Here is a 57,316-nt window from a genome sequence, read left to right on the forward strand (position 1 = left end):
GACAAGGCGCAGAGCGAGGACATCAGCGGGAGCATACTGAAGTATGTGACCGGTGTGGCTGAGCGATGGCAACGCGGTCATGGCGTAAAAGATTCGTTTCGTGCACCAAGATTTGCCTGGCGGCTTTAGCGCGGTGGTCCCACCTGACCCCATGCCGAACTCAGAAGTGAAACGCCGTAGCGCCGATGGTAGTGTGGGGTCTCCCCATGCGAGAGTAGGGAACTGCCAGGCATCAAACAAGTGAAGAAGCCCCGCACAGTAGTGCGGGGCTTTTTTACGTCTGCACTTTGCCACGTTAAGCTGAAAACGTGACCTGCAGGCATGCGGTATGTCACCCTTAACTACCCATTTTTCACTTCTGAATGACCAGCAACCCGCTGATTTTTCGATAATTAGCGACATGGCTCACAATAATAATCTCGGATTACGCCGCCTTTACCTTCAGTAGACTTAAATGCTTTACTCACTCCTTTAAACGCTGTTGATCAGCAAGGAACAGAGGTAAGGCATGGCACCCACAAATAATAAAACTCAGACGGATGATACAAAGAAACGTATCTGGGCTATCGTCGGCGCGTCATCAGGTAACCTGGTTGAGTGGTTCGACTTCTACGTTTACTCCTTCTTCTCACTCTATTTTGCCCACATTTTCTTTCCGCAGGGCGATACCACCACTCAGTTGTTACAGACGGCGGGCGTTTTTGCGGCAGGATTTTTAATGCGTCCGATTGGCGGCTGGCTGTTTGGCTATATCGGCGACAAACATGGCCGAAAAAATTCGATGCTGGTTTCAGTCTGCATGATGTGTTTTGGTTCGCTGGTGATCGCCTGCTTACCCGGTTACGCAACGATCGGCGTGGCTGCGCCCGTCATTCTGCTGCTGGCGCGTATGTTTCAGGGATTATCGGTGGGCGGAGAATATGGGACCAGTGCAACCTACATGAGCGAAGTGGCTCTGGAAGGACGCAAAGGATTCTACGCCTCATTCCAGTATGTCACGCTGATTGGTGGCCAGTTAGCGGCGGTACTCACCGTCGTGGTCCTGCAATTTCTGCTGACGGATGCAGAACTGCGAAGCTGGGGCTGGCGTATTCCGTTCTTCCTCGGCGCACTCCTCGCCGTTGTCGCATTATGGTTAAGACGCTCACTGGAAGAGACCTCAGATAAGACGAGCCGCGATCATCGCGATGCGGGTAGCGTAATCGGGTTACTGCGCAATCATACTCGTCCCTTCCTGATGGTGCTGGGTTTCACCGCAGGCGGCTCCCTGAGTTTTTACACCTTCACCACCTACATGCAGAAGTATCTGGTTAATACGTCAGGTATGGATCCTAAAACCGCCAGCGGCCTGATGACCGGTGCGCTGCTGGTCTTTATGCTGATTCAGCCGATTATCGGTGCCCTGTCAGATAAAATTGGTCGTCGTACCTCGATGATGATTTTTGGCGCGGGCGCAGCCATCTGTACGGTCCCCATTCTGACACTGTTGCAAAACGTGCAGAGCCCTGGTGTGGCTTTCCTGTTAATCATGCTGGCGCTGCTGATTACCAGCTTCTACACCGCCATCAGTGGCATTCTTAAAGCAGAAATGTTTCCGCCACAGGTGCGCGCACTGGGTGTAGGACTATCTTACGCAGTAGCGAATGCGATCTTTGGTGGGTCGGCAGAGTATGTTGCGTTGCTGATGAAGCAGCAGGGGATTGAGACGACTTTCTTCTGGTATGTTTCAGCGATGGGCGCGGTGGCATTTCTGGTGTCGCTGTTGCTGCACAAGCGCGGTAAGGGGATTAAGCTTTAACAGAGAAAGCTACTGACTCAGATTCCACAGGGCAATGCCGCTGGCAGCACCGGCGGCATCCCAGGCGAAATCTTTCCAGCTCCAGCCGCTGCCATTCGGGCGGCTGTCATACCACTCTTTTCCCGCCCCAGGCGTTAATGAAAACAGTCTGGCTTTGCCGGTCAGAATGGTGCTGACGCTGCCTGCCCATATTCACTACCGGCAGCGGCCAGGACTGCAGAGGCGACAAAATGCTCCGCTTTATCCCGTCCGCTCCACTGATCTTCCGCCATATGGGCGCATCCGCTACACAACAACACAGCAAGCAGCACACTTCGCATAGCAGATGCCTTATTAACCGTAGTGATTAAAGAATCCGGCTGATCAGGCGATCGATACGTATCCGGCGCAGACGGCGAATCAGCTTGCGCACCTTGGCCGGGTAATCAGCAATACTTTCAAGCTCACGGAAATGCGTTACTACCGTCGTGTTCTGCCGGATTAACGTCAGTTCCTTCTCACGCTGAGCCGCTAACTCCTGATGAGGATCGTGGATCAGCACCGCATTTTCCAGATCGAGCCGCCAGGCACGTGGATTGAGGTTATTACCGGTAATCAGCTGCCATTCGTCATCAACCCACATTCCTTTAAGGTGATAACTATTCTCGCCATCCTTCCACAGTCTCACGACCAGCTGATCGGTCGTAACGTAGTAGTGCAAACGGCTCATAAAGCGACGCAGATTGATTTCATACAGGTAAGGCAGCGCGCCTATGATTTTGAACGGCTGATCGGGCGCAATATAGAAGTCATTGGCTGTTTTATCGCCGACGATGATCTCAACCTGTTTTCCCTGACGCAGAAGATGAATGATATTACGTACCAGCAAGGCGGGCATGTTGAAGTAGGGGGTACAGATGATCAGCTTCTGTTCCGCACAGGGCATCAGGTGGAAAATGGTTTTATTGAGCAGGCTATGCTTACCCAGACCGACCAGCGGCGTGACCGTCAGTTCATCGTTGCCGGCATTCCCTTCAAACTGATAATTGAAACCGCGCAGGTCCTGACGGAACTGGCGTGTCTCATTTTTAATTTCAGGACTTGAGGGGCGCTCAGCAAAATCGAGTCGGTTTACCGCTTCCGCTGACTTCAGATTGAGCGTGATCCAGTCATACATCGTATCTGTCAGCTGGGAATTACGGATAACCTGATAACGGTCATAGCGATACTTATCATGCTGATGCAGGTAGACATCATTGATGCTGGCGCCGCTGTAGAGCAGCATGTCATCAATAATGAACCCTTTAAGGTGGAGCACGCCCAGCGCTTCACGGGTATTGACCGGGATACCATAAACCGGGATGGCGATATCCGGATAACGTGTCGCCATTTCGCAATACCAGTCGGCATTGGTTACGCCTCGCGCTGCGCCAATTCGCCCACGCTGCGCACGGTGCCAGTCAACCAGAATCGAAATATCCAGCTCCGGCCGCGCCTGCTTCGCACTATAAAGCGCATCCATGACGGCACGTCCGGCGTCATCATTTTCCAGATAGAGCGCAACAATACAGATGCGAGTCTGCGCTGCCGCAATTTTCTCCAGCAACGTCTGGCGAAATTCGGCAGGCGAGTAAAGTGTCGACACATCCGCAACGGATTGTGACAGTTTCGGCAGCTGTGCGAGGTGTTGTTGGTGTTTGTTACGTTTAAATTTAGACAACATCACAGTGCACTTCTTCTCTGTTCATTGCATGGCCTTTTGCCATCAAATCAGGGTTATAACCACAAATAATAACATCAACTTCGCCGATTCGAACGTTTTTTACCTTTCTCTACAAGGTTAGTTGATCTCATTCTGTAAAGACAATTTCAGGCTGACAATACCGTCATCCAGTTGAATATCAACATGAAAGTTGAGCTTTCGTGCCAGCGTAATCATGCCGCGGTTATGGGGCATGGTGATACCGTTCAATTGTTGCAAGCCGTGATGCCGGGTATAGCGGATCATCTTTTCCAGCAGACGACGGCCCATGCCTAAGCCTTTCAGGTCGGAACGGACCAGCACCGAAAACTCCGCATCAATGTTATCTGCATCAGAGATAGCGCGGGTGACGCCGATGATCTCGGGGCGCCCATGATGCTGACGTACCGCCACAATCGCCATCTCGCGGTCATAATCGATCTGGGTCATGTTGGCGAGATCATCATGAGTAAACTCACTGATTTCACTGAAGTAGCGGTAGTAGAGATCTTCTTTGGTGACCTGACTGATGAAATCGCGCAGCAGGGGCTCATCCTCTGGCAGAATGGGCCGGAACAGGCAGAATTGCCCATCCTTTAACTCTACCTGCTCTTCCAGATGCTGAGGATAAGGACGTATTGCCAGCCGTGCTTCGTTATCGCCGTGGAACGGAGCCAGCGTCAGGGTGACATCCAGCAGGGTAAAATCATTGCCCGCCGCCAGCAGCGGATGAATATCCAGTCGCTGTATCTCCGGGCAATCCACCACCAGGTTAGAGACCTGCACCAGCAGCTGGCTTAAACCGGGGATATCCAGCGGATTCAGCGCGCTGCGGCTGCGGATTTTTCCGCTCTTGATCGCCTGAATCACCAGATAGCGTGCCAGCGTCATATTCAGCGGGGGAAGGGCAACGGCAGCCTGTTTATCGGCCTGCCATTCAACGCCGCCTTCCCCCAGCATAATGATCGGGCCAAACAGGGCATCCTGTTCGACCACGACCCGCAGCTCCTGTGCGCCTGCACGACTCGCCATGCTCTGAACCAGCAGCCCTTCGATACGTGCCTGCGGCAGCGTCTGTTTTACCCGATCAAAAATGGCCTCAGCGGCATGCTCCACTTCGCTGGCATTACGCAGGTAGAGCATCACGCCCTGCACCTCCGATTTATGCGCGATATCGGGTGAACGCAGTTTTAGCGCCACCGGATAGCCAATCTGATCGGCAATGGCCACTGCCGCCTTACTGTCGCTGGCGATCCAGGTCGGCAGCGTGGCCATCCCGTAAGCCTGCAACACCGGCTGCACTTCGTGGGTATCCAGCGCAGTAACACCACGCTCCAGCGCCTGTGACAGCAGCTGGTGTGCATGGGCACTGTCCAGGTTCAGGGTGGCGGGCAGGGCAGGGGTTTCGCGCAGCTGCTTCTGGTTACGGCGGTACTCAACCTGATGCATAAAGGCGGTCACTGTTCCCTCTGGCGTGCGCCAGGTCGGTATGCCCGCCTGCGTAAAGGCTCGGCGCGCGGCTTGTGAAGAGAACTCGCCGCTCCAGTTGGTCAGCAGCGTCACCAGCTTACCGCGCGGGTGACGAGCGATGGTGTCGATCAGATGTCCGGCCGTTTCAGTCGCGGGCGCGACCGCGCTTGGCGCATGAATAATCATCAATGCATCAAGTTCATGGCTGTCGAGCAGGATCTCTGTGCAGGCGGCATAACGTTCTGCTGTGGCGTCATCTTTTAAATCCAGCGGGTTGCCGCGGCCTGCGCCAGCGGGCAACAGCGCCTCGAGCTGCTGAATCGTCTGCTCGCTGAGCTGCGCCAGTTTCCCGTTGCGGGCATAGAGCTCATCCAGCGCCAGCGCGGCGGGGGCGGCACCATTACTGATGATCATCAGCCTGTCGCCACGCAGCGGCCGCATATGACTCAGCGACTCAACGGCGGAGAAGAGCTCATGGGTATCCTGCACCCGCAGTAACCCGGCACGCTGAATGGCTGCATCCCAGGCGGCGTCCAGACCGCTGTGGGTGCCCAGCAGCGCCTGTGCTTCACGGCTGCGGCCACTCTTGATCACCAGAATCGGTTTATTACGGGAGGCGCTGCGTGAGGCAGAAACAAAACGACGCGCATCGCTGAGGTGCTCAAGATAGAGCAGGATAGCGCTGGTTTTACCGTCGCGAGCCAGGAAGTCGAGCAGATCATCGACATCGGTATCCAGACTGTCACCCAGCGCGATAAACCAGGAGAATCCGAGATTACGCTGCTGCGCCCAATCGAGAATGGTGTTGGATACGGCGGCGGACTGGGAGATAAATGCGATACGGCCTTTCTCTATCGGCACTGGCGAGAAGCTGGCATTCAATCCCTGCCAGGGGGCCAGCAGTCCAAGACTGTTCGGGCCCAGCAGACGTATCTGCCACTGGCTGGCGCAGGCTTTGAGTTCGGCCGACTGGCTGGCGGGCGCAGAGAGGATAATGCAGGCTTTGCAGCCTTTCTCCCCGAGCTGTTGTAGCAGTTCGAGGTTACGTTTTGAGTGGGTGCAGATCACTGCCAGGTCTGGCGCGAAAGGTAAGCTGTCGATGGTGGGCCAGGCCAGTACGCCGCTGACCGCTTTATATTTCGGCGTCACCGGCAACACCGGGCCGCTAAAACCGCCCGCCAGCAGGTTACGCATCATAAAGTATCCGGCGCGCCCTGGCGTGACCGAGGCACCAATCACCGCAATTGATTTAGGTCGTAACAGCGCTTCCAGTCCGCGTTGGCTCATCTCGCTCTCCAGAGTTCGGGATTTGCGTGATTGTAAACGCTTTTTGCTGGCAGTGCTTTCGGGCAGATCGCAGGCTGCGCATCCCGATTTTAATCTCTGTCCCCGCAGGGACGCTCCCACCAGGAGGTGACAGGGCGATTAATCCTGTCCGGCGTGGTGCGGTTTCCCTGCCAGGTAGGCCGCGCGGAACTGATCAAAATGGTGAGATAACGCCTCAGCCGCCAGCCGATCGCCCGCCTGCGCCAGCAGCGCCGCGGCCACTTCAGCAGTGCAGTGCTGACCTGCGCCGTGGGCTTCACGCAGCGTATAGCGCGACGGGGTGCTGACCTCCAGCGACATCACCGGCAGGGCGTCGAGCCAGGGGCTTTTACGGAACATTTTGCGGGCTTCGGTCCAGGTGCCATCCAGCATAATAAACAGCGGCGGCTTGCCACTGGCGGGCGGCGTTGTCAGCACTTCGCGACCGGGGTCGGCATAGGATGCCGGGAAAACCACCAGCGGCTGATAATCGGGATTGCGCACCGCCGCCAGCAGCAGCGGATCCGGCTCGGTGCGTGACCAGCCAAAAGCCTGGGTATCCGGCAGAATATCGGCAATCAGCCGACCGGTGTTGCTCGGCTTCATCGGCTCGGTATCGAACATCACCAGGCAGAAGCGGCTACGGGCGGACTGCGGCACAATCTGACTGCAGAGACAGTTGATCTCTGGCAGCAGGCAGCCCTGACAGCGGATGACCCGATTCCCGCGCGCGAGGAAAGGACGGGTGGATCGGGCCAGGCGTTGGGTGCGCAAGCGCAAAACAGCATTATCAGACATGAGTATTCAGGGCAGGAAAAACGTCAGTGTAATCGAAGCGCAGGCGAAAAGGAAAAGGCCAGCCAGGCTGGCCTCTGAAGATTAAAGTGACTCATCCAGCCATTCATTGAAAGGCGCTTTGGGCATCGCGCCATTCAGCATGTCGACCCGTTCGCCGTTCTTAAACAGCATGATGGTCGGGATACTGCGAATGTTGAAACGGGCGCTCAGGGCCGGTTCCGCTTCGGTGTTCACTTTAATAAAGCGGACTTTACCGCTGCGTTCACTGGCGACATCTTTAAACACCGGCGCAAAATTGACACAGGGACCACACCAGGGCGCCCAGAAATCGATCACCACCGGCAGATCATCCTGCAGATATTTGTCAAAGTTAGCGCTGGTGGCATTCACCACTTCGCCATCAAATAACGCATTTCCACAGCGACCACATTTCGCCACGTCGGCAAGGCGTTCTTCAGGAACGCGATTGGTTGCCTGACAGGAAGCGCATACCGTATTCATAGGAACCTCTGATGTTGAAAAGTGTCAGTCTGATAAATATTGTTCATTATGAAAGGAGACGGATTCCCTCTCAATCTGGATTGCTCTATAGGTTCAATAGTTGATAGCTAAGCGCCAGCACATCAGGTAATCTGCGCGCTCTCAATGCAGGAGGAAGACATGAACGACGAATTTAAAGGCAAGAGCGGTAAGGTTAAGGTGATGTACGTGCGTGGCGAGGACGATAAAAGCGCGCGCGCGCCTAATCCTCGTACAGGCAAAGGTGGTCACGCTGCTGCCCGTTCGGATGATAATCGTCGTTCGTCTGGCCCCCGTACTGAACGCAGTCAGGAAGGTGGTCGCTCCGCTGGCCGTCGCAGCGACGACACCGGTCGCAGCAGTTCACCGCGTCGTGATGAAGGCGGACGTAGCGCTCCACGCCGTTCAGACGATGGCGCAGGCCGCCGCAACGATCGTGGCGATGATAATCGCGGCGCCTATGGCAGCAGCGATTCCCCATGGCGCACCGTGTCACGCGCGCCATCAGCAGATCGTCCGGCAACCGAAAGCGATAAGCCGGATCACGGCGGCATCAGCGGCAAAAGCTTCGTCGATCCCGAGCAGATCCGTCGTCAGCGTAACGAAGAGACGCGCGTCTATGGTGAGAACGCCTGTCAGGCGCTGTTCCAGAGCCGTCCTGAAGCGATTGTTCGCGCCTGGTTCGTGCAGGAAGTGACACCGCGTTTCCGCGAAGCGCTGCGCTGGCTGGCGGCTAACCGCAAAGCCTATCACGTCGTGGAAGATGCAGAGATTACCAAAGCGTCAGGCACTGAGCATCACGGTGGCGTCTGCTTCCTGATCAAAAAGCGCATGGGTATGGCGGTTTCTGAATGGCTGAGCCAGGCGAATACCAAAGATTGCGTGCTGGCACTGGAAGATGTCAGCAACCCGCATAACCTCGGCGCGATTATGCGCAGCTGCGCGCACTTTGGCGTAAAAGGTTTGCTGGTGAACGACGCCTCATTGCTGGAGTCAGGCGCAGCGGTACGTACCGCAGAAGGCGGTGCTGAGCATGTGCAGGCTATCAGCGGCGCAACTTTCAGTGAAGGTCTGGAAGCGTTCCGTAAAGCGGGTTACACCATCGTCACCACCTCCAGCCATCAGGGCACGCCGCTGGCGCAGGCTCAGCTGCCCGAGAAAATGGTGCTGGTGTTAGGGCAGGAGCGTGAAGGTCTCTCTGACACCGCGTTCAAACAGGGTGACATGAGCCTGTCGATTGGCGGCACCGGCAACGTAGAAAGCCTTAACGTCTCGGTCGCAACCGGCGTACTGCTCGCCGAATGGTGGCGTCAGAACGCATAAAAAAACGGGCCGAAAGGCCCGTTTTGCTGTGTAACGTTAGTGCGCGCCACCGCCACCGCCGCCTGCGCTAAACGGCGGGCGGGCAAACCAGATCAGCACCAGCAGAATCAAAAAGACCCCCGCCGACGCCCAGAAAATTTCATTCGCTGAAATAATCAGTCCCTGATTGGTAATCTGCTGCGCGATCCAGGCCGACGCCTGCTGCTGCGTCATCCCCATGCTCTCCAGCTGGCTATACATCTGCTGCGAATTGACGTTGTAAGGGGTAATCGACTCCGTCAGGTAGCTATGATGCATCGACTCGCGGTTACTCCACATAGTGGTGGTAATCGACGTTCCCACCGAGCCTGCAAAGGTACGCATAAAGTTCGACAGGCTGGAGGCAGCGGCCATGCGCTCCGGCGGCAGTCCCGACAGCGTAATGGTGGTCAGCGGCATAAAGAAGCAGGCCACGGCAAAGCCCTGAATAAACTGCGGCCAGGCTGAGGCACCAAAGTCCATTCCCGGTTCAAACGTATACGCGCGCCAGTAGAAGCAGACGGCATACATAATGAAGCTGAACGTGACCAGCCGTCGCATGTCGAGCTTATGGGCAAAGCGTCCGATGATCGGCGACAGGATCACCGGCAAAATGCCCACCGGCGCAGACGCCAGACCGGCCCAGGTTGCGGTGTAGCCGTAGACCTCCTGCAGCAGCTGCGGCAACAGAACAATCGAGCCGAAGTAGAGCATATAAGCCAGACTGATCGACAGGCAGCCAATGGTGAAGTTGCGCGACTTAAACAGCGACAGATCTATGATCGGGTGATCGTCAGTCAGCTCCCACACCAGCAGGACTGACAGCGCAATCACGGCCACTACCCCGAGCACGATGATCTCGGACGAGTTAAACCAGTCGAGCTCCTTTCCGCGATCCAGCATCACCTGCAAACAGCCGATCCCCACCACCAGCAGCACCAGCCCGACCATATCGATCCGCCGGATTTCGGTTTTGGTTTCCCGGCCGCGCAGGGTTTGCAGCGTCAGTATTACCACCGCCACACCAATGGGCACGTTGATAAAGAAGATCCAGCCCCAGTGATAGTTATCGCTGATCCAGCCGCCCAGTATCGGGCCACAGATCGGGGCGACGATCACCGTCATCGCCCACAGCGACAGCGCAACACTGCGCTTGGCGGGCGGATAGTTGTTGAGCAGCAGACTTTGCGACAGCGGGATCAATGGACCCGCGACGATCCCCTGAATGACGCGGAAGAATATCAGCATCTCCAGGCTGTCTGACATGCCGCACGCCCAGGAGGCGATAGCAAAAAGAATGGTCGACCAGGTAAAGAGCTTCACTTCACCGATGCGTTTTGCCAGCCAGCCGGTCAGCGGGATCGAGATCGCATTGGCCACACCAAACGAGGTGATCACCCAGGTTCCCTGGGAGTTCGACGCCCCCAGATTACCGGCAATCGTAGGGATAGCCACGTTGGCGATGGTCGAGTCCAGAACCTGCATGAACGTCGCCAGCGACAGCGCAATGGTCATCAGGACCAGCGGCATTCCTTCAAGCGGTTTTTGTGCCATTACAGCCTCCGCGTCATCATCCGGCGTTGGCGCGGACGATATAGGTGATCAGCTGATTGACCGGCGCAAGGTCAATCGCTAGTGCGTTGCTGCTGTAAGCGGCTTGCTGACGGGCGCTGGTGGCCAGCGCGCTGCCCTCTTTGCTGGTGGTATCTATTTTAACCAGCGTTGAGAGACCAATACGCAGCGGATGTCTGGCGATATCTTCCTGATTCAGTTCGATACGAACCGGCAGGCGCTGAACCACTTTGATCCAGTTACCGGTGGCATTCTGTGCCGGCAACAGTGAGAAGGCGCTGCCGGTGCCCATATCCAGTCCTGCAACTTTGCCCTGATAAACCACTTCGTCACCGTAGATGTCGGCAACCACGGTGACAGGCTGACCAATACGAACGCCAGCCAGCTGGGTCTCTTTAAAGTTGGCATCGACCCACAGATTCGTTGCAGGCACGACGGCGAGCAGCGGGGTGCTGGTGGAGATTTGCGAACCGACCTGCACGCTGCGACGGGAGACAAAACCATCCATCGGACTACGGATTTCGGTGCGCTGCAGCGCCAGCCAGGCGTCACGCAGCTCAGCCGCGCTCTGTTGCACGGCAGGCTGATTTTCCAGTGAGGTGTTGAGGATCATCGCCTGATTCGCATTGTATTGCTGAATCGCCACGTCCAGTTGTGCTTTGGCCGTCGCGACGGCATCGCGGGCGTGCTGCAACTCTTCACGGCCAATCAGATTAGCCGCGCCTAACGGCTCACGGCGTTTCAGGTCGGCCTGTGCCTGCGCCAGAGCGGTCTGTTGCAAGGTAATGCTGGCCTGATACTGTTTGCCATTAATCATCAGCTGATGCGTCTGACGCACGCTGGTGGCGAGTGCCGTCTGCGCTTTTTCAAACGCCTGCTCCGCATCCGTCTTATCCAGTGAAACCAGCACATCGCCTTTTTTGACGAAATCGGTATCTTCAAACCAGACTTTATTCACGCTACCGGAGACCTGTGCCATCACCTGCACCTGGTTACCCGCAACGTAGGCGTCATCCGTTTCCTGAAAATGGCGCAGGACCAGGAACCAGTAAACTCCCCAGGCAATACCAATCAGCACAAAGATCAGCGCCAGCACGATGAGCACACTTTTGCGCTTCTTCTTTTTGTTGGCTGACGGTTGCGGGCTTTGTGCTTCTGCCGTTGCACTCATGTCTTTCTCCACGTTTTCCATTTAGTCGGGCGGCAGAAATCCCTTTTCGCCAGCGCCCGAGTCGAAAAAGCCAGCGACTGAGCGCTGGCCAGATAAAAAAGGAAATTAAAATAACGATTCCGACAGGTGATTGTGTCGCACTTATTGCTATTAGCGGGAAAGCGAGGCGATCAGCTGATCTTCATCCATTTTATCAAGACGATTAAGTAGCTTACGGGTAATGCCTTCCAGCTGCGACTTCTCATCGACGGAGAGCGACGACCAGAGGTACTGCAGGCTCTGATGCTGAGGTGGCAGCAACTGACGCAGGAACTCCATCCCTTTATCGGTCAGATGCAGGTGCAGGCAGCGACGGTCGTGATCGCTTTCGCGACGCTCAATCCAGCCGCGCTTTTCCAGCTCATCAGCAATGCGCGTGGCATTGGTGCGTGAAGAGCCAAGGGCAGAGCTGAGCTCAGAGGGCTGAATACTATGGTTTTCCTGTGCATCCAGCGTAATCAACGCCATGAACAGGGTTTCATTAATACCCTGTGCTTTCAGCATTTTATTGCGGTTGTCCAGCAGTTTACCCTGCATATGCATACAGAGACGCGTCAGAATAATTTCCTGCAACGGAAAATCCTTATGGCGATTGGCACGGATGTTTAGCATCTGCTCAATGGGAGTAAACGAACTTTCCATTAAAAAAAACCTCACTAATTGCAACTTGTATAATAACTATGGTGACAGGATAAGCGTAGTCACTTTTTGGCAGGTGATCGCTGACAGAATCACTATTCACCATCAAAGGTATTCCAGGCCATTCCCTGGCCCTGGGTCAAAAACCCGTACGTCCGGCGGCAGCCGCTGTGCCGGAACGTGATCAAAAAGGGGGCAAATTTAATAATATCGCGGGGAAAAATAACTGAAGTGAATAGGTTTGCTACTAACCATAACAAACCTAACCATTTGTGACCAGACGCAATGCGCTGTCCGGCCAGGCTTCAGTTGATTTTTTCCGGCTCAAAGCGCGATCCGGCTGCCCAAATCAGCAGATTAACCACAGTCAGCAGCGCGCCAGCGCCACAGACGCCATACCAGCCCCAAAGATGGTAAGCGGTCGCGGAGAGCAGTGAGCCGGCCGCGCCACCCATAAAGTAGCTGGTCATGTAACCGGCATTAAGACGGTTCCGCGCCTCCGGCATCTGCGCGTAGATCACGCTTTGATTGGTGATATGGACGGCCTGTACCGCCAGATCCAGCAGCAGGATGCCGACGATCAGCGGCGCAAGCTGCTCCGCGCCCCACGCAATGGCGGCCCACGACAGCAGCATAAGCAGCAGGCCCAGTCGGGTGGTCAGCTTCGCTTTACCCTTGTCAGCCAGCGCGCCCGCCTGACGTGCGGCCAGCGCACCCGCGGCACCGACCAGCCCCAGCAAGCCAATCTCGCCCTCTGAGAAGTGATAGGGCTCCCCGGCGAGCAGAAAGGCCATTGAGGTCCACAGCAGGCTGAAATTGGCAAAGGAGAGGCAGCCGGTCCAGGCGCGGGTGCGGAGCACCCGATTACCCGCATACAGGCGAAAGATGGAGGCCAGCAGTTGCGGATAGCTCATGGGCACGGACTGTTTCACGCGCGGCAGCGATCGCCACAGCGCCAGGGCCATCACCACCATCAGCAGGCTGGCAGTCCAGTAAACGGTACGCCAGCCGCCAAGCTGCGCCAGGCCGCCTGCCACGGTTCGCGCCAGCAGAATCCCCAGCAGCAAACCGCTCATTACCGTTCCCACGATTTTGCCGCGCCGCTCCGGCTCTGCCAGCGTGGCGGCCAGCGGCACCAGGATTTGTGCGGCGACCGAGAACAGGCCGGTCATCACCGTGCCCAGCAGTAAAAAGAGAAAGGAGTGCGAAAGGGCGATAATCACCATGCCGGCAGCAGCCAGCAGGATCATCGTAACAATCAGGCTGCGTCGTTCAAACCGATCGCCAAGCGGCACCAGCAGCAGCAGACCGCAGGCGTAGCCCAGCTGCGCCGTGGTGACAATAAATCCGGCGAGGCTGACAGAGAGATCAAACTGTTGGGCGATGGTATTCAGTAGTGGCTGAACGTAGTAATTACTGGCTACGCAGAGGCCAGTTGCTACTGACATCAGCATTACTAAAGCAGGCGTCAGACCCTGGCGAGTCGCATTCATAAACAGCATCGGTCGCTAATAATCATTTGAGGTTAATAGTAACTCAAAAAACTATTTCACACGCATGTTTATTAACAGGCCATACCAGTCGGGATATCAGCCATAAAAAAGGGCAGAAAAATTTCTGCCCTCAGATAACTGCCCGACTAAAAGCGTATGCTCACTGAGCCAGCACTTTTATCAACCGCCCTGGGGCGGAAATGTTTTCAGGTTATTGCGCGGCGGCCTGCGCCTCGCTGATCCATTTATCGAACTCAGCCTGATGCGCCTTAATCCAGCCATCCACATGACGGTTAATCGCCTCTTCTGAGTTTTGTCCGGCATGCATTGCTGAGTTTTCAGCATTGATATCGGTAATGGGCAGCTTCATGACCGCAAACAGACGGGCAGCCGCCGGGTTTTTCGCCGCCCAGGCTTTGTTGGCGACGATGTGCATGGTGTTAACCGGGAAACCGTAGTTCGCGCCGTTTGGCAGCTTAGTATCCACATCCTTCTGTTCGCCAGGCAGCGAAGAGAACGGCACCTGCAGCCAGACCACATCGCGGCCCGGCTTCAGCACATCGCTCAGCCAGTAGGGCGTCCAGGTGTAATAAAGGATCGGTTTACCCTGTTTGTAGCGCGCCAGCGTATCCGCCACCATCGCCGAATAGTTACCCATATTGGCGGTCACGGTATCACTGAGACCGAAGGCGCTGTTCTGATGATTAATCACCGCTTCACAGCCCCAGCCTGGCGTACAGCCGGTCATATCCGCTTTGCCATCGCCGTTGGCGTCAAACAGGCTGGCGATCTTAGGATCTTTCAGCTGTTCGATATTGGTGATGTGATATTTCTCGGCGGTCTTCTTATCAATCAGATAACCCTGGGCGGCACCGGTAACGTAGGTTCCCTGACGATAGAGCTTCTGATCGCCACCGGCGGCTTTGTACATGTCGTCATGCAGCGGCTGCCAGTTCACCGCGGTAAAGGTGGCGTCGCCAGCGGCGATAGAGGTGTAGCCAACGTTGTAATCCACTTCACTCGGCTTGCTGACCTGATAGCCGAGTTTTTCCAGCGCGCGGCTGACAATCAGGGTCTGAAAAGTCTCTTCAGCGATAGTGCTCTGTATGGGTTGTACCGTAATACCTTTGCCCGGCAGATCGGCAGCGGAGACGTGTGAAACGGCCAGCGTGGTTACCACGGCGGCGAGCAGAGAGGCTCTGTTGCGCATAGTCATTCCTTATTTCAGATGTCGCGTCAGGATGGGCGGCGCGCAGGCACCGCCCGACAGATTATTTTTTACGCGAAGGAGAGAAGATCAGGCCCAGCGGGCCGGTGTGATACCAGTGACGATTACCGCGGCTGCGGCTATCGCGACCAAACGATTGGGTCAGACGGTCAAGGATAATGGCAAGGATCACAATCCCCACACCACCCACCGTAGCCAGCCCCATGTCGAGACGGCCAATACCGCGCAGCACCATCTGACCGAGTCCGCCCACGGCGATCATCGAGGCGATCACCACCATCGACAGCGCCAGCATCAGGGTCTGATTAACGCCCGCCATAATGGTGGGCATCGCCAGCGGCAACTGCACTTTGAATAGCAGCTGACGCGGACTGGCACCAAAGGATTCGCTCGCTTCGATCAGATCGGCGGGCACCTGCTTAATGCCGAGAATAGTCAGACGCACAATCGGTGGCAGGGCGAAGATAATCGTGACCACCACGCCTGGCACGTTGCCGATACCAAACAGCATCACAATCGGCACCAGATAGACAAAGGCGGGTGTTGTCTGCATCGCATCCAGCAAGGGGCGTACGATACGCGCTGCCCGTTCACTGCGGGCCAGCCAGATCCCCAGCGGCAGGCCGATGAGAATGCAGAACATCAGCGCGGTAAGCACCAGCGCCAGCGTGACCATCGCCTGCGACCAGGCGCCAATTGCGCCAATCAAGATCAGCGATACCAGCGTGGCGATGCCCATGGCGGGTGTCGCGATCTGCCAGGCGATCAGCGCAAACACCAGAATCGCTACCGGCGCGGGCATCCCCAGCAACAGCTGCTGAAAGGCGCTGAGAATATAGTCAACCGGTACCCGGATACCCTGAAACAGCGGGCGGAAATGGTTGACCACCCAGTCGATACCGGTGGTCACCCAGTGATCAAGCGGGATCCATGTTTTGTGGAACGGATCCATGATATTGAAATGTTCCGGCGCGGGCGCGGGGGCGCTGTTGAGCCAGTCACTGCTGCTGGCTGCATCGGGTGTCGCGCTGCCATCGGGCGTGCCCCAGGCATCGGCACCGCCGCTGCTGGTGGGCGCAGCCTGACTGCTGGCGGCGGTGCCGCTATCCCACGGATTGGTGGTTTCCTGACTCATGGCTGGGCTCCTTCACGATCTAACGCGCGCAATAGCGTGCTTTTGGAAATGATACCGACATACTGATTCTCCTCGCCGACCACTGGCACCGCACAGGGTGCCTGAGCAACGTGCGAGAGCAGATCGCTCAGTGAGGTATCGGCGGGCACCGCGGCTGGCGAGTCGAGAAGGGCACTATCGAGTCCCAGACCTGCTGCCAGCGCGGCTTTCAGCGAGTCGGTGGAGACCACGCCAAGAAACTTCTGTTTTTCCAGCACGTAGCCGTAGTCGCGGTCTTCATCCTGCAGCAGCTTAATGGCGGAGCGCGGGCCGAAACCTGGCGCTTTGCGGATCAACGCTCCCGCGCTACGACGGGCGATATCTTTGGCGCTGAATACGTGACTGATATCGACGCCACGGAAAAAGGTGCGGACATAGTCATTGGCCGGGTTATTCAGGATCTCATCCGGCGTACCAACCTGTATCACTTCGCCGCCCTGCATAATGGCAATTCGGTCGCCAATACGCATCGCTTCATCAAGATCGTGGGAAATAAAGACGATGGTGCGCTGATGCCTGGCTTGTAAATTAACCAGCTCATCCTGCATTTCAGTACGAATCAACGGATCCAGTGCGGAGAAGGCCTCATCCATTAATAAGATGTCGGGATTGATGGCCAGGGCACGGGCTAATCCGACGCGCTGTCGCATCCCTCCGGAAAGTTCATCCGGGTAAGCGTGCGCATAATTCTCCAGCCCGACCTGACGTAACGCTTCCAGTGCTTTTTCCTGGCGTTCAGCCAGTGCGACTCCCGCTAATTCCATACCAAATGCCGTATTATTTAATACATTCATGTGCGGCATCAAAGCAAATGACTGGAATACCATGCTGATTTTATTTCTGCGCACGTCACGCAGTTCGCTGGCTGATATTTTGGCAATATCGACACCGTCAATAATCACCTGGCCGCGCGTCGGCTCTATCAGACGATTGAGAAGGCGAACCATGGTCGATTTTCCTGAACCGGATAACCCCATGATGACGAATATCTCGCCTTCTTCAATGGCCAGACTGGCGTTCTTTACACCAAGAGAGAGCCCGGTCTTCTCAAGAATGACATCTTTGGTCGCACCCTTTTCAATATATTTAAACGCGCGATCCGGATTGTCGCCAAATATTTTATAGAGATTTTTTACTTCGAGCTTAATAGCCATGCAGTCATTAAATCCTGGTTGAAATATCTAATATTATCCTGTCGTTCCCGCTGAAATTTAAGCAGGCCATACCGTAGCACACTGACGTTATCTGACAACCCTGAAGTGGAATATTGACCGGCCGCGGGACATTCAGATGCCGATTATCTTCAGTGCTCACAAGGGATAAACGTGGATTAATTTTTTGTGAAATCATTGGCGGGTTTTTGGCATTTCAGCCGATTTGCCGCGTGAAAGGGAGAAAAACAAGCGTCACCAGGGTGAAATATTACGGAAATAATGGATTCCGATGCAGGGAAATAATCACGCCTGAAACGATCGGGTTCAGTGGAATAATTGGTCGAAAAAAAAGGAAATGCGGGGCGGGTGAGAATCAACAAACGGTGAAATAGTCAGGCTGTGTTGCAGTAATATTTTTTTCTTATGATTAGACGGAATGGCGCGGCTGACACGGCACTGCCAGAGAAAACCGGATGCTGATAAAACAGCACCCGGTAACCCTCAGAAATTCCAGTCCTCATCTTCGGTTTCGACCGCTTTTCCCATTACATAGGAGGAGCCTGAACCGGAGAAGAAGTCGTGGTTTTCGTCGGCGTTGGGCGACAGAGCCGACAGAATAGCCGGATTCACCGCTGTCAGCTCCGCCGGGAACAGCGCCTCGTAGCCTAGGTTCATCAACGCTTTGTTGGCGTTGTAGTGCAGGAAGGTTTTCACCTCCTCTACCCAGCCGACATCGGCATAGAGCGCCTCGGTATAAGCCACTTCGTTCTCATACAGCGCCAGCAGCAGATCATAGGCGAACTGCTGCAGCTCTTCGCGGCGCAGATCGTCAGCGGCAGCCAGCGCCTGCTGATATTTGTAACCGATGTAGTAACCGTGCACCGCCTCATCGCGAATAATCAGGCGAATCAGGTCAGCGGTGTTGGTCAGCTTGCCACGGCTCGACCAGTACATCGGCAGCCAGAAGCCGGAATAGAACAAAAACGACTCCAGGAAGACGCTGGCGATCTTCTTCTTCAGCGGATCATCGGCCTGGTAGTGTTCCAGAATGATGCGCGCCTTGTTCTGCAGCGGCGCATTCTCTTCACTCCACTGATAAGCGGCATCCACATCCTGGGTGTTACACAGCGTTGAGAAGATCGAACTGTAGGAGCGGGCATGCACCGCTTCCATAAAGCTGATATTCGACAGCACCGCCTCTTCGTGCGGGGTAATGGCATCTTCCATCAGCCCCGGCGCGCCGATCACGTTCTGGATAGTGTCGAGCAGCGTCAGGCCGGTGAACACCCGGATGGTCAGCTGCTGCTGCTGTTTATCCAGCGTCTGCCAGCCGGGCAGATCGTTGGAGAGCGGCACTTTCTCCGGCAGCCAGAAGTTGCTGGTGAGACGATTCCACACTTCAAGATCTTTGTCATCCTGAATGCGGTTCCAGTTAATTGCCTGAATCTGTTTTAATTTCATCGTTTTCATCACAGGGAGCATGAGACGCAACCCTGAACCTCCGTGCCCTGAAGCGCCATCTGGCGCAGTCGAATGTAATAGAGCGTTTTGATGCCTTTTTTCCACGCGTAAATCTGCGCTTTGTTGATGTCACGGGTTGAGACGTCATCGCGGAAGAACAGCGTCAGCGACAGGCCCTGATCGACATGCTGAGTCGCTTCTGCGTAGGTATCAATAATCGCTTCCGGCCCAATCTGATACGCATCCTGATAGAGATGGAGATTCTCATTGGTCATAAAGGGCGCGGGATAGTAGACGCGGCCGGTTTTGCCCTCTTTGCGGATCTCGATAGGGGAGACAATCGGATGGATGCTGGAGGTGGCATGGTTGATGTAGGAGATTGAACCGGTTGGCGGGATCGCCTGCAGGTTCTGATTAAACAGCCCGTGCTGCATCACCGCGTCGCGCAGCGCCTGCCAGTCCGCCTGTGTCGGCAGGGTCAGTCCGGCGTCGGCAAACAGCGTCGCTACCCGTTCCGTGCGCGGCAGCCATTCGCGCTGCAGATACTTATCGAAGTAGACGCCGCTGGCGTACTGCGATTCCGCAAAGCCATCGAAGGTCTGCTGACGCTCCTGTGCCAGCTGATTAGAGGTGCGCAGCGCATAATAGGTGATGCAGTAGAAGTAGAGATTGGTGAAATCCAGCGCTTCCGGTGAACCATAGGCGATGCCTTCCCGCGCCAGATAGCCGTGCAGGTTCATCTGACCCAGGCCAATGGCGTGCGAACGGCGATTGCCTTCGGCGACCGAGGGCACCGAGCCAATTTCGCTCATCATCGACACCGAGGTCAGGGCGCGGATCGCCACATCCACGGTACGCGCCAGATCGCGTGAATCCATGGCGTGCGCAATGTTCAGTGAGCCGAGATTACAGGAGATATCTTTGCCGATCCGGCGATAGCTGAGATCGTCATTGTACTCGCTGGCGCTGTTCACCTGCAGGATCTCAGAGCAGAGGTTGCTCATGTTAATGCGACCGGCAATCGGGTTGCTGCGGTTCACGCTGTCCTCATACATGATGTAGGGATAGCCCGACTCAAACTGAATCTCGGCCAGCGTCTGGAAGAAGTCGCGTGGCTGAATATAGGTTTTACGGATGCGGTCGTCGGCCAGCATCTCGTCATATTTCTCGCTGATGCTGATATCGCCAAAGGCCTGGCCGTAGATCCGTTCAACGTCGTAAGGCGAGAACAGCGCCATCGGTTTGTTCTCTTTTGCCAGCTGGAAGGTGATATCGGGGATCACCACGCCCAGCGACAGGGTTTTGATGCGGATCTTCTCATCGGCGTTTTCGCGCTTGGTATCAAGGAAGCGGAAAATATCGGGATGGTGCGCATTGAGCCACACCGCGCCAGCGCCCTGACGCGCGCCGAGCTGATTCGCATAAGAGAAGGCATCCTCCAGCATTTTCATCACCGGGATAACGCCCGACGACTGATTTTCAATACGTTTGATTGGCGCACCGGACTCACGCAGGTTCGACAGCAAAAAGGCGACGCCGCCGCCGCGCTTTGAGAGCTGTAGTGCCGAATTCACGGCGCGACCAATCGACTCCATATTGTCTTCGATGCGCAGCAGGAAGCAGGAGACCAGCTCACCGCGTTGCTGTTTGCCGCAGTTCAGGAAGGTTGGTGTAGCGGGCTGGAAACGGCCGCTGAGGATCTCCTCCAGCAGGGCCCGCGCAAGCTTTTCATCGCCCTGAGCCAGCGTCAGCGCCACCATGCAGGCGCGCTGTTCGAAGGTTTCCAGATAGCGTTTGCCGTCGAAGGTCTTCAGGGTGTAGCTGGTGTAGTATTTCCAGGCACCGAGAAAGGTTTTGAACTCAAATCCCCAGTTCTCCGCCACCTCATGCAGCGCAAGCAGGAACGAAAAATCGTACTGGTTCAGCACTTCCGCTTCGTAATAGCTCTCTGCCACCAGATAGCGTAAACGCTCAGCGCAGCTATTGAAGGGGACGGTATTGGGTTGCACATGCTGCAGATAAAACTGACGTGTCGCTTCGCGATCCTTGTCGAACTGGATGCGGCCCTCGGCGTCGTAGAGATTGAGCATGGCATTAAGGGCGTGATAATCGAGCGTCACGCCGTTGAGGGTGTCTGTTGTTGCCAAAATTGGGTTACTCCCGCTTTAACTTTCGCGATATCGTCAGGCGTTCCCATCAGCTCGAAGCGGTAGAGGCAGGGAACCTGACATTTATTTGCAATGATGCTGCCCGCCAGGCAGTAACCGGCACCGAAGTTACGGTTGCCCGCTGCGATTACGCCACGAATACCGCGTCGGTTCGCCTCATCATTAAGAAACTGAATCACCTGACCGGGCACCGCACCGCGACTGCTGCCACCGCCATAGCTGGGCACCACCAGAATATAGGGCTGGTCGATATGCAGTTGTTGCCGGGCATCAAGCGGGATGCGCCGGGCGGGCAAGCCGAGGCGCGTCACAAACCGGTGAGTGTTTTCCGACTGGCTGGAAAAATAGACCAGCGGGAACATGTGTTTATCCCCCGACAGCAGAAAGCGAGCGCAGCGTGGCGATTTTGTCCGGGCGGAAACCGCTCCAGTGATCGTTATCTGCCATCACGACGGGTACCTGGCGGTAACCCAGTGATTTCAGGTTGTCGATCGCCTCGGGCTGGCTGTCGAGATTGATAAGCTGATAGGCGAGACCCTGACGGTCCATCGCATTTTTGGTTGCCGTGCACTGGACACAGTTATCTTTAGTGTAAATAATAATGCGCATGATTCGTATTTCCCTCTATATGCGGTTCTGATGTCAGGAAACAGAGCAGGAGGAGCAGGTTGCGGGCCTCATTCTGCCGGACATCTGGTGTCGTGCTGATGAGATAAATACTAGATGTAGTGGTTTTGTGGGTCAAGCCCACCAGATATAGGGTTTTATGATTTGCATTTGCGCAACAGCGGCAAAGCCAGCAGGGATGCGCCCTGCAGCCTGGAAAAATCTTTTGTAAATGTCACCAGCCAGAAAAAGGGCATAAAAAAGCCCCGCACAGGGCAGGGCTCAGGAGATTTTTTAGAGTTGAGCTTAGCGGCGTGAAGCCAGCAGCACACCCACTACGATACCGAAAGCGGCACCGATACCAACACCGTGCCATGGCTTGTCATGGACATAGGTGTCAACCTGCGCACTGGCATCACGCGCAACCTGTGAGACACGGTTGCTGCCGCCGTTCAGTCTGGAGCGGGTCTGTTTCAGCAGCTTTTCTGCCTGACTGCGTGCAGAATCCACTTCGTCTTTGGCGTCACTGCCGTAAGATTTCAGCAGCGCTTCCAGTGAATCGGCCAGTTCGTTAACATCCTGATTAATATCAATGTCATCGTTTTTTACAGTGCGATTAAACATTTTTTAGCTCCCTTTGATTTAAAAACGTAATACTAGTGTAGACGACCTTGAGATAAACGAGACGCGGGAGTGTTCTTTAGGGAAAATTCCGAATGCCCACTCTGTCATGCTGTTGTAAGGTTGCGAAGCTTTTGAAAGAGGAGAGGATCGAGCATGTATTTACGACCAGATGAGGTAGCGCGCGTACTGGAAAAAGCGGGTTTCGAAGTCGATGAAATTACCCCACGGGCCTATGGTTATCGCCGTGGAGAGAACTATGTTTATGTGAATCGCGAAGCGCGCATGGGGCGCATGGCACTCGTCATTCACCCGACACTGAAAGAGAAGAGCCAGCCGTTCGCTGAACCTGCTTCAGAAATGAAGACCTGCGATCACTACACCCAATTCCCTCTCTACCTGGCGGGTGATTCACAGGAACACTACGGCATCCCGCACGGATTTAGTTCCCGCATGGCGCTGGAACGTTATATTCAAAGCGTTTTCGGCTAATGCATCAGGCCCCGCCGCGACGGGGCACTGAACCGCCTTTACCTCCTCCCTGTTTCCCTGCCGTTGCAATTACCGGCTGTGACGCGTATAAAACTGTTCCTTATAGATGTTTAGACGTCCATACGGATAAAAGTGATGAGCGAACAGCCAACTCCCTCGCAGGAACAATTTAAACGCACCATGAAAGTGCGCCATCTGGTGATGTTATCGCTAGGCGGCGTAATCGGCACCGGCCTGTTTTTTAACACCGGCTACATCATTTCAACCACCGGGGCGGCGGGGACGCTGCTCGCCTATCTGATTGGCGCGCTGGTGGTCTGGCTGGTGATGGTCTGTCTGGGCGAACTCTCGGTGGCGATGCCGGAAACCGGCGCGTTCCACGTCTATGCCGCACGCTATCTCAGCCCGGCAACCGGCTACACCGTGGCCTGGCTCTACTGGCTCACCTGGACCGTCGCCCTCGGCTCCAGCCTGACGGCGGCGGGCTTCTGTATGCAGTACTGGTTCCCGCAGATCCCGGTATGGATCTGGTGTCTGGTCTTCTGCTGCGCCATCTATCTGCTGAACGTCATCTCAACCCGCTTCTTCGCCGAAGGGGAGTTCTGGTTCTCGCTGATTAAGGTGGTGACGATTGTCGCCTTTATCGTGCTCGGTGGCGCGGCGATGTTCGGGTTTATCCCGATGAAGGATGGCACGCCCGCACCGGGCCTGAGCAATCTGACGGCGCACGGCTGGCTGCCCAACGGCGTACTGCCGATTCTGATGACCATGGTGGCAGTCAACTTCGCTTTTTCCGGCACTGAGCTGATCGGTATTGCAGCCGGTGAAACCCAGCAGCCGGAGAAAGTGCTGCCGCTGGCGATCCGTACTACCGTGGCCCGGCTGATTATCTTCTTCATCGGCACGGTATTTGTGCTGGCGGCGCTGATTCCTATGGATCAGGCGGGTATCGTGAAAAGCCCGTTCGTGCTGGTCTTCGAAAAGATCGGCATCCCGTGGGCGGCTGACATTATTAACTTTGTGATTCTGACCGCTATCCTGTCTGCGGCCAACTCCGGACTCTATGCCTCCGGGCGGATGCTCTGGTCGCTGGCCAATGAAAATACGCTGCCGCGCGCCTTTGCCCGGGTGAACAAGCGCGGCGTGCCGATGCTGGCGATCACCGTCAGCATGGTGGGTGGTTTGCTGGCGCTGGTCTCCAGCGTGGTCGCGCCCGACACGGTGTTTGTGGCGCTGTCGGCCATCTCCGGCTTTGCGGTGGTAGCGGTCTGGCTCAGCATCTGCGCTTCGCATTTTGTTTTCCGTCGTCGTCATCTTCAGCAGGGCAAATCGCTGGCCGATCTGGCCTACCGTGCGCCGCTCTATCCATTGACGCCGGTGCTGGGTTTCCTGCTCTGCCTGCTGGCCTGTGTCGGTCTGGCGTTTGATCCGACTCAGCGTATCGCGCTGTGGTGTGGCATCCCGTTTGTGCTGTTCTGCTATGCCGCTTACCATCTGACCCACAAATCATCCCCGAAGCCTGAGGAGGCCAATGATGTCGCATAACCCTGTCGCGCAGGCTTTAACGGAGTCACCGCTGCTGATTCTGGATGGTGCCCTGGCCACCGAGCTGGAAGCCCGCGGCTGTCATCTGGCCGATGCGTTATGGTCAGCTAAGGTGCTGATGGAAAATCCTGAGCTGATCTATCAGGTGCACTACGACTATTTTGTCGCTGGCGCGCGCTGTGCCATTACCGCCAGCTACCAGGCGACGCCGCAGGGCTTTGCAACACGTGGCCTTGATGAGGCGGAGTCACTGGCGTTGATCGCGCAGAGCGTCGAGCTGGCGCGGCGCGCCCGTCACGATTATCTGGCGGTCCGGCCCGACGCGAAAACGCTGCTGGTAGCGGGATCGGTCGGTCCCTATGGCGCCTTCCTGGCGGATGGTTCGGAATATCGCGGCGACTATGCGCTGCCGGAAGCGGAGATGATGGCGTTTCATCGCCCACGCGTGCAGGCGCTGCTGGCGGCGGGTGCCGATCTGCTGGCCTGCGAAACCCTGCCTTCGTTTGCCGAAGCGCAGGCGCTGGTGAAGCTGCTGGCTGAATTTCCTGAAGGCCGCGCCTGGTTCTCGTTTACCCTGCGTGACGCCGGACACATCAGCGACGGCACGCCGCTGTCAGACGTCGTGAGCTGGCTGAATCAGCAGCCGCAGGTGGTAGCGGTGGGGATCAACTGTGTGGCACTTGAGAGCGTGACGCCTGCGCTGCAGCAGTTGCAGAAGCTGACCGACAAGCCGCTGGTGGTCTATCCCAACTCCGGCGAGCAGTATGATGCCAGCAGCAAAACCTGGCACTCAGCGCCATCAGGCTGCACGTTGCATGACAAACTGGCAGAGTGGCAGCAGGCGGGCGCGAAGCTGATTGGCGGCTGCTGTCGCACCTCACCCAACGACATCGCGGCTATCGCCCGCGCTTGTCAACCGCAATAAGCTGGCTGAATCGGGCGATGATAGCCCGATTGAGGCGGAGAGGGCGGTCTACACTCTGATCACTGATCACTCTGTGGACCCCTTCATGAAACAGCGAATTCTGGCCCTGGCCGCCGCGCTGCTGCTTAGCGGCTGTGCCACCATTGTCGGCAATGAAACCCAACTGGTGCGCATCGACTCCTTGCCGCAGGGCGCGCGCTTTACCGTGCAGGATGAGCGTGGCTATGCGGTTGCGCAGGGTTTCACGCCGCAGACCGTTGAACTGGAAAAATCTACCGGCCGCTACTTCGGCAAAAAGCACTATCTGCTGATGCTGGAAAGCCCTGGCTACGTGCCGGTCACGGTGCCTATCGAGGCACGCGCTAACCTGTGGTATCTGCTGGGCAATATCCCGCTGGGTGGCTTCCCCGGCTGGCTGCTGGTCGATCCCTTCTATGGCGGCATGTACGACCTCAAGCCTGAACACCCGCGTCCCTTTATGAACCCGGTTGGCGCGCGCGGCTGATTACTGCGCGGTTGGCTTCACCATTCCGCCTGGCGTTTTATGGCGTTCCAGATACTGATGCTGGAAAATGCACATGCGGATGGTGTTGCGGTACTCCCCGTTGATGAAAAACTCATGTTTAAGCACGCCTTCGATCTCGAAGCCGAGCTTGGTGTAGATGTGGATCGCTTTTTCGTTCTCCTGATCGACAATCAGGTAGAGCTTGTAGAGATTCAGCACCGAAAAGCCGTAATCCATCGCCAGTTTTGCCGCCTGGGTTGCCAGTCCTTTGCCCTGATGGGCCGGATCGATAATGATCTGAAACTCGGCGCGGCGGTGCACATGGTTGATTTCCACCAGTTCCACTAATCCCGCTTTCTGCCCGCTGTGCTCGACCACAAAGCGACGTTCGGTCTGATCGTGAATGTGCTTGTTGTAGAGATCGGACAGCTCCACAAACGCCTCATACGGCTCCTCAAACCAGTAACGCATCACGCTGGCGTTGTTATCCAGCTGATGGACAAAGTGCAGATCTTCCCGCTCCAGCGGACGCAATTTTACCGTCATTGCCTTTTCCTCTCATCAAATAATGGTCGCGAGTATACCGCATCAGCCAGCCGCTGCGTTTTGCGCTGTCGCATTCGCTGCCTGCTTCAGTCTGTAAAGGTTTACAGCGCCGCGTGGCAATCTAATGACTCAGAGGAAGAGAACAGCGCGCCATTCTGGCAATAGAGAGGATGAGGATAAAGGCGGAAGAAGAGGATTTTACGGAAAGGTGCAGCGGATACAGCAGCGCCGGACGGCATGTGAACGCCGTCCGGCCTGATTTCAGGCAGAGATCTGTTCGATGATGCGACCCTGCGACATGTGCACGGCGCGATCGCACATGTGATCGATCACGTCGGGATCGTGGCTCACCAGCACCATGGTCAGGCCATCCTGCTGTTTCAGATCGTTGAGCAGATTGAGGATCTCCGCCTGCACTGACATATCCAGCGCCGACGTCGGCTCATCCAGCAGCAGGATCTTCGGCTGCAGCAGCAGGGCGCGCACGATGGCGACGCGCTGACGCTGACCGCCGGAGAGCTGATGCGGATAGCGATCCGCCAGGGCGGGATCGAGCCCGACGTGACGGAAGCCCTGATCGATACGATCGTTGATATTGTCGCGTTTCAGCAGCTTCAGCGGCTCGGCCAGCGTGCGACGCAGTCGGTGACGCGGATGCAGCGAGGCATAGGGATCCTGAAACACCATCTGCACTTCCTGACGCAGCGCGCCGGTGAAGGCTTTACCCGGCTGAACCTCGTGACCGGCAAGCTGCATCTGACCCTGCCAGTGTGGGTTCAGACCCGCCAGCACCCACAGCAGCGACGACTTGCCGCAGCCTGACGGACCCACCAGACCAAAACACTCGCCAGCGTTAACCTCCAGGTTAACCTCATGCACCACGGTGCGCAGCTCGTAACCCTGTTTGTGGGCAACGCTTAGATCCTGCAACTTAATCATCATTCGCCTCCAGCGCAGCACGATCCAGCACCGGTAAAGTCTGTCCGTGGGTCGCTTTGCCCGGACGGCAGGCCCACAGCGTACGGGTGTAGGGATGGGTAGCGTGCGGCAGATCGGCGGCGGGCAGCGTATCCAGCAACCGGCCTTTATACATCACCATCACCCGCTCGCAATGTTCTGAAACCTGCTGCAAATCATGACTGATCAGCAGCAGGCCCATGTTGCGCGCCTCCACCAGACCGCGGATCAGTGCCAGCACCTGATCGCGCATGGCATGATCCAGCGCGGAGGTCGGTTCATCGGCGATCAGGAAGTCCGGATCGGTAATCAGGGCGATCGCCAGCATCACGCGCTGGCCCATGCCGCCAGAGAGCTGATGCGGATACTGCTGCATCAGACGACGCGGATCGGGCAGGCCGACCGCATCCAGCATTTCACACACTTTCTCTTTACGCTCGGCACGGCTCAGACGGCGATGCAGGATCAGCGGCTCTTCCACCTGCCAGCCAATGGTGCGCGTCGGGTTAAGGGCATACTTCGGGTCCTGCATCACCATCGCCACGCGGTTACCGCGCAGCTGGTTCCAGTGACGCTCGCTTAGCGTCAGCGCATTCTCACCGGCCACCTGAAGCTGGCTGGCCTGCAGATGCAGCGCAGGTGAAAGTAAGCCCATCAGGCTGCGGGCGGTCAGTGACTTGCCGGAACCGGACTCACCGACCAGCGCCACACGTTCGCGGCCTACGGAAAAACTGATGTTATCGACCAGCAGCGCATCGTCGCTGCGAATGGTCAGCCCCTCGGCATGGAGCAGATTATTTTGCATGACGGGTATCCAGTCGGTCGCGCAGGCCATCGCCTGTCAGGTTAAAGGCCAGGCTGGCAAACAGAATCGCCGCGCCCGGTGCAGCAGCAACCCACCACTGATCAAAAATGACTTTACTGCCTTCGGCCACCATCGAACCCCATTCCGCCGTCGGCGGCTGAACGCCCATACCGAGGAAACCGAGCCCGGCCGCGGCCAGGATAATCCCGCCCAGGCTCAGTGCAGCGCGGACTACCGCCGTCGGCATGCAGAGCGGCAGGATATGACCGAACATCAGGCGAAAGCCCGTAATCCCCTGCATCCGCGCGGCAGCAAGGTAGTCGCTGCGGCGCAGTGCCAGGGTTTCAGCGCGTGCCTGACGGGCAAACGGCGGCCAGCTGGTCAGTGCCAGCGCCAGTGCGCCGTTCATCAGGCCAGGGCCGAGAATCGCCACCAGCGCCAGCGCGATTACCAGGTTGGGCAGTGACAGAAAGATATCGGTAATGCGCATCAGCAGTCGTTCGGTCCAGCCGCCCACGTAACCGGCGGTGATGCCGATCAGCAGCCCGGCCGGAATGGTCAGCACCAGAATCAGCGACACCAGCAGCAGAGTCGGACGCGCGCCGTAAATCACGCGCGACAGCAGATCGCGGCCAAAGCCGTCGGTGCCGAACCAGTGCTGTGCCGACGGCGCCAGCAGACGGCTCGACATGGTCTGCACGTTCGGATCGAACGGCGCAATCAGCGGCGCCAGCAGTGCCATCAGGATAAGAATCGCCACCAGCGTCAGCCCAACGGTTAACGAGGTAACGCGTTGACGGCGACGGCGTGGTCGCAGCGTTTCGAGTTCAGAGAGTTGTTGCGTCATCGGGTTCTCGGATCGGTTAACCAGGTTAAAACATCCGCCAGGGTGTTAATCAGGATAAAGCAGCTGCCGATTAACAGGGTTGAGCCCAGAATCGCCGGCACATCGCCGGAGAACAGCGCATTGGTCATATAGCGACCCACACCTGGCCAGGCGAAGACGGTTTCTGTCAGCACCGAGCCTTCCAGCAGCGTGGCGTAGGAGAGGGCGATCACCGTGACCAGCGTGCCCAGCACGTTGGGGAAGATATGGCGCAGCAGGATGCGCACCCGACCCGCGCCTTTAGCACGCGCCAGCACCACATACTCTTTGCTGCTCTCTTCCAGCAGCGCAGCACGCAGCAGGCGGGTAATGCCCGCCATCGCCAGCAGGCCGAGGATCACCACTGGCAGCCAGAGGTGCGCAATCGCATTGCGGAACATCTCCGGTTCACCCGACAGCCAGCTGTCGATCAGCACAAAGCCGGTCTTCGGCTCCAGAGTATAAACCCAGATATCATCCAGCCGTCCCGGTCCGGCGGACCAGTGCAGCACCGCATAGAAGAGCAGCAGGCCCAGCAGGCCGAGCCAGAACACCGGCACCGAGTAGCCCAGCAGCGAGACAAAGCGGGCGAGATTATCGATCCAGCTGCCCGGTTTCCAGGCGGCCAGCAGCGCCAGCGTCACGCCGAACACCACCGCGAAGATCATCGCACAGGTCGCCAGCTCGATGGTGGCGGGGAAGGTGGTCATCAGGTCGCCGCTCACCGACTGATTAGTGAGACGGGAGACACCCAGATCGCCCTGCGCCAGATGTTCGACGTAGCGCCAGAACTGCATCAGCACCGGCTGGTCGAGACCCAGGTCATGACGCACCTGCTCATAAGTCGCTTCACTGGCGTGATCGCCGGCGATCTGCTGCACCGGATCGATCGGCGAGAGATGCGACAGCATAAAGGTAAAGGCGAGCAGGCCAAGCAGCGTAACCAGCAGCGACAGTACGCTACCGATCAGGCGCCCGCCACGCTGCCAAAAAAGCCGGGCGAACCCGGCTGAAGGAACAGACTGTGCCATTACTTAGTGACCTGCGAGTAATACACCATGTCAGGGTTAATGCCCTGCACATAGCCTTTCAGGTTGTCGCGCAGGGCGATGAGGTTCTTCGCCTGCATCCCAATCACATACGGTGAGTTCTTCATCACTTCACGCTGCATCGCTTCATACAATGCCACGCGTTTCTTCGGATCGCTTTCAGCCGTCGCCGCAATCACCTGCTTGTTCAGCTCAGGAATGTGCCAGTCTGAACGGAAGGCGATGGTTTTGCTGCCATCTTCCGGGTTGTAAGCAAACGAGGCGGCATTGGTGTTGGGATCGAAGTAGTCGGAGCCCCAGGCGTTCAGCGTCGCTTCATATTTATGCGCTTTCACGTTGGTCGACACTTCGGAGCTCAGACCCGGCACCACTTCCACTTTCACGCCCGCTTTGGCGAAGCTGCCCTGCAGCGCCTGTGCGATATCCAGATAAGGCGGCTGGTTGCTGGTGGAGAGCTTGAAGGTGACGTTGTTCAGGCCCGCTTTCTTCAGAATCGCTTTGGCTTTTTCCGGATCGTAGCTGTATGGCGTGTCGTTGATCGCGCCCAGGAAGCCCTTAGGCAGGAAGCTCTGATGCACATCGAACTGGCCTTTCAGCAGCTCACTGGCGATGCCTTTGTAATCCCACAGGTAGCGTGCTGCTTCCCAGAAGGCCGGGTTCTTCATCGTCTCGTTCGCGCCGATGTTGAACTGGATGTAGTAGAGCGACGCCATGGGAATCGCTTCCGTCTTCACGCCCGGTTTGCCGTTCAGTGCAGCAATCTGATCGGCACCCAGGTTACGGGCGATATCGGCATCACCCTGTTCCAGCAGCAGACGACGCGCAGCGGGTTCAGGCACGTTCTTGATCAGGATGTTCTTCATTTTTGGCGCGCCCGCTGGTGAGGTCGGGTTAGCGCTGAGCAGCACCACCTGATGCATCACCACTTTGCGGATCTGATACGGGCCGCTGCCCGCCGAGTGGGTGGCCAGCCAGGCGTTACCGAAATCGCCGTTCTTCTGGTTCGCCATCGCGGTTTTTTCATCAATGATGGACGAAACCGGGGCAGAGAGCAGGCTTAGGACGTAGGTCGGGCTGACGTTGGCGGTCCAGCTGATCTGCACATGATTGTCGTCGACTTTCTTCAGGAAGCCATCGACGTTATCTTTGTTCCAGCCGAGCTGCGTCAGGATGAAAGAGGGATCGAGGTTCAGCTTCACCACGCGGCCCAGCGAGAAGATCACATCTTCCGGACGCAGCGGGTTGCCGGTAGAGAATTTCGCATCTTTACGCAGTTCAAAGGTCAGGCTGCGGTTGTCGCTGCCGGGCTGCCAAGAGGTGGCCAGTGTAGGTTTCAGGTCCACCGGATTCTGCGGGTCAGACTGTACCAGGCGCTGATAGATGTTCGTAAAAGCCTGAACGCTGGTCAGTTCAAACCCTTTGGCCGGGTCGAAGCTGTCTGCGTCGTCAGTTGATTGTGCAATCACCAGCGTATCTTTTGGTGTTGCGGCCTGGGCTGTGAAGGCGGCAGCCAGCGTCAGCGCCAGCAGTGATGGAATTATAGTTTTCATGAAATTTCCTTGCCTCTAAAAAGTTACGCGAGTTTACGAAAGGGCCGATGCGAAGAATAGTCGAATATGGGCTAATCATATGCCAAAAGGTTATAAGCATTACCTGGAGGTTATAAGAAGATCGCCACGCTGTTACCGAAGCGGCAACCTGAGCAGAAACAAATCCTCAACGAAACCGTTATTCAATACGTTATTGCTTTACCGAAGCCGGCCTCTCTTTATAATGGCGGCAGATAACTTCAGGAGAATTCAGTTGGACAGTCACCCGAGATTAACCTTTATTCTGGCAAGCTGAGTTTCCTCTGCTGCTTGCCAACCGGCGAGCAGCGATCCCCGCTTTAATTAACGATCGCGCTCCTTATTTTTAATCCTGTCATCACCAGGAGTGCGCGTTATGCTGCTGTTTATATTCGCTCTTTTTCCTCCGCCCCGTCTGGCGTAGCCCAGGCTGCGCCAAATCGCTGATATCAGACTTTTAAAACGCCGCGTATAACCGGCGTCAGGTAACCCTGCGTGCGTCATTATTTAGCGCGCCGGAGGAATAACCTGACTGTTTCTGAAAGTCACCCCATTAAATAACCCGGCCACGCCAGGTTTTATCCATGCACGTTATTTCCCGTGCAGGACAACTATTGCTTTAAATCAGGGAGATGTCGAAATGAGCGACATGAAACTGGAACAGGTTGCGATCACTTCATCCGGCAACCGTAATGATAAAAAAAGTAAAAAAATGTTTGCTGTGGCGCAGCAGGCAGACCAGCACATTGATATGACGCTGGCGAACCTGCGCAGCCAGCGTCAGGGTCTGACTCAGGCTGAAGCGGCGAAACGACTGGCTTTGTATGGCCGTAATGAAGTGGCGCATGAGAAAGCGCCACCTGCGCTGATTCAGCTGCTGATGGCGTTTAATAACCCGTTTATCTATGTATTACTGGTCCTGGCGCTGGTGAGCCTGTTTACCGACTATATTCTGCCGCTGCGCGCCGGTCAGGAGACCGATCTTTCCGGCGTGATCATCATCTTCACCATGGTGATGCTGAGCGGGCTGCTGCGCTTCTGGCAGGAGTTTCGCACCAACCGTGCCGCGCAGGCACTGAAGTCACTGGTGCGCAGCCAGGTCACCGTGCTGCGCCGTGAGCCGGGCAGCGAAACCGCGCAGCGTCAGGATGTGGATATGAGCGAACTGGTGCCGGGCGATATCATTCTGCTCAGCACCGGCGATCAGGTGCCTGCCGATGTCCGCCTGCTGAGTTCACGTAATCTGTTTATCAGTGAAGCAGTACTGACCGGCGAGTCGCTGCCGGTTGAGAAACAGAGCTGCGATGCGGGTATCGATGCCGGAGGTCAGACCGCTCAGGAGCGGCTGGCATCACCGAATATCTGCCTGATGGGCACCAGCGTGGCCAGCGGCACAGCCAGCGCAGTCGTGGTAGCGACGGGCGGCGAAACCTGGTTCGGCTCACTGGCCTCATCGCTGACCGGAAGCCGTCCGCAGACCGCCTTTGACCGCGGGGTGAACAGCGTCAGCAAGCTGCTGATCCGCTTTATGCTGGTGATGGTCCCGGTGGTGCTGCTGATTAACGGCTTCACCAAAGGCGACTGGATGGATGCCACGCTGTTTGCACTGGCGGTCGCGGTCGGACTGACTCCGGAAATGCTGCCGATGATTGTCAGCGCCAACCTGGCTAAGGGCGCGATTGCGATGTCACGTCGCAAAGTGATCGTTAAAAAGCTCAACGCCATTCAGAACCTCGGCGCGATGGATGTGCTCTGCACCGATAAAACCGGCACGCTGACCCAGGACACCATCCTGCTGGCGCATCATCTGGATGCGCGGGGCAACGAAGATGCACAGGTGCTGCTGCTGGCATGGCTCAACAGCGGCAGCCAGAGTGGCGCGAAAAACCTGATGGATCGCGCCTTACTCTGCGCGGGCGACAAGGTCATTTCACAGTCTCAGCGCAGCCAGTTCCAGTTGATCGATGAGCTGCCGTTTGATTTTACCCGCCGTCGGGTGTCAGTGCTGGTGGAAGATCTGACTCAGCATCGTTCACAACTGATCTGTAAAGGCGCAGTGGAAGAGATGCTGGCAGTGAGCATTGCCGTGCGGCAGGGCGACACGGTGGTCGCACTGGATGCGGCACAGCGTGCGGCGCTGCTGGCGCAGACTGAACACTATCATCAGCAGGGCTATCGCGTGCTGCTGGTGGCAACCCGTGATTGCGAGCTACACGCGCCGCTCAGCGACAGTGATGAGCGCGATCTGATTATTCAGGGAATGCTGACCTTCCGCGATCCGCCTAAAGCCAGCGCGGGCAAAGCGATTAAAGCCCTGCGTGACAGCGGTGTGACGGTGAAAGTACTGACCGGTGACAATCCGCTGGTGACGCTGCGGGTCTGTGCCGATGTCGGGCTGACCGATCCGGCCATGCTGACCGGCGATCAGATTGAGGCGATGAACGATGATGAGCTGGCGCAGGAAGCCGAGCACTGCACCCTGTTTGCTCAGCTGACGCCGCTGCAGAAATCCCGTCTGGTGCGGCTGATGCAGCAGAACGGTCACACCGTCGGGTTCCTGGGCGATGGCATTAACGACGCGCCTGCGCTGCGGGCAGCCGACACCGGGATTTCCGTGGACAGCGCGGCGGATGTGGCGAAAGCCTCATCGGACATCATCCTGCTGGAGAAGGATTTACAGGTGCTGAATGAGGGTGTACTCAAAGGACGCGAGACCTTTGGCAACATCATCAAGTATCTCAACATGACCGCCAGCTCCAACTTCGGCAACGTTTTCTCGCTGCTGGTGGCCAGTGCCTTTATTCCGTTTCTGCCGATGCTGTCGATTCATCTGCTGATTCAGAACCTGATGTATGACGTTTCCCAGCTGGCGCTGCCGTGGGACAAGGTTGACCGTGAGTTTCTGAATAAGCCGCGTAAATGGGATGCCGGCAACATCAAGCGCTTCATGCTGTGGATGGGTCCGACTTCGTCAATTTTTGACGTCACCACCTTTGCATTGATGTGGTTTGTTTTCGGCGCTAACCATGCAGGCGTGCAGTCGCTGTTCCAGTCCGGCTGGTTTATTGAGGGGCTGCTGTCACAGACGCTGGTGGTGCATATGCTGCGTACCCGGAAGATTCCGTTTATTCAGAGCCGCGCCACCTTACCGGTCATGCTGACTACGCTGGCGGTGATGGCGCTGGGCATCCTGATCCCGTTCTCACCGCTGGGTGCGATGGTCGGTCTGGTGCCACTGCCATGGCAATATTTCCCGTGGCTGGTGCTGACGCTATTCAGCTACTGCCTGGTGGCGCAGGGCATGAAGCGTTTCTACATCCGTCGCTTTGGTCAGTGGTTCTAGGGAGGAGAAGATGAAAAAAAGCAGGCTCGATAAGGTCTTTGTCGGCGTGATGATCATCGGCTTAACTCTGATTGCGCTGACGGTCATCGTGCGGTGATGGCGTTGTGATAGTGCGGTAAGTGAGAGGCAGCGAGGCGACTCGCTGCCTTTTTTTATTGATGCAGTTACTCTTCGTCGCGCTCACGGCTGGCGCGCTGGCGCTCGTAATATTCATCTTCTGCGGTGATGATCTCATCCATCAGAGAATCCATATCGACTACGCGCTCCTCTTCCACAAACTTCCCGGTAAGCGGTGTTTCCGGCGTCAGCTTGCCATCTTCATAGAGCAGCCAGATCTCTTTGGCGTAGCGCGTCTTCAGCAGCTGCGGAGCGAACTGACCGTAGTAAGAGGTGATATTGTCCACGTCACGTTCAAACATCGACTCGGCATGGTTATTGGCCGCCGCATCAACTGCCTGTGGCAGGTCGATAATCACCGGGCCCTGGTCATCCAGCAGTACGTTGAACTCGGATAAGTCACCGTGAACGATACCGGCACAGAGCATACGGACGATGTTGCGGATCATGGTGTGGAAATCCGTCACCGCCTGCTCTTCAGACAGAGAGACATCGCTGAGACGTGGCGCGACCGAGCCATTGGCATCGGTCACCAGCTCCATCAGTAACACACCGTCGATGCAGAGATAAGGCTGCGGCACGCGAACACCGGCATTCGCCAGGCGGAACAGGGCATCTACTTCGGCGGTCTGCCAGGACTCTTCCTGCTGCTTACGGCCGAACTTTGTGCCTTTCTGCATGGCGCGCGCGTTGCGACTATTGCGGGTTTTACGACCTTCCTGATACTGCACCGCCTGCTTGAAGCTGCGCTGGGTCGCTTCTTTATAGACTTTGGCGCACTGCACCTTGCCGCCGCATAGCACGGTATAGACGTCCGCTTCTTTGCCGCTTTTCAGCCGCTGCAGGACATCGTCAATCAGGCCGTCATCGACCAGGGGCTGGATTCTGTTTGGGATTTTCATGCGGCTTTATACCTTATTTCACCCGCTTTTCGTATCACTTTGCGATGATGGAAAACATTGGCAATGACTGAACAAAGTTTCTAATTCTACCCTGGAAAGTCGCTTTGTGGGGATGAACCTTGATGAGCTGCGCTTTTGACCTTTGTTTTATCATAAACAATGGATTAGAGGGGAGAGCAGGACGGTTTTATCCGCCAGAGCAACGCTTTGTTATGTATCAGCCCTGTGGGCGGGGATTTCGTGTCAGAGAAATGTGCCTGAATAGCAGGCTGGCGGGAGGCTGAAGGCCGAAATCCTGCCAACAGAATTTCGGCCCGCATTCGGGATTACTTCAGGCCTTTAAGCACTTTAACCGTGCTTTCAATGTCGATCTCATCTTCAGAGAAGATCAGTGTCGTACCCTGGAAGGTGGCGACCGCCAGCTTTTTCAGCGAGCGCATCTCATTGGCGTTCGGGGCAGTTTTCGGCCGGATATTATTCAGCAGCAGTCCCACTGACAACACCGCGTTCTCTTTATCGACACCGGCATCGACCGGGACTTCTTCGTTGTAGACCAGATAAGACTTAATCGAGGTGATCTTGAGCCGCTCGCCTGCGATATAGATGTATTTGCTGGTCGGCGCGACCTTCACCGCATAGGCGGATAAGCCCTTGTTGTTGGTGGTGGGTTCAAACGTCACCGCCGCATCTTTTTTGATCAGATCAGGATTGGCGACCTTAATCACATGAAAATAGCGGTTATCACCGTTTTCATCTTTGATAAAGCCAAAACCTTTATCTTCAAACCAGGTTGTGATCGTTCCGTTCATCGCCATTTTTGCCTGCTTAATCTACTCAGTTTTTTACAGCGCGCAGTGTAAAACACAATGCCTGCGCAGACTATATAAGTCTGGATGATAATTTTCAGGTGCGCCAGAGGGTGAGCGGCGGAAGGGTGCTTTGTGGCGGATGAAGGCGAGTGTGATGGAGTGTGTGTAGCGGCAGATAAAAACGAAGTGATGGGTCGGTAGAGCCGGGAACGGACATCAGCCACGTGAGATACGTGGCTGTCAGCACTGGGCGTTGTTGCGGGGATACCGGCGCTGTGTCGAATCAGATTGTTGAGTCAGGCTGATTAACCGGCGAACTGCGCAAAGCTCGTCTGCCGGTGAGTGTCTGTTACTCGTTGCCCCAGCGGTTCAGGAACTCGGCAATTTCATCAATACGCTGCTCATCGATACCCGCTTCACGCGCCATATCCTGCTGCGACTCTTCACTGATCTCTTCGTTGTTCATCAGACGGGTGATCAGCAGCTGGAAGTAATGCGCCAGCGGGGTACGTTCAGCTTCGCTCACCGGCTTAGCGGACTCCGTCGCATACTCATCTGCGACATCATAGTATTTGAGAGAGATTTCGTTATTCATAGGGTGTCCGCAGAGTTGAGTTTGGGTTTAAGCGTTGGCAGGGCATTGTGGCCCGGCGTAAAGGGGTATTATTTCGTGTTTGGGTTGGGGCTGTAAAGGGGGAGTGGGGAGGCGGAAGGAAGTATAGTAATGACGTTGCAGAAAATCTTGATAGACATGCCTGAAGCGCATTCGCACGGAAGGCCGCAGGGCTGCACAGACAAAAAAAGCCCGCAGTACGTTTATCTCGCGGGCTTTAAGGAGTTCGACGAAGTTCTGGTAACCCTCCATCGAACACCGATGCTCGTTTATAAGGGATTGCCATGGTCACTATGCTTGTTGATGCTTTCGAGTATTCGCAGAAGCAACCCTTTACCATCTTCCGGTGCAAAGGCGTTAATATACCTGTCTCTGAACTCTGATTTTATCATTTCATCATCATATGTCAGAAAGTTCATCACTTCTTTTTTTAGATCTTCACGATCCTGGAGTGTTAATTCAGCTGTATAAATATCAATAGCTTCATCAATGGTGTCAGCACCTGTAATAAAGTCAAAGTCCTGATTTAATGTCCCTTCAATCAGAATATCTATATTAGTAGTTAGTAACATAATTTAAACCTCCGGGAATGCAGTCAGAATATAGTAAGGCTTGCCGTTGTACAATTCATATTTAAGAACAACTTTGACTTTCGTTGCCGGAGTCAGTTTTTGACTACCCCTGAACAGGGAATAACCAATGACTTTCCCGGTGTCATATTTGATATTTAAATTATGCCCTGGTCTGCTTGCCGCCCAAATCTTTATCCACTCTTTATTTACCTTTATGGCATCGGATACTGATTTTTCGGCCAGATCTATATTGGTGAAAGAACTAATGGCATTTGGCGGGCGAGCCATATTTTCTGTGCTTTTTAACCGGGCTGCTAATTCATGCTGGGTTTTACCAATATGCTTTAAAATTGCATGGCCTCCGGGCGTATGACCAGTTACTGATTCATGTTGAATAAGTTTGATGCGTCCTGTGCGAATGGCTGCAATTCTCGCCGCTCCTGCCCCCAGAGAAAGAGCAACAGGTACAGCAACATCGAAGGTCAAACCTACCTTCCAGGCGGTATCTTCATCAGCGCCAAACTGTTTTGCCATCTCAATGGCGGCCCGATATGTTGCACTACGAACATTCTTGCCGCTCAGAACCTGATTTGCTGCGGTATTGATACTGTCCATGCTGTGCGCGCCAACAACGATGCAGGCCGCCTTTGTTAAGCCTGTAGGCTCGGGTGCCATACAAAGCGCAGTTGCCCCGGCAAGCTCCAGCGTTCCCATTACCAGCCCCAGCCCGCCCATAAGACGGTTAGACATTGTCTCAGATTCGGTGACTGACTTGTCAGAAAGGGCAGCAGCCAGCTGCACAGGAGACAATACAATTTTTAACTCATCATCCATGATTCAACTCCATCTGTGTGAACGACATCCTTTTTAAACCAGGCAGGTATGTACCTTGCTCATATCTACCTTAAATAAATACTGTTTCTTTAAAGCTTCGTTATCTGAATTATTCATTATTTATTTTTAAAATAATATACTTAGGTCACTAACTATAGGGATTAACTCATATAGCAAGTGCAAGCTGGTTTTATTAGTTTATGAAGTTAGTCAGACGATGAAGTGGGCATTGCGTCAGTCAGGAGGTATGTTTTAAGGAAGATCGCAGACACAGGAAAGGCCGCAAGATTTTTATCTTGCGAATTTGCTGGCGGAATCTGAATAGGTTTTACAACCTAATGTAATAACAGGTTTTTTTGATTAAACTTTTTTCGAGTGCCTAAAAGTGTACCTATTATTGGATCACATACCCCGGAACGGCTTTGCTAGGATAATCAACAGCCAGCCTATAATCAAAATAAAATGGTTTTAGGAATAAATGTTCACACTATTCAGTATTTTTTTGCTTATTAAATCTAAACGATTAGGTAGTAAAGGATTTAAGGCTGGGTGTATACAAGTGTGCACTAAGGGTAATCACTTTGTACAGATTTAAAAACCGGCATAAGCCGGTTGATGTGAGGGAATTACACATTTGTAATGACAATATGGCCATGTTTAAGGTTGACTGTCCGTCAACATGATGGAGTAATGAATATGCTGCGGTAGTACAATTGATACTGGCTTGTTGAGTGTCAACGAAACAGTCTGGTGTGCAAAAGGTATTGTTTTGACACTGTCTCCTACCAGGCGAGCATTTTCATATCGCTCATGATCATAGTAATTTATCTCACCACTAACCTCGGCAGTTCTTTTTATTGTACCAGGGGACAAATCGATATACATCGTCACTGCTATAAATTTTCTTTCCAGCTCGGAGCTGAATTTTTTTCCAGGCAATGGACGGAGTGCATACAGTACAAAGTTGCGAGTTTTTTCTTTTTTCAGAAAGTTATCTGCTGTCACGGTTGCACCATTTTGTCCTGAAACTGATGATTGCATTTCCGTTTTCAGGTAAAGCGTTCTGTTTTCTGAAGGTACAGAGCTGCATCCCAACAGCGCCAGACATAAAACAGCGATTCCTGTAGTTTTTTTCAACTCAAATTTCCTTTTTTAAAATCAAAATTTATTTTTTCTCGATCAGTATCGGCATGCATGAGAAATAGTTTAATTACTAATCTACGAAGTACATTAAAGATAACGTTATGTATGCTTCTTGCTCTAAGCTGAGCTTGTTGTCATGCGTGGTCTCGCTCTTTTGCTGGTATGACTTCCGGGAGCTTTAAGATCACCCGATTGCGCGAAAGGCCACCGCTATGATCGCTGAAGCGCACCGGATTGTTGTTTACCGCCAGAATCACCGCCGGGATGTGTGTTGAGTAGAAGTCACGGTATTTCGGGTCGATTGTCACCGCATCACCGTCAGTAACCGCCTTGATGCCTGCGCCATCGCCTCTCCATTTCTCCTGGTCAGACAAAATAATCAGCGAGAAGACCACCACCCTAGCGCGCTCGCGGGATGATGTCAGCGTGTCAATGGCAGCTGTCGTGGTGTTGTCTTATCTTATCCAGCCTGCAGGGTGTCTATTGAGGCTATCAAGCTCTTGCCGCTGCCGCCGAGGCCGGCAGCCCTGCTTAACGTGAGTCCGTCGCTGTTGTGGGCAATTAAGCTGAGTATCCGCCGTGAAGAACTGTCACCGACCTTTGCTGGTGACGACCGGGACCGGATTAAAGATGTAGCTTATCTGGTTGTTGAAGCGCTGACGCGGGCGGCTGTGGTTCTGCCGGACAGCATACTAAATGAGGCTCCGCTGCTGGAGAATATCGGCCTGCATCGACCGGCACTGACGGGAGTCGATATGGAGCTTTATTGTCAGCCCATGCGCCGCCATAAGCAGGCTGAACTAATCCGGACGCAGCGTGCAAAGCTTGATGAGGGCAGCCGGAAATGATGCACTGTCCATACTGCAAAAGTGCGGCGCACACCAAGTCGAGCCGCTATATGTCCGAATAGGTGAAAGAGCGTTCTCACCAGTGCACTAACCTGGACTGTTCATGCACATTCAAGACGAATGAGAGCATCACAAAGGTGATCACCGCACCGCCGCAGCCGGAAAAAGTACCGGAAGCACCACCGGAACCAGTAAGAGAATGTCAGACGCTGGGCCGCTATGGTTCTGCATTCCGCCAAGTTCATTAATCCCGCATAGCCGCTGCACGATCAGTGGCTTTTTTATGCCTGTCCCGGGTCTTTCTGAAGCCCTTTTTCTGGCAAGCCGCTTTATAAAGAGCCGTGCATGTATAGCGCGCATGGATCTGCATGCAAAATCATGTACCACTTTCCCCAGTTCAGGCCATACAGGGCGCGGCGCGGCCTACATAATGCACCTGCATGAAAAGCAATGCATAAAGCAGGCAGGCGTGGCGGGGATAGCATTGCGCGCATTAAGAGTTATAATGAGTTTAGGGGTTTTGCGATTTTATTAATACCGCCTTGAAATGAGATTGTAGTTTTTCTAGATGACATATAAGGGCGTCTATAAGTGTGAGATCATTCTTTCCTAAAATTGAATCGGAAAATTTATTTAACACAGTAAGATCGAGTGTCAGAGATGACTCCATATATTCAGAGTACCCAATGCATTTGTTATCATGCATCATCTTTTCGCCAATATAACTTTGCTCCAAAGACCTTAGTGATGGGTGGTTAGAATCATGCTTTCTCATAACTATAGATATGTTCTTCATTAAATCACCAATTAATACCTCATCGTTGACTGGCGAAAGTAAAGTGGTGTCTCTGCTTTTTCTATATATTTGCTCCCAGCACAAGTATTGAGCAATATAAAATCGAGTGCTTTTTAATAAGTAATCATCATTAATGTCAGGCGTGTTGGATTTAATGTATTTCAGCCTGCCGATGTATCCATTTGTAGCGCTAAGTAATGTGTTGCTCCAGCGACCTAGTTCAATTGCTGTTTTATTTGTTTTCTCTATCTCATGGTTTCTTATTAATATGAGCCTGTCGCTCTCATTCTTTATTTTTAACTTAAAAGACTCTAGTTCTCGTTTGTCTATGTGTTGTAAAAAAATCTTACAGGTGGCGCCGATAGCAGCAAGAGCTACAGTAGATGTAAGAAGTGTATCAAGAAAATTATTCATCTGTGCTTCTCTTTAAAAGTTTTCCGTGATCAAAACCGGGGGGGTTAGGTTTGATAATGTCATTAATTACTCTGGAGGAACGATATTGGGCTTCTCGAAGAGATGTGATATCTAATGTAGTGGTCAAAATACAATTGTTTTCACCACCCTTCACATAAATTTTATTAGAAATATCACTTTTAGTAGGCTGTAATACACATGAGCCACCGTAATGAGATGTATTGGCTTGTGCGACGTAACAGTGCAAGTCTCTGGCTGCTGATTCAGTGATATGCTGATAATACTTGGTGTCTTTATTCCAGACGCAAGCGAACAAAATATCAATTTGAGAGCGGAATAAAGCTCTGTGCTTAATATTTGCTAGCTCGAAACAATTATAAGTCGCAAAGGTGATGCCTTTCCATTTTATTAAGTGGTACTTGTGATTTTCTTCGTGTGGAGAGCCAATGCCGAGCCTAAATGAATTTAGTATATCAATTTCACCAGGAGCATAATGATTCTTAATTCTGAAAACGAGAAGGCTGGATTTGAATTTATTCTCTGAGGTGTATGGTAAACATTCAACTATAATATTATAGGCGATTCCATTAATGACCCAGTGCTCTAATCCAAATATCAAAGCTATTTGCTTTCTTCTGGAATGAGCCGCCATGAAAGGAAGCCATGATACAGGTATTGAAAGCTCAGGAAGTAGTAAAATGTCCGCATCTTCTTCATTCGCAGAGTTCAGTACTTTGTAAAGATTTTTTTGTCTTTCATAGCTAAGGTTTGGATTACGGTCTTCACGACATGCATCTTCTATTGAGGATCTATCAACTTTAATGTTTGCCAAGGCTATTTTTATTTTTTTAGATTTTTCTGGGCTTTTAACTTTAATCTTTATTGCTGGTTTTTTTTTGAATGGCTTGACCTCACAGTTATTTTTGTGATAGCTGTTTTGCTCAGTGAAAACACTTAGAGTGTTGGTGTTGATTGCATCAATCAAATGGAATAGCTGATATTCATCATGGTTAATGTATCTAGGTGATGTCCTTTTTTTTCGTTTGCTTAACTTAAGCTTTCCTATTTTTAAAAAAGCAACTTCATCAGTCAGATCTCCAGTATAGCTGGTGTAATTTGCTAAAGGCCAAGATACAAGGTTATGCCTAATTAAGTTACTATATCTAAATTGCTTAACTAAATTCCCAATAATTTGGTTTTCTTCAGCTATATTTGCTATGCACGATAAGTTAATGTCTTTAGTTTTCTTCTTTTTGAATAATAATTTTTGGTCTAATAGAGCTAAATTAAGCGAAAGAGAAATATCGATGTAATTATGTAAAGCATCTTGAAGTTTAAGCGTTAAATTTTCGTCCCCATTATTCCATTTTGCTTTAGATATTGTTTTCTTTATGTAATTATAAAATGAAACGGTAAACTCATATTTTTTTGTTATAAGAGTATAGGATAAAACTTTTTCCCATAGCCTGCTAAAACGAAGAGCATTTTCACCTTTGAAAAAAAGGCTGATTTGTTCAAGTGTATTTTCATCAGACGGTGTCTTGCACAAACGATGAGCTATAATATGAGACGACAAATACTTTGACAGCTCGGTTTCATTTTCAGCCATTCCTACAATGCTTCTGAACTTGTTTGCAGAACCATCATACATGATATCATAGGCAAATCTGTCTAGTTCACTTGTAATGTGTTCATCAGGAAGGAATCTGAATGCGCTGCTTCTATTCTCTATTTCCTGTTTAAATACTTTAAGTCCCGCAAGGCTGTGCTCTTTACTAAAGAAGTGAAATATTAATTTGTCTTTCTGAATTGGCAATGAATGATATTTTTCTGTTAAATTTAATTCATTGCTATCATGGTTGTTTTTCTCAATGAAATCACTAAGTGTCTCTTTGATGAAATGAGATACTTCATTCCCATAATTATCTTCTCCTATTTCAGGAGATGTGAATACGAACAGAATATCGTCGACATAACGACCATAATATGAAGGCTTTAACAGCTTTAATATATCCTCATCAAAATTAATCATGTGCCAATTTGCAAGAATTGCAGAAGAAGTAAATCCAATGGGTATACCTCCATGTTCTAAATGAGGATGTGTGATTGATAAGTCATCAGAAATAATTGAGTTGTATTTATCATGAATTTCTTCAAGCTTATTATTTAGGAAGTGAGACAATTCTAAAAGCTCATTAACTTGACTTTTATCAATGAACTTGGATATTTTTGAAAAGTCAATTTTAATGTTATAATAAAACCCTTTTAGATCAAGTGAAAGGATTGCTACATCTTTATCATTTTCTTCGACTTCTTGTATTGCTTTTTCGATTGCCCGATCACGCCATTTGTTATAATTTTCAATATATATACTGAATATGTTTTTGGCGTTATTAACTCGTTCAAAACTGAGTTTTTTTCTTAATTCAATAATGAATTCTGATACTCGATTTCCATAACTGGAATCTGTCATTTCTTCATCAAGCATCGATCCTACAATTATTGACCAAAGAGTTTCTATAATATATATCTCAATTGGTGCTGAAATTAAGTAATTGACGGAATTTATAGTGTAGTGTTCAGCTGTTTTTTTATTATTTAAGAATAAAGATTTGTCATTTTGTTTTACATCAAGAGGGCTGGTTATTTTTTTTGGTAAGATCTCTACTCTTATGCCTTCAAGCCAATGTTGAAAAACGTCTTCTTTTGGCTCAATTAAATAATCCGTTATTAACTGAATGCAATTATCAAAGTCTCTATTTTCAAATAATGCAACTTCAGCTTTTAAGAAGAAATTAAGATTTTCATAGTAAGCATAATTTTTAAGAGAGTTAAAAGCGGTAAGTACAAGTTCTTTGGTTATCATTTTCGATTATCCATGTTTTCTTTCACAAAAATACCCCACCAATTCATTAGGGTAACTCGTTAGTCAAAGTAAATTGACCTATTATACGCACGTCGAACTTCATGTTTATCTATGTGAGCTAAAGCTGACTCAATCACATATGAATTAAACTCAGCTTCATTGATTGTTGTACTAGCGATTGAACGTAGTCCATGAGCCACTAGTTTCCCGTTATAGCCTATTCTTTTAAAAGCTGCGTTGGCAGTATGACTATTCATTGGATTTAGTGGGTCATTTCTATTTGGAAAAACATATTCTCGGTTTCTACTAATTTTCTCCATAACTCTCAGTGTTTCAATTGATTGAGGGGATAGAGGTACTAAATGTTCACGTTTAGCCTTCCTTCTGGCTGCTGGGATTTCCCACAAGCTAAGTTCGAAGTTAATCTCGTCCCATTTAGTTCCAGATGCCTCCAAGGGACGCACTAAAGTTAACAGTTGCCATTCTATAAGACAGCGAGTCACCACCGACAAGTTCCACATGTACATACTTTGCATGAATTTAAAAACATCTTCCGGCCTTAGCGTCGGCATATGCTTTTTCGATGGTTTTTCAAATGTCATACCAATTCCAGAGGCAGGGTTCATGTTCGTTAAACCAGTTTTTACGGCAAAATCATTATTTCATTGATCCGTTGCGCTAATCGTCTGACGGTTTCAAGTGCCCCACGGGCCTTGATTGGCTCCAATGCTTCAACAAATGTTCTAGCTTTAATTGCTTGCACTGGTATCTCGCCAATTACAGGGAAAATGTCTTTCTCCAAGGATCGCCAAATATCCTTCGCATAATCCACTGTAACGCTTTTGCTTTTTAGCTGAAACCAATTTCTAGCAACTACAGAGAAAATGCTATCTAACTCGATTTGGCGTTGCTCGGAGCCTTCTTCCTATTGCTGTTGTGGATCGATTCCTTGAGCAAACAGCGACAGATATTGGTCACGCATCTGACGTGCGGCAGCGAGTCTTAAAGTAGAGTAGGAACCAAGACTTAGATTTGTGCGACGACTGCTATTTGGCCTCTGGTAGCGAAAACGCTAGAGCTTCTAGCCTGTGGTTTTACAACCATAAAAACCCCGTCGGCATCATGCAGGGTTATATCTTTGTTATTGGCTTTTGAGCGAAGCACTTCAGTGTTGGTTAAAGGGCGCGTTTTTCTTGCCATACTGGGTGTTCCTGCGTGAATTGGTATACATTTTAGGATGCATATTACCGTATACCAATAATCACTGGATTTGGCTGGATCTCTTCGGAAGATCACAAACACAAAAAAACCCGCAAAGCTTTCACCTTGCGGGCTCTTAGGACTTCGATGATGGTTCTGGTAACCATCAACCAAGAATTTGGTGGAGCTGGCGGGAGTTGAACCCGCGTCCGAAATTACTACACCGTCGGCACTACATGCTTAGTCAGTTTTTACATTCGCCGGTTAGCTGCGAACAGACACGCCACTAACAGACTAGCCTGATTGGATTTAACGCTTCAACCCCAGGCAAGGCATCCACGCGATCTCTTTTGGGTTTGACTTCTCTTGATCCCCGTCTTAAGAGCGGAAGCTAGGGAGAGAAGGCTCTAAGCAGGTTATTAAGCTGCTAGTGCGTAGTTTTCGTCGTTTGCGACTATTTTTTTGCGGCTTTTTACGAGGCAAACCGCCCCTCGGCATGCTCCTAAGGCTTCACAATCCCGTCGAGTCCAGAATCAGCCCCAGAACCTCAAATACTAACAACAAAACAAGTCAAAATCCAGTGCTTAACGCTTTGAATTCTTCATGATACGTGCTTTGTCTAATTGCCATTCGCGGTCTTTGATATCATCGCGCTTGTCGTGCTCTTTTTTACCGCGTGCAACACCAATCTTCAGTTTGCACCAGGCGTTCTTCCAGTACAGCGACAGCGCCACGATGGTGTAGCCTTCGCGGTTGACGCGGCCATACAGGGAGTCGAGTTCACGTTGCTTCAGCAGCAGCTTACGGCTGCGCGTCGGGTCACAGACCACGTGACTGGAAGCAACGGCTAAGGGTTGAAAGGTTGAACCGAACAGAAAGGCTTCGCCATCGCGCAGCAGAATATAGCTGTCGCTGATGTTGGCTTTACCAGCACGAAGTGACTTAACTTCCCATCCTTGTAACGACAATCCCGCTTCGTACTCCTCTTCAATGAAGTACTCGTGACGGGCGCGTTTGTTCATGGCAACAGTGGCAGAACCGGGTTTGTGTGCTTTTTTCTTTGTCATAGTGCGGCGTATTTTACATCACTTAGTCGGTTATCGCATCCCCAGTCCAGCGGGGCGGCAGGAAACGGGATATTCTAGCACACCCTCACTCGGGGACATTTTTGTTTAATCGCTGAAAATGCTATTATTCAGCGGTTTCGTGATGAACAGGAACCATTATGGCTCAGATTAGTCGTTCGGCGCTGGTCCCGTTTAGTGCCGGGCAGATGTACAAACTTGTAAATGATGTGGATGCCTATCCGCAATTCCTGCCGGGTTGCACCGGAAGCCGCGTGCTGGATGCGTCAGATAATCAGATGATTGCGTCCGTGGATGTGTCGAAAGCGGGCATCAGCAAGACATTTACCACCCGCAATACCCTGACAGATAACCAGAGCATCCATATGCAACTGGTTGATGGACCGTTCCGCAAGCTGACCGGCGGCTGGAAGTTCGTCTCGCTGGGCGATGACGCCTGCAAGGTTGAATTAAGCCTGGAGTTTGAATTCACCAACATGCTGGTAGAGATGGCCTTTGGACGTATCTTCAAAGAGCTTGCCAACAGCATGGTGCAGGCTTTCACTCAGCGTGCCAAAGAGGTCTACAGTGCCTGAGATCTCCGTTGAGGTGGTCTACGCCTTACCTGAAAAACAGTATCAGCTTTACGTGAAAGTGGAGCAGGGCAGTACGGTAGAGCAGGCCATCCAAAAGTCAGGACTACTGGAACTGCGTCGGGAGATTGACCTCACCAGTAACAAAGTCGGCATCTACAGTCGGCCAGTGAAGCTGGGTGATGAGGTTAATGAGGGCGATCGTATTGAGATCTATCGTCCGCTGATTGCCGATCCCAAAGAGCTGCGCCGTCAGCGCGCAGAGCGAGCGGCAGAAAGCAAAAAATAAGTCGCTATCCTGTCAGGCTCAGTGGATAGCGGGCATAAAAAAAGGCGCTCAGTGCGCCTTTTTGCTGTCTGTTGTTTAAACGGTCTTACGTTCAATCAGTCGCTGTTTCTGGCCAGATTCTGCTTATTGTCGATGTTAGTCAGAACACCGTTGCCATCAAAGTTCAGCGTCAGCGTCTGCTGTTTCACGCGCTCATGACCTGGCTCCTGACGGAACACGTAATACCATACGTTGCTGCCAAACGGGTCTTTCATCATCGGCGTACCGAGGGTGTAAGCCACCTGTTGCTGTGTCATACCGGTATGGATCTTGGCTACGTCGTTAGCTACCAGATAGTTACCCTGGTTGATATCAGGACGATAGACCACGCGCTCTAAGGTGGAACATCCGGCGGTCATCATCAACATTACTACTGCCGCGGCAGTCAGCGTTTTACAGCGCATCTATACATTCCTTTTCCGGGGCCAAACGCCTTTTACAGGCGGTTTTCTTGCCATCAAAATCTGAACTCTGCCTGCGGCAGGCTTTATTACTTTGGCGACATAAGTGCCGATGATAATAAACCTTTTCGCTATTGGAAACCTCTACAGAGCAAGCTTATGACCCCAGCCGGTTAAAAAAGTGCGCTGCTATGCGGCTAAAAGTTCTTTTGCGTTGGCCAGGGTGTTACGTGTGACCTCGCTGCCACCCAGCAGTCGCGCCAGTTCCTGCAGACGTGCACGCTTGTCCAGCGGCTGCATATGGGTCTCGGTCATCGCACCATCGGTCTCTTTGCTGACATAAAAGTGCTGATGACCACAACCGGCAACCTGCGGCAGGTGGGTTACGCACATTACCTGGGTTGATTCGCCCAGCTGGCGCAACAGTTTACCCACCACAGCGGCGGTCGGGCCGCTGATCCCGACATCCACTTCATCGAAAATCATCGCCGGCGTTTCCATTTTCTTCGCGGTGATGACCTGAATCGCCAGAGCGATACGTGACAGTTCACCGCCCGAAGCGACTTTGCCCAGCGGCTGCAGTGGCTGACCTGGGTTAGTCGTGACCTGGAAATCAACGCGGCTCGCACCGTCTGCGGTCAGCTGATCCGGATTAAAGGTCAGCGCGATTTTAAACTGGCCATGCGGCATCGAGAGCAGGTGCATACTCTGGGTAATCAGCAGCTGCAACTCATCGGCATAGTGGCTGCGCTGCTGATGCAGCTGCTCTGCGCTTTGCAGCGCGGCCTGATAGTGTTCACCCACCAGTAATTGCAGGCTCTCCTGATCGCTCTCCTGCTGAGACAGCAATTCCGCTTCCGCCAGCAGTTGCTGATGCAGTTCAGGCAGCCCTTCAGGGGTGACGTGATGCTTACGGGCTAAGGCGATCTGGCGCGAAATACGCTGTTCCAGTTCATACAAGCGGTTAGGATCCAGATCGAGGCTGTCGCAGTAGTGGCGCAGTTCGTCACTGGCTTCGCTCAGCTGAATCGCCGCCTCTTCCAGCAGGTTGTGAACGCCGTTCAGTTTCTCATCCAGCGAGGTCAGTTCTGAAATCATCTCACGGGCGCTGTAGAGCAGGCTGTTGAGATTATTGTCATCGCTGTCTGCTAACAGTTGCAGTGCCTGCTGGCTGGTCGACAGCAACTGTCCGCTGTTGGCCAGACGCTTATACTCTTCGTCGATCTGCTCATATTCACCCTGCTGCGGAGCGAAGTCGTTCAGCTCTTTCAGCTGATACTGCAACAGCTCGCGGCGGGATTCGCGCTCCTGCGCCTGCTGCTGATGCAGCGCCAGGGTGCGGCAGCTCTGATGCCAGGTCTGATAGCTGGCGCGCATTTGCTGCAGCAGATCGTCGTGACCGGCATAGGCATCCAGCAGATGTTTCTGATGGTCTGGTTTGAGCAGAAGCTGATGGGCATGCTGGCCGTGAATCTGAATCAGTAACTGGCCGAGATCGCGCAGCTGAGAGAGCGGCACTGCCGTGCCGTTGATAAAGCCGCGGGAACGTCCGTCAGCGCTGATAACCCGGCGCAGCAGACATTCGTTGCCGTCATCCAGATGATTATCTATCAGCCAGCGCTGAGCAGAAGGGGAGGACTTAAGCTGGAAGCGGGCGCAGAGGTCGGCCCGGCTGGCACCCTGACGGACCATGTCGGCATCAGCACGACCGCCCAGGCATAATCCCAGCGCATCAATCGCGATAGACTTACCGGCACCGGTCTCACCAGTGATTGCTGTCATGCCGCGTTGAAAATCAATGTCGAGCTCACGAACGATAGCGAAATTACTGATGGTCAGTTGGGCCAGCATAGGTTCACCTGTATGAATAAACACATATGGTTTTTCATACAGTATAAACTGGTTTTTTATCCAGTAAAGAGGGGAGGCCGCATTTCAGAACAATTTTTTTGACCAGCCCAGTTTTGAACTCAGCGTATTGAAATAGCTGTAGTTTTTAGGATGAATCAGGTTCAGGTGGTTGGCGCTGCGTCGTATCAGTACATCCTCGCCTTCCTGAATCGGCAGCGCAATCTGGCTGTCACAGCTGATTTCCAGGTCGCTGCGACGCGAGGAAAAGCGCAAACGGATGGTACTGCTGCTGTTGATGACCAGTGGCCGCGCTGACAGCGTATGCGGGAACATCGGCACCAGCACAATCGCTTCAAGTGACGGCGTCAGAATCGGGCCGCCCGCAGAGAGTGAATAGGCGGTCGAGCCGGTGGGTGTCGAAATAATCAGCCCATCTGATCGCTGGGAGAAGGCGAACACTTCATCGATGTAGACTTCAAATTCGATCATGTGCGCGACTTTTCCGGGATGCAGCACCACTTCGTTGATAGCGGAGCCAATGCGCGGCGAGCAGTCAGATTTGCACACCTGCGCTTCAAGCAGAAAGCGGCTCTCGACGAAATAGTTGCCCTGCAGCACCTCATCCAGCTGCTGCTGCGCATTGTCCGGATCAAGATCGGTGAGAAAGCCGAGATTACCGCGGTTAATCCCAATCACTTTAATGTCGTAGCGCGCCAGCACTCGCGCTGCGCCCAGCATATTGCCATCACCGCCCACCACGACAGCTAAATCGGCCTGCTGACCAATCTCCGCCAGCGTGCCCGTCTGCACGTCGTGAAGCGACAGCTCCTGCGCAATTTGCTTCTCAACGATCACTTGATAACCTTTGGCTGTCAGCCAGCGCCAGAGCATCTCATGCGTGGTTAACGCGGTGGGATGGCGCGGATGACCCACAATACCAATGCAGTTAAAGTGTTTGTTCATCTGGTCGGTGTTCCTTATAAGCCAAAACGGTAAGGCAATGTGATAGGTTCCCTTGAATCCGTCATACCAATCCCCATAATAAGCCAACCAGCGAAATGAATGTGCAAAACGCGGAGAAATTCATGAGTAGTAAAGAACAGAACACCCCAAACGAGCAAGTCTCAGACGAAATTCAGCAGGATCAGCAGCAACCTCAGGAAGCGGAGACAGCGGCAGAGGTGGATCCGCGTGATGAGCGTATTGCTCAGCTCGAAGCTGAATTAGCGCAGTCGCAGACCGGTGTGCGCGATGCCCAGCTGCGTGCGCAGGCAGAGATTGAGAACATTCGTCGTCGTGCCGAGATGGACGTTGAAAAGGCGCACAAATTTGCGCTTGAGAAGTTTGCCAACGAACTGCTGCCGGTGATCGACAGTCTCGAACGTGCGCTGGAAGTGGCGAACAAAGAGGATCCACAGCTGGCTTCGATGATTGAAGGGATTGAACTGACCCTGAAAGGCCTGCTGGGTGCCGTACGTAAATTCGGTGTTGAAGTGGTCGGCGAAACCGGTGTGCCGTTTAACCCGGAAGTGCATCAGGCGATGTCGATGATGGAGTCTGAAGAGTTTGAGCCAAACCATGTCATGCTGGTGATGCAGCGTGGCTATACGCTGAATGGTCGCCTGCTGCGCCCGGCGATGGTTGCGGTTTCCAAAGCTAAAAGCTGATTCAACGCCTGAATCCCGTTACACGGCCGCGCACTGACGCGGCCGTGTGCTTTCTGGCGTTAGTCAGGTAAAACCGGCGTCCAGTCCACCGGCTTTTTACCGGCAGCGCTCAGCAGCTCATTAGTTGTTGAAAAGTGTTTGCAGCCGAAAAAGCCACGGTGCGCGGAGAGCGGCGAGGGATGGGGTGCCTGCAACACGTGATGGCGCTGGCGATCGATAATGCTGCCTTTTTTCTGCGCATGTGAACCCCACAGCAGAAAAATCACCCCTTCACAGTGCTGGTTAATCGCCGCAATCACATTATCCGTAAAGGTCTCCCAGCCAAATCGCGCATGGGAATGCGCTTTGCCCGCCTCAACTGTCAACACGGTGTTCAGCAACATCACGCCCTGTTTTGCCCAGCTTTCAAGAAAGCCGTGATTGGGCTTCTGAAAGCCTGGAATATCCTGCATCAGCTCTTTATAGATATTCTGCAGAGAGGGCGGCACCTGGACGCCGGGCAGTACCGAGAAGGCCAGGCCGTGCGCCTGATGAGGCCCGTGATAGGGATCCTGACCGAGTATCACGACGTTGACGTCGCCCAGTTCCGTCAGGCGAAAGGCGTTGAAGACATCTTTCTGCGGCGGATAGACCGTGACACCTGCGGCGCGTTGATCGGCGACCTGCTTCAGCGTCTCGATAAAATAGGGTTTCTCTTTCTCTTCAGCCAGCACGTCGTGCCAGGTCAGCTTTTCAGCCATGTTTAACTCCCTTAACGTTAGTGCCATAAGCTTAGCGGTTCCTGTCGCTGACCTGAAGGCAAAAATAATTTGAATAATACAAATTAAGTTTAGGTGGCAGGGGTATTGAGATCAACGGGTTAGCTTAAAAGCGGTCGGAATGCCTGATTAATATTGATACAGGTCAAAGCTGTCCGAAATCAAAGGTGATATACCGGGGCCTCAAATTTGATTTATCCACGTATTACCCGAGAGACGCAATCATGATCACTGGTATCCAGATCACTCAATCAAACAATTCACAACTACTGAACTCCTTCTGGCTGCTGGACGAAGAGAAAGCCGAAGCGCGTTGCCTGTGTGCAAAAGCGGGCTACGAAGAAGATCAGGTTGTCGCCATCAGCGAACTGGGCGAATTCGCTTTCCGCGAGGTGCCGGTTGAAATCAAACCTCAGGTACGTGTTGAAGGTGGACAGCATCTGAACGTCAACGTTCTGCGCCGCGAAACGCTGGAAGATGCAGTTAAACATCCTGAAAACTATCCGCAGCTGACTATCCGCGTTTCAGGCTATGCCGTGCGTTTTAACTCACTGACACCTGAGCAGCAGCGCGACGTAATTACCCGTACCTTTACTGAAAGTCTTTGAGCAGCCTGAGTTATCGGTTGCTGAAAATTAGCGCAAAGCGCACACAGCAATTTTTATTAATATTATGAATAAGATAAGCAGCTGACTGCCCGGCACGCTGATGCCAGTATCGTGAAGAAAGCGCTCTGGCAGATAAAAGATTGTGAAAGGGCTGTTACTGATTATCAGATAAAAAAAATCGCCTCCTGTGAGGCGATTTTTTTATAGCTGCGATGATTTATTCCGCATTCTCGTTAGCTGGCGTACTGCCGCTTGCCTTGCGGCGTTTGCCGACATTTTTGGCATCACGATGGCGTTTTTTCACACGCGGTTTTTCTGTTTCACTGGCTTTCTGCTCTGCACGCTTCGCCAGAACCTTTTTCGACGGTTTGCCGGTCGTTTTGGCACTTGGCGCCCGCGTCTCAGGACGCAGCTCATCAATCACGCGCGCTTTGATCGGCTCGTTCACGTAGCGGGTGATTTTGCCCAGCAGCACGAAATCGTGCGCTTCAACCAGTGAGATGGCGATGCCTTTACGGCCCGCACGACCGGTACGCCCGATGCGGTGCAGATAGGTATCGGCGGTGCGCGTCATGTCATAGTTGAAGACGTGACTGACATCTTCAACGTCAATGCCGCGCGCGGCGATATCCGTCGCAACCAGCACGTTAACGCGGCCTTCACTCAGACGTTTAATCGCTTCGTTACGCTTTGCCTGCACCATTTCGCCTTCAAGATAGCTGCTACGAATCCCCGCTTCGTGCAGCCAGCTCACCAGCTCATGCAGACGTTCACGCTTACGCACGAACACGATGCTGCGCGTCACATCCGGCTGTTTCAGCAGATGGATCAGTAATTTGGTCTTGTGCTGCAGATCGTCAGCACGGTAGTACCACTGCTGGATCTTTTTGCGCTCACGGCGGCTTGGGTCCGCTTCCAGCTCAACCGGATCGTTCAGCAGACGCTCGGCGAAGTCACGAATATTGTCGCCTTCCAGCGTGGCCGAGAACAGCAGAGTCTGCTTGCGCCAGCGCGTTTCAGCCGCGATGGTTTCGATATCCTGGGCAAAGCCCATATCGAGCATGCGGTCCGCTTCATCCAGCACCAGGGTTTCTACTGCACGGCAGTCAAAGTTCTCTTCTTTGATGTACTGCAGCAGACGGCCGGTGGTGGCGACCACGATGTCCTGGTTTTCGCTGAACACTTCGGCATGGTTCATATAGGCCACGCCGCCGGTAATGGTGGCGATGTCCAGATGGGTATGTTTCGCCAGCTCACGTGCATGATCGGCGACCTGCATCGCCAGTTCGCGGGTCGGGGTCACAATCAGGATGCGTGGCGGGCCAGATTTCTTACGCGGAAAATCAAGGAGGTGCTGCAACGCCGGTAACAGATACGCGGCGGTTTTCCCGGTCCCTGTAGGTGCCGAACCCAGAACGTCACGGCCCTCCAGCGCGGGCGGAATTGCAGCAGCCTGGATCACTGTTGGGCGCGTAAAGCCTTTTTCCTGCAACGCTTGTAGCAGGCTTTCGTCGAGTTCGAGTTCGGAAAATGTGGTTACTGTCATGGTCTACCTCAGTTTGGGGCGCTGATTATAGACAGATCAGACTGAATCTTCATCTGTTAATCCGTTTCGGCTGCGCCTGGGGTTGTCTGCCGCGTGAATTCCCTCTGTTGTCACGTTACACTCATGCGCTGCCGTACGGCAGGAAAAAAACGATGGTAGTGACGAATGATGCAGGATAAGCCGCGTGAACGGCCACAGTTAAACAAGAACGGTTTTACCTTTAAACAATTTTTTGTCGCGCACGATCGCTGTGCGATGAAAGTGGGCACCGATGCCATTCTGCTTGGGGCCTGGGCGCCGGTTGCCGAAGTAAAACGTATTCTGGATATTGGCAGCGGCAGCGGGCTTATCGCGCTGATGCTGGCGCAGCGTACGCCGTCGCCGGTCAACATCGATGCGGTTGAGTTAGAACCGCAAGCCGCGCTTCAGGCGCAGGAGAATGTGCAGCAGTCGCCGTGGCCTGAACGTATTCAGGTTCATCAGCGTGATATCGCCGACTGGGCTGAACAGTGCGATAAACGTTACTCGCTAATCGTCAGCAATCCGCCTTATTTTGCACCTGGCGTGGCCTGTTCTACTGCGGCACGGGACAGCGCCCGTGCGACTGCCTCGCTCGATCATCAGACACTGTTGCGCAGTGCTGCATTACTGATTGAAGAAGAGGGGATGTTCTGCGTGGTGCTGCCCACCGCGACCGGCCAGGAATTCATCGCCCTGGCGCAGGCGGATGGCTGGCATCTGCGTTTCCGGCTGGACGTGGCGGAATATGCCCATCGTCCGCCGCACCGCGTCCTGCTGGGGCTGTCGCCGCAGGCCGGGGAAACCCTGCTGGAGCGCCTTGCTATCCGCACGCCGGACACCCGCTATTCTGATGAGTGGTGTAGCCTGACGCGGGAGTTCTACCTTTTTATGTAGTCCGGCGGCGTCAGGATGGTTGGCCGCGCCTCGGGCAGTAAATCCGGGTAGTCGCGGATATAGTGCAGGCCGCGACTCTCTTTTCGCTCCAGCGCACAGCGCACCATCAGGTCAGCGACCTGCACCAGATTCCGTAGCTCCAGCAGATTATTGGAGAGGCGGAAATGACGATAATATTCATCGATCTCCTGCTGAAGCAGGTTGATGCGGCGCAGCGCCCGCTCCAGCCGCCGGGTCGTGCGGACGATTCCCATGTAATCCCACATGAATAACCGCAGCTCGTGCCAGTTATGCTGGATCACCACGCGCTCATCGGCGTCATCGACCTGGCTTTCATCCCATGCGGGTAGCGCAGTAACGGCTTCGATGGCGGGCAGGGTGCGAATCAGCTCCTCTGCGGCGGACCAGCCATAAACCAGACACTCCAGCAGCGAATTGGATGCCATGCGGTTAGCGCCATGCAGGCCGGTATAACTCACCTCACCGATGGCATAGAGGCCACTTACGTCGGTCTGGCCATACTGATCAACGACTACGCCGCCACAGGTATAGTGCGCGGCAGGCACAATCGGGATGGGTTCTTTGGTGAGGTCAAAGCCAAAGGTCAGCAACTTCTCATAGATCATCGGGAAGTGCGCGCGAACAAACTCCTCAGGCTGGTGGCTGATATCCAGATACATACAGTCAACGCCCAGTCGCTTCATCTCATGATCGATGGCCCGGGCGACGATATCGCGCGGGGCGAGTTCGGCACGCTCATCGAAATCAGGCATGAAACGGCTGCCATCGGGACGCAACAGCCAGGCACCTTCTCCGCGTAACGCTTCGGTTAACAGGAAATTCTGCGCCTGCGGATGAAACAGGCAGGTCGGGTGGAACTGATTAAATTCCAGATTGGCAACCCGGCAGCCGGCACGCCAGGCCATCGCGATGCCGTCACCGGAGGCGATGTCGGGATTAGTCGTATATTGATAGACCTTGGCGGCACCACCGGTTGCAACCACCACGGCCCGTGCCCGACAGGTTTCCACCTGTTCGCGATTACGGTTCCAGATCCACGCGCCTACTACACGGCGTGGGCCTGGCAGGCCGATTTTATCTGAAAGAATCAGATCGACCGCGTTGGTGCGTTCCAGAATCCGGATGTTGGGATGGCTCAACGCCTGGCTTACCAGCGTCGTTTCAACCGCATGGCCGGTAGCGTCAGCGCTGTGCAGGATACGGCGATGACTGTGGCCGCCTTCCCGCGTCAGGTGATAACGCATGTCGCCGGCCGCCTGCGGATCGAGATCAAAGGCGACACCGTTGTCGATCAGCCACTGCACGCAATGCCGGGCATTACTGGCGATAAACGAGACGGCTTCACGGTCGCATAATCCTGCTCCGGCAATCAGCGTATCTTCGATGTGCGACTCGATGCTGTCAGTCTCATCAAATACCGCAGCAATACCGCCCTGGGCGTAAAGGGTTGACCCCTCATTGACCTGCGCTTTACTGAGAACTGTCACCTGATACTGTTTTGCCAGCCGCAACGCCAGCGACAGGCCAGCAGCACCGCTGCCCACAATGAGTACATCACACTGATAATCCGGGT

General features: G+C 53.5%; 50 protein-coding genes, 1 rRNA gene, 1 other RNA gene and 4 pseudogenes (1 of these 56 cut by a window edge). 15 read left to right on the forward strand and 41 right to left on the reverse strand.

Annotated elements, in window-relative coordinates; genetic code table 11:
• Window positions 1–115: 115 nt before the first annotated feature.
• Both rrf and AFL22_RS13840 read left to right on the forward strand, forming a co-directional pair.
• A 5S ribosomal RNA gene (gene rrf, locus AFL22_RS13835) occupies window positions 116–231 on the forward strand.
• A gap of 277 nt (window positions 232–508) precedes the next feature.
• Complete coding sequence (locus AFL22_RS13840) at window positions 509–1,798, forward strand: MFS family transporter (RefSeq protein ID WP_052271634.1); 1,290 nt, start codon at window positions 509–511, stop codon at window positions 1,796–1,798.
• A gap of 9 nt (window positions 1,799–1,807) precedes the next feature.
• On the opposite strand, the pseudogene AFL22_RS23470 reads toward AFL22_RS13840, so the two are convergent.
• The 5 genes and pseudogenes from AFL22_RS23470 to trxC form a co-directional block, all read right to left on the reverse strand.
• Window positions 1,808–2,118: pseudogene (locus AFL22_RS23470) on the reverse strand (YfiM family lipoprotein).
• Between the two features lie 26 nt (window positions 2,119–2,144).
• On the reverse strand, window positions 2,145–3,500 hold the full coding sequence (gene pssA / locus AFL22_RS13845; protein WP_029519515.1) for a CDP-diacylglycerol--serine O-phosphatidyltransferase: 1,356 nt from the start codon (window positions 3,498–3,500) through the stop codon (window positions 2,145–2,147).
• Window positions 3,501–3,617: 117 nt separating this feature from the next.
• The gene (locus AFL22_RS13850; RefSeq protein WP_052271635.1) at window positions 3,618–6,275 is read right to left on the reverse strand and encodes a bifunctional acetate--CoA ligase family protein/GNAT family N-acetyltransferase; all 2,658 of its coding nucleotides are present in this window, start codon (window positions 6,273–6,275) and stop codon (window positions 3,618–3,620) included.
• A gap of 138 nt (window positions 6,276–6,413) precedes the next feature.
• Entirely contained in the window at window positions 6,414–7,091 is a 678-nt protein-coding gene (locus AFL22_RS13855; protein WP_052271636.1) for a tRNA-uridine aminocarboxypropyltransferase, read from the reverse strand.
• A gap of 81 nt (window positions 7,092–7,172) precedes the next feature.
• Window positions 7,173–7,592 carry a thioredoxin TrxC gene (gene trxC / locus AFL22_RS13860; protein ID WP_010257800.1) on the reverse strand — a complete coding sequence of 140 codons (420 nt, stop codon included), beginning with the start codon at window positions 7,590–7,592 and terminating at the stop codon, window positions 7,173–7,175.
• Window positions 7,593–7,751: 159 nt separating this feature from the next.
• Here trxC and AFL22_RS13865 point away from each other — a divergent pair, with 159 nt between their 5' ends.
• Complete coding sequence (locus AFL22_RS13865) at window positions 7,752–8,933, forward strand: tRNA/rRNA methyltransferase (protein WP_052271637.1); 1,182 nt, start codon at window positions 7,752–7,754, stop codon at window positions 8,931–8,933.
• Window positions 8,934–8,969: 36 nt separating this feature from the next.
• Here AFL22_RS13865 and emrB read toward each other — a convergent pair whose 3' ends face one another.
• From emrB to AFL22_RS13925, 12 genes are all read right to left on the reverse strand, one after another.
• Complete coding sequence (gene emrB / locus AFL22_RS13870; RefSeq protein ID WP_010257793.1) at window positions 8,970–10,505, reverse strand: multidrug efflux MFS transporter permease subunit EmrB; 1,536 nt, start codon at window positions 10,503–10,505, stop codon at window positions 8,970–8,972.
• Between the two features lie 16 nt (window positions 10,506–10,521).
• The gene (gene emrA / locus AFL22_RS13875; protein ID WP_052271661.1) at window positions 10,522–11,694 is read right to left on the reverse strand and encodes a multidrug efflux MFS transporter periplasmic adaptor subunit EmrA; all 1,173 of its coding nucleotides are present in this window, start codon (window positions 11,692–11,694) and stop codon (window positions 10,522–10,524) included.
• Between the two features lie 150 nt (window positions 11,695–11,844).
• Complete coding sequence (gene mprA / locus AFL22_RS13880) at window positions 11,845–12,375, reverse strand: transcriptional repressor MprA (RefSeq protein ID WP_003850381.1); 531 nt, start codon at window positions 12,373–12,375, stop codon at window positions 11,845–11,847.
• Between the two features lie 302 nt (window positions 12,376–12,677).
• Window positions 12,678–13,865, reverse strand: coding sequence for an MFS transporter (locus AFL22_RS13885; protein ID WP_052271662.1), 1,188 nt, complete (start codon window positions 13,863–13,865; stop codon window positions 12,678–12,680).
• A gap of 211 nt (window positions 13,866–14,076) precedes the next feature.
• The gene (gene proX / locus AFL22_RS13890; RefSeq protein WP_010257785.1) at window positions 14,077–15,075 is read right to left on the reverse strand and encodes a glycine betaine/L-proline ABC transporter substrate-binding protein ProX; all 999 of its coding nucleotides are present in this window, start codon (window positions 15,073–15,075) and stop codon (window positions 14,077–14,079) included.
• 61 nt (window positions 15,076–15,136) lie between these two features.
• Complete coding sequence (gene proW / locus AFL22_RS13895; RefSeq protein ID WP_010257782.1) at window positions 15,137–16,228, reverse strand: glycine betaine/L-proline ABC transporter permease ProW; 1,092 nt, start codon at window positions 16,226–16,228, stop codon at window positions 15,137–15,139.
• Entirely contained in the window at window positions 16,225–17,421 is a 1,197-nt protein-coding gene (gene proV, locus AFL22_RS13900) for a glycine betaine/L-proline ABC transporter ATP-binding protein ProV (RefSeq protein ID WP_010672155.1), read from the reverse strand. Before proV ends, proW begins: the two co-directional genes overlap by 4 nt.
• Before the next feature lie 501 nt (window positions 17,422–17,922).
• Window positions 17,923–18,882 (reverse strand): class 1b ribonucleoside-diphosphate reductase subunit beta, encoded by a 960-nt coding sequence (nrdF, locus tag AFL22_RS13905; RefSeq protein ID WP_010257777.1) that lies wholly within the window; start codon window positions 18,880–18,882, stop codon window positions 17,923–17,925.
• Window positions 18,883–18,890: 8 nt separating this feature from the next.
• Window positions 18,891–21,029: a class 1b ribonucleoside-diphosphate reductase subunit alpha gene (nrdE, locus tag AFL22_RS13910; RefSeq protein WP_022624070.1), complete on the reverse strand. Its 2,139-nt coding sequence runs from the start codon at window positions 21,027–21,029 to the stop codon at window positions 18,891–18,893.
• On the reverse strand, window positions 20,999–21,412 hold the full coding sequence (gene nrdI, locus AFL22_RS13915; RefSeq protein ID WP_010257771.1) for a class Ib ribonucleoside-diphosphate reductase assembly flavoprotein NrdI: 414 nt from the start codon (window positions 21,410–21,412) through the stop codon (window positions 20,999–21,001). Before nrdI ends, nrdE begins: the two co-directional genes overlap by 31 nt.
• A 4-nt stretch (window positions 21,413–21,416) precedes the next feature.
• Entirely contained in the window at window positions 21,417–21,659 is a 243-nt protein-coding gene (nrdH, locus tag AFL22_RS13920; RefSeq protein WP_003850362.1) for a glutaredoxin-like protein NrdH, read from the reverse strand.
• Between the two features lie 303 nt (window positions 21,660–21,962).
• The gene (locus AFL22_RS13925) at window positions 21,963–22,280 is read right to left on the reverse strand and encodes a DUF883 family protein (RefSeq protein ID WP_010257764.1); all 318 of its coding nucleotides are present in this window, start codon (window positions 22,278–22,280) and stop codon (window positions 21,963–21,965) included.
• A gap of 153 nt (window positions 22,281–22,433) precedes the next feature.
• Here AFL22_RS13925 and AFL22_RS13930 point away from each other — a divergent pair, with 153 nt between their 5' ends.
• The 4 genes from AFL22_RS13930 to AFL22_RS13945 all read left to right on the forward strand — a co-directional run bounded on the left by AFL22_RS13930 (window position 22,434) and on the right by AFL22_RS13945 (window position 25,744).
• On the forward strand, window positions 22,434–22,769 hold the full coding sequence (locus AFL22_RS13930; RefSeq protein WP_003850360.1) for a DUF2002 family protein: 336 nt from the start codon (window positions 22,434–22,436) through the stop codon (window positions 22,767–22,769).
• A gap of 135 nt (window positions 22,770–22,904) precedes the next feature.
• Window positions 22,905–24,314: an S-methylmethionine permease gene (mmuP, locus tag AFL22_RS13935; RefSeq protein ID WP_052271638.1), complete on the forward strand. Its 1,410-nt coding sequence runs from the start codon at window positions 22,905–22,907 to the stop codon at window positions 24,312–24,314.
• On the forward strand, window positions 24,304–25,239 hold the full coding sequence (mmuM, locus tag AFL22_RS13940; RefSeq protein WP_052271639.1) for a homocysteine S-methyltransferase: 936 nt from the start codon (window positions 24,304–24,306) through the stop codon (window positions 25,237–25,239). Before mmuP ends, mmuM begins: the two co-directional genes overlap by 11 nt.
• An 85-nt stretch (window positions 25,240–25,324) precedes the next feature.
• The gene (locus AFL22_RS13945) at window positions 25,325–25,744 is read left to right on the forward strand and encodes a hypothetical protein (RefSeq protein WP_010257757.1); all 420 of its coding nucleotides are present in this window, start codon (window positions 25,325–25,327) and stop codon (window positions 25,742–25,744) included.
• Here the strand turns inward: AFL22_RS13945 and speG are convergent, their stop codons facing one another.
• The 6 genes from speG to AFL22_RS13975 all read right to left on the reverse strand — a co-directional run bounded on the left by speG (window position 25,745) and on the right by AFL22_RS13975 (window position 31,516).
• The gene (gene speG, locus AFL22_RS13950) at window positions 25,745–26,290 is read right to left on the reverse strand and encodes a spermidine N1-acetyltransferase (protein ID WP_003850356.1); all 546 of its coding nucleotides are present in this window, start codon (window positions 26,288–26,290) and stop codon (window positions 25,745–25,747) included. It lies immediately after the preceding gene.
• A 261-nt stretch (window positions 26,291–26,551) separates the two neighbouring features.
• Window positions 26,552–27,229 carry an ABC transporter ATP-binding protein gene (locus AFL22_RS13955; RefSeq protein ID WP_010257754.1) on the reverse strand — a complete coding sequence of 226 codons (678 nt, stop codon included), beginning with the start codon at window positions 27,227–27,229 and terminating at the stop codon, window positions 26,552–26,554.
• Window positions 27,222–28,052, reverse strand: coding sequence for an ABC transporter ATP-binding protein (locus tag AFL22_RS13960; protein ID WP_031594057.1), 831 nt, complete (start codon window positions 28,050–28,052; stop codon window positions 27,222–27,224). The genes AFL22_RS13955 and AFL22_RS13960 overlap by 8 nt, the downstream gene beginning before the upstream one ends.
• Complete coding sequence (locus tag AFL22_RS13965; protein ID WP_010257750.1) at window positions 28,042–28,899, reverse strand: ABC transporter permease; 858 nt, start codon at window positions 28,897–28,899, stop codon at window positions 28,042–28,044. Before AFL22_RS13965 ends, AFL22_RS13960 begins: the two co-directional genes overlap by 11 nt.
• Entirely contained in the window at window positions 28,896–29,948 is a 1,053-nt protein-coding gene (locus AFL22_RS13970) for an ABC transporter permease (protein ID WP_010257745.1), read from the reverse strand. The genes AFL22_RS13965 and AFL22_RS13970 overlap by 4 nt, the downstream gene beginning before the upstream one ends.
• Window positions 29,948–31,516: an ABC transporter substrate-binding protein gene (locus AFL22_RS13975; RefSeq protein ID WP_010257743.1), complete on the reverse strand. Its 1,569-nt coding sequence runs from the start codon at window positions 31,514–31,516 to the stop codon at window positions 29,948–29,950. Before AFL22_RS13975 ends, AFL22_RS13970 begins: the two co-directional genes overlap by 1 nt.
• Before the next feature lie 658 nt (window positions 31,517–32,174).
• Between AFL22_RS13975 and mgtA the strand changes: the two genes are divergently transcribed.
• Window positions 32,175–34,877, forward strand: coding sequence for a magnesium-translocating P-type ATPase (gene mgtA / locus AFL22_RS13980; RefSeq protein WP_052271640.1), 2,703 nt, complete (start codon window positions 32,175–32,177; stop codon window positions 34,875–34,877).
• A gap of 164 nt (window positions 34,878–35,041) precedes the next feature.
• Here mgtA and AFL22_RS13985 read toward each other — a convergent pair whose 3' ends face one another.
• The 7 genes and pseudogenes from AFL22_RS13985 to AFL22_RS14015 form a co-directional block, all read right to left on the reverse strand.
• The gene (locus tag AFL22_RS13985) at window positions 35,042–35,896 is read right to left on the reverse strand and encodes a PA4780 family RIO1-like protein kinase (protein ID WP_010257738.1); all 855 of its coding nucleotides are present in this window, start codon (window positions 35,894–35,896) and stop codon (window positions 35,042–35,044) included.
• A 326-nt stretch (window positions 35,897–36,222) separates the two neighbouring features.
• Window positions 36,223–36,711: a cold shock domain-containing protein gene (locus tag AFL22_RS13990; protein ID WP_052271641.1), complete on the reverse strand. Its 489-nt coding sequence runs from the start codon at window positions 36,709–36,711 to the stop codon at window positions 36,223–36,225.
• A 343-nt stretch (window positions 36,712–37,054) separates the two neighbouring features.
• Window positions 37,055–37,300, reverse strand: coding sequence for a YmjA family protein (locus tag AFL22_RS13995; RefSeq protein ID WP_010672163.1), 246 nt, complete (start codon window positions 37,298–37,300; stop codon window positions 37,055–37,057).
• Window positions 37,301–37,587: 287 nt separating this feature from the next.
• Window positions 37,588–37,890, reverse strand: a complete 303-nt coding sequence (locus tag AFL22_RS14000) for a contact-dependent growth inhibition system immunity protein (protein ID WP_010672164.1) — start codon at window positions 37,888–37,890, stop codon at window positions 37,588–37,590.
• A 3-nt stretch (window positions 37,891–37,893) separates the two neighbouring features.
• The gene (locus tag AFL22_RS14005) at window positions 37,894–38,724 is read right to left on the reverse strand and encodes an RNase A-like domain-containing protein (RefSeq protein WP_052271642.1); all 831 of its coding nucleotides are present in this window, start codon (window positions 38,722–38,724) and stop codon (window positions 37,894–37,896) included.
• A gap of 657 nt (window positions 38,725–39,381) precedes the next feature.
• Window positions 39,382–39,861 carry a hypothetical protein gene (locus AFL22_RS14010; protein ID WP_156311598.1) on the reverse strand — a complete coding sequence of 160 codons (480 nt, stop codon included), beginning with the start codon at window positions 39,859–39,861 and terminating at the stop codon, window positions 39,382–39,384.
• A gap of 149 nt (window positions 39,862–40,010) precedes the next feature.
• A pseudogene (locus AFL22_RS14015) lies at window positions 40,011–40,387 on the reverse strand (DUF5906 domain-containing protein); the annotation flags it as partial.
• A gap of 16 nt (window positions 40,388–40,403) precedes the next feature.
• On the opposite strand from AFL22_RS14015, the gene AFL22_RS14020 reads away from it, so the two are divergent.
• Together AFL22_RS14020 and AFL22_RS23475 are read left to right on the forward strand one after the other, a co-directional pair.
• The gene (locus AFL22_RS14020) at window positions 40,404–40,715 is read left to right on the forward strand and encodes a hypothetical protein (RefSeq protein ID WP_241773188.1); all 312 of its coding nucleotides are present in this window, start codon (window positions 40,404–40,406) and stop codon (window positions 40,713–40,715) included.
• Window positions 40,712–40,963 (forward strand): annotated as a pseudogene (locus tag AFL22_RS23475) (ogr/Delta-like zinc finger family protein). The gene AFL22_RS14020 and the pseudogene AFL22_RS23475 overlap by 4 nt, the downstream one beginning before the upstream one ends.
• Window positions 40,964–41,226: 263 nt before the next feature.
• Here AFL22_RS23475 and AFL22_RS14025 read toward each other — a convergent pair.
• The 5 genes and pseudogenes from AFL22_RS14025 to smpB all read right to left on the reverse strand — a co-directional run bounded on the left by AFL22_RS14025 (window position 41,227) and on the right by smpB (window position 47,058).
• Entirely contained in the window at window positions 41,227–41,925 is a 699-nt protein-coding gene (locus AFL22_RS14025; RefSeq protein ID WP_052271645.1) for a hypothetical protein, read from the reverse strand.
• Window positions 41,918–44,791, reverse strand: a complete 2,874-nt coding sequence (locus AFL22_RS14030; protein WP_052271646.1) for a reverse transcriptase domain-containing protein — start codon at window positions 44,789–44,791, stop codon at window positions 41,918–41,920. The genes AFL22_RS14025 and AFL22_RS14030 overlap by 8 nt, the downstream gene beginning before the upstream one ends.
• Before the next feature lie 59 nt (window positions 44,792–44,850).
• Window positions 44,851–45,991, reverse strand: a pseudogene (locus AFL22_RS14035) (integrase domain-containing protein).
• Window positions 45,992–46,170: 179 nt separating this feature from the next.
• Window positions 46,171–46,532: a transfer-messenger RNA gene (ssrA, locus tag AFL22_RS23480) on the reverse strand.
• Between the two features lie 43 nt (window positions 46,533–46,575).
• Window positions 46,576–47,058, reverse strand: a complete 483-nt coding sequence (gene smpB / locus AFL22_RS14040; protein WP_010257694.1) for an SsrA-binding protein SmpB — start codon at window positions 47,056–47,058, stop codon at window positions 46,576–46,578.
• 158 nt (window positions 47,059–47,216) lie between these two features.
• Here smpB and AFL22_RS14045 point away from each other — a divergent pair, with 158 nt between their 5' ends.
• Together AFL22_RS14045 and AFL22_RS14050 are read left to right on the forward strand one after the other, a co-directional pair.
• A complete protein-coding gene (locus tag AFL22_RS14045; protein ID WP_052271647.1) occupies window positions 47,217–47,651 on the forward strand; it encodes a type II toxin-antitoxin system RatA family toxin in 435 nt (144 codons plus the stop codon).
• A complete protein-coding gene (locus tag AFL22_RS14050) occupies window positions 47,644–47,937 on the forward strand; it encodes an RnfH family protein (RefSeq protein WP_010257690.1) in 294 nt (97 codons plus the stop codon). The genes AFL22_RS14045 and AFL22_RS14050 overlap by 8 nt, the downstream gene beginning before the upstream one ends.
• Before the next feature lie 95 nt (window positions 47,938–48,032).
• Here AFL22_RS14050 and bamE read toward each other — a convergent pair whose 3' ends face one another.
• The 3 genes from bamE to nadK all read right to left on the reverse strand — a co-directional run bounded on the left by bamE (window position 48,033) and on the right by nadK (window position 51,191).
• Window positions 48,033–48,380 carry an outer membrane protein assembly factor BamE gene (gene bamE, locus AFL22_RS14055; protein ID WP_010672176.1) on the reverse strand — a complete coding sequence of 116 codons (348 nt, stop codon included), beginning with the start codon at window positions 48,378–48,380 and terminating at the stop codon, window positions 48,033–48,035.
• Window positions 48,381–48,566: 186 nt separating this feature from the next.
• Window positions 48,567–50,228 (reverse strand): DNA repair protein RecN, encoded by a 1,662-nt coding sequence (recN, locus tag AFL22_RS24045; protein WP_010257687.1) that lies wholly within the window; start codon window positions 50,226–50,228, stop codon window positions 48,567–48,569.
• 84 nt (window positions 50,229–50,312) lie between these two features.
• A complete protein-coding gene (gene nadK, locus AFL22_RS24050; protein WP_010257685.1) occupies window positions 50,313–51,191 on the reverse strand; it encodes an NAD(+) kinase in 879 nt (292 codons plus the stop codon).
• Between the two features lie 122 nt (window positions 51,192–51,313).
• Here nadK and grpE point away from each other — a divergent pair, with 122 nt between their 5' ends.
• Window positions 51,314–51,895: a nucleotide exchange factor GrpE gene (grpE, locus tag AFL22_RS14070; RefSeq protein WP_010257683.1), complete on the forward strand. Its 582-nt coding sequence runs from the start codon at window positions 51,314–51,316 to the stop codon at window positions 51,893–51,895.
• A gap of 59 nt (window positions 51,896–51,954) precedes the next feature.
• On the opposite strand, the gene ung is transcribed toward grpE, so the two are convergent.
• Window positions 51,955–52,635 (reverse strand): uracil-DNA glycosylase, encoded by a 681-nt coding sequence (gene ung, locus AFL22_RS14075; RefSeq protein WP_010257681.1) that lies wholly within the window; start codon window positions 52,633–52,635, stop codon window positions 51,955–51,957.
• A 242-nt stretch (window positions 52,636–52,877) separates the two neighbouring features.
• Between ung and grcA the strand changes: the two genes are divergently transcribed.
• A complete protein-coding gene (grcA, locus tag AFL22_RS14080; RefSeq protein ID WP_010257678.1) occupies window positions 52,878–53,261 on the forward strand; it encodes an autonomous glycyl radical cofactor GrcA in 384 nt (127 codons plus the stop codon).
• Window positions 53,262–53,478: 217 nt separating this feature from the next.
• Here the strand turns inward: grcA and srmB are convergent, their stop codons facing one another.
• Window positions 53,479–54,807, reverse strand: a complete 1,329-nt coding sequence (gene srmB / locus AFL22_RS14085; protein WP_010257676.1) for an ATP-dependent RNA helicase SrmB — start codon at window positions 54,805–54,807, stop codon at window positions 53,479–53,481.
• 165 nt (window positions 54,808–54,972) lie between these two features.
• Here srmB and AFL22_RS14090 point away from each other — a divergent pair, with 165 nt between their 5' ends.
• Window positions 54,973–55,722 carry a tRNA1(Val) (adenine(37)-N6)-methyltransferase gene (locus tag AFL22_RS14090; protein ID WP_052271648.1) on the forward strand — a complete coding sequence of 250 codons (750 nt, stop codon included), beginning with the start codon at window positions 54,973–54,975 and terminating at the stop codon, window positions 55,720–55,722.
• On the opposite strand, the gene nadB is transcribed toward AFL22_RS14090, so the two are convergent.
• On the reverse strand, window positions 55,707–57,316 hold the 3' portion of the coding sequence (gene nadB, locus AFL22_RS14095; protein WP_052271663.1) for an L-aspartate oxidase. It continues 13 nt past the right edge of the window; 1,610 of the gene's 1,623 nt are visible here — the last part of the coding sequence; its start codon lies off the right edge, out of view — the gene reads right to left on this strand; the stop codon is at window positions 55,707–55,709. The two genes, AFL22_RS14090 and nadB, sit on opposite strands and share 16 nt — an antisense overlap.

The organism is Pantoea sp. CFSAN033090, assembly GCF_001264395.1.
Taxonomy (GTDB): domain Bacteria; phylum Pseudomonadota; class Gammaproteobacteria; order Enterobacterales; family Enterobacteriaceae; genus Pantoea; species Pantoea agglomerans.

Bases quoted from the DNA above. Each gene is read 5' to 3' on its own strand.
- AFL22_RS14005 (WP_052271642.1), bottom strand. From the start codon at position 38,724: ATGGATGATGAGTTAAAAATTGTATTGTCTCCTGTGCAGCTGGCTGCT.
- trxC (WP_010257800.1), bottom strand. From the start codon at position 7,592: ATGAATACGGTATGCGCTTCCTGTCAGGCAACCAATCGCGTTCCTGAA.
- AFL22_RS13840 (WP_052271634.1), top strand. From the start codon at position 509: ATGGCACCCACAAATAATAAAACTCAGACGGATGATACAAAGAAACGT.
- nadK (WP_010257685.1), bottom strand. From the start codon at position 51,191: ATGAACAAACACTTTAACTGCATTGGTATTGTGGGTCATCCGCGCCAT.
- AFL22_RS13975 (WP_010257743.1), bottom strand. From the start codon at position 31,516: ATGAAAACTATAATTCCATCACTGCTGGCGCTGACGCTGGCTGCCGCC.
- AFL22_RS13985 (WP_010257738.1), bottom strand. From the start codon at position 35,896: ATGAAAATCCCAAACAGAATCCAGCCCCTGGTCGATGACGGCCTGATT.
- mprA (WP_003850381.1), bottom strand. From the start codon at position 12,375: ATGGAAAGTTCGTTTACTCCCATTGAGCAGATGCTAAACATCCGTGCC.
- proW (WP_010257782.1), bottom strand. From the start codon at position 16,228: ATGAGTCAGGAAACCACCAATCCGTGGGATAGCGGCACCGCCGCCAGC.
- grpE (WP_010257683.1), top strand. From the start codon at position 51,314: ATGAGTAGTAAAGAACAGAACACCCCAAACGAGCAAGTCTCAGACGAA.
- AFL22_RS13995 (WP_010672163.1), bottom strand. From the start codon at position 37,300: ATGAATAACGAAATCTCTCTCAAATACTATGATGTCGCAGATGAGTAT.
- ung (WP_010257681.1), bottom strand. From the start codon at position 52,635: ATGGCTGAAAAGCTGACCTGGCACGACGTGCTGGCTGAAGAGAAAGAG.
- AFL22_RS13925 (WP_010257764.1), bottom strand. From the start codon at position 22,280: ATGTTTAATCGCACTGTAAAAAACGATGACATTGATATTAATCAGGAT.
- AFL22_RS14025 (WP_052271645.1), bottom strand. From the start codon at position 41,925: ATGAATAATTTTCTTGATACACTTCTTACATCTACTGTAGCTCTTGCT.
- AFL22_RS14045 (WP_052271647.1), top strand. From the start codon at position 47,217: ATGGCTCAGATTAGTCGTTCGGCGCTGGTCCCGTTTAGTGCCGGGCAG.
- AFL22_RS13885 (WP_052271662.1), bottom strand. From the start codon at position 13,865: ATGAATGCGACTCGCCAGGGTCTGACGCCTGCTTTAGTAATGCTGATG.
- AFL22_RS13850 (WP_052271635.1), bottom strand. From the start codon at position 6,275: ATGAGCCAACGCGGACTGGAAGCGCTGTTACGACCTAAATCAATTGCG.
- AFL22_RS13855 (WP_052271636.1), bottom strand. From the start codon at position 7,091: ATGTCTGATAATGCTGTTTTGCGCTTGCGCACCCAACGCCTGGCCCGA.
- srmB (WP_010257676.1), bottom strand. From the start codon at position 54,807: ATGACAGTAACCACATTTTCCGAACTCGAACTCGACGAAAGCCTGCTA.
- AFL22_RS13865 (WP_052271637.1), top strand. From the start codon at position 7,752: ATGAACGACGAATTTAAAGGCAAGAGCGGTAAGGTTAAGGTGATGTAC.
- nrdH (WP_003850362.1), bottom strand. From the start codon at position 21,659: ATGCGCATTATTATTTACACTAAAGATAACTGTGTCCAGTGCACGGCA.
- pssA (WP_029519515.1), bottom strand. From the start codon at position 3,500: ATGTTGTCTAAATTTAAACGTAACAAACACCAACAACACCTCGCACAG.
- AFL22_RS13945 (WP_010257757.1), top strand. From the start codon at position 25,325: ATGAAACAGCGAATTCTGGCCCTGGCCGCCGCGCTGCTGCTTAGCGGC.
- AFL22_RS13960 (WP_031594057.1), bottom strand. From the start codon at position 28,052: ATGCAAAATAATCTGCTCCATGCCGAGGGGCTGACCATTCGCAGCGAC.
- grcA (WP_010257678.1), top strand. From the start codon at position 52,878: ATGATCACTGGTATCCAGATCACTCAATCAAACAATTCACAACTACTG.
- AFL22_RS14030 (WP_052271646.1), bottom strand. From the start codon at position 44,791: ATGATAACCAAAGAACTTGTACTTACCGCTTTTAACTCTCTTAAAAAT.
- AFL22_RS14090 (WP_052271648.1), top strand. From the start codon at position 54,973: ATGATGCAGGATAAGCCGCGTGAACGGCCACAGTTAAACAAGAACGGT.
- mmuM (WP_052271639.1), top strand. From the start codon at position 24,304: ATGTCGCATAACCCTGTCGCGCAGGCTTTAACGGAGTCACCGCTGCTG.
- speG (WP_003850356.1), bottom strand. From the start codon at position 26,290: ATGACGGTAAAATTGCGTCCGCTGGAGCGGGAAGATCTGCACTTTGTC.
- recN (WP_010257687.1), bottom strand. From the start codon at position 50,228: ATGCTGGCCCAACTGACCATCAGTAATTTCGCTATCGTTCGTGAGCTC.
- bamE (WP_010672176.1), bottom strand. From the start codon at position 48,380: ATGCGCTGTAAAACGCTGACTGCCGCGGCAGTAGTAATGTTGATGATG.
- emrA (WP_052271661.1), bottom strand. From the start codon at position 11,694: ATGAGTGCAACGGCAGAAGCACAAAGCCCGCAACCGTCAGCCAACAAA.
- AFL22_RS13990 (WP_052271641.1), bottom strand. From the start codon at position 36,711: ATGGCGATGAACGGAACGATCACAACCTGGTTTGAAGATAAAGGTTTT.
- AFL22_RS13965 (WP_010257750.1), bottom strand. From the start codon at position 28,899: ATGACGCAACAACTCTCTGAACTCGAAACGCTGCGACCACGCCGTCGC.
- proV (WP_010672155.1), bottom strand. From the start codon at position 17,421: ATGGCTATTAAGCTCGAAGTAAAAAATCTCTATAAAATATTTGGCGAC.
- AFL22_RS14000 (WP_010672164.1), bottom strand. From the start codon at position 37,890: ATGTTACTAACTACTAATATAGATATTCTGATTGAAGGGACATTAAAT.
- AFL22_RS13970 (WP_010257745.1), bottom strand. From the start codon at position 29,948: ATGGCACAGTCTGTTCCTTCAGCCGGGTTCGCCCGGCTTTTTTGGCAG.
- smpB (WP_010257694.1), bottom strand. From the start codon at position 47,058: ATGACAAAGAAAAAAGCACACAAACCCGGTTCTGCCACTGTTGCCATG.
- nrdI (WP_010257771.1), bottom strand. From the start codon at position 21,412: ATGTTCCCGCTGGTCTATTTTTCCAGCCAGTCGGAAAACACTCACCGG.
- AFL22_RS13955 (WP_010257754.1), bottom strand. From the start codon at position 27,229: ATGATTAAGTTGCAGGATCTAAGCGTTGCCCACAAACAGGGTTACGAG.
- AFL22_RS13930 (WP_003850360.1), top strand. From the start codon at position 22,434: ATGTATTTACGACCAGATGAGGTAGCGCGCGTACTGGAAAAAGCGGGT.
- emrB (WP_010257793.1), bottom strand. From the start codon at position 10,505: ATGGCACAAAAACCGCTTGAAGGAATGCCGCTGGTCCTGATGACCATT.
- mgtA (WP_052271640.1), top strand. From the start codon at position 32,175: ATGAGCGACATGAAACTGGAACAGGTTGCGATCACTTCATCCGGCAAC.
- proX (WP_010257785.1), bottom strand. From the start codon at position 15,075: ATGCGCAACAGAGCCTCTCTGCTCGCCGCCGTGGTAACCACGCTGGCC.
- nrdF (WP_010257777.1), bottom strand. From the start codon at position 18,882: ATGAAATTAAAACAGATTCAGGCAATTAACTGGAACCGCATTCAGGAT.
- mmuP (WP_052271638.1), top strand. From the start codon at position 22,905: ATGAGCGAACAGCCAACTCCCTCGCAGGAACAATTTAAACGCACCATG.